General features: G+C 67.0%; 47 protein-coding genes. 15 read left to right on the top strand and 32 right to left on the bottom strand.

What is annotated here, in order from left to right:
• The 6 genes from ABIR74_RS09260 to ABIR74_RS09235 form a co-directional block, all read right to left on the bottom strand.
• The coding region (locus tag ABIR74_RS09260) for a phosphoenolpyruvate carboxykinase (ATP) (RefSeq protein WP_348177329.1) at positions 1 to 235 on the bottom strand (235 nt) is incomplete at its 3' end.
• Positions 236 to 378: 143 nt separating this feature from the next.
• Positions 379 to 2,214: an ABC transporter ATP-binding protein gene (locus tag ABIR74_RS09255; protein ID WP_348177327.1), complete on the bottom strand. Its 1,836-nt coding sequence runs from the start codon at positions 2,212 to 2,214 to the stop codon at positions 379 to 381.
• 52 nt (positions 2,215 to 2,266) lie between these two features.
• Complete coding sequence (locus tag ABIR74_RS09250) at positions 2,267 to 2,851, bottom strand: lysophospholipid acyltransferase family protein (protein WP_348177325.1); 585 nt, start codon at positions 2,849 to 2,851, stop codon at positions 2,267 to 2,269.
• On the bottom strand, positions 2,848 to 4,077 hold the full coding sequence (locus ABIR74_RS09245) for a cyclopropane-fatty-acyl-phospholipid synthase family protein (RefSeq protein WP_348177323.1): 1,230 nt from the start codon (positions 4,075 to 4,077) through the stop codon (positions 2,848 to 2,850). Before ABIR74_RS09245 ends, ABIR74_RS09250 begins: the two co-directional genes overlap by 4 nt.
• Positions 4,074 to 4,820 (bottom strand): DUF1365 domain-containing protein, encoded by a 747-nt coding sequence (locus ABIR74_RS09240; RefSeq protein WP_348177321.1) that lies wholly within the window; start codon positions 4,818 to 4,820, stop codon positions 4,074 to 4,076. The genes ABIR74_RS09245 and ABIR74_RS09240 overlap by 4 nt, the downstream gene beginning before the upstream one ends.
• Positions 4,817 to 6,007: an FAD-dependent oxidoreductase gene (locus ABIR74_RS09235; protein WP_348177319.1), complete on the bottom strand. Its 1,191-nt coding sequence runs from the start codon at positions 6,005 to 6,007 to the stop codon at positions 4,817 to 4,819. Before ABIR74_RS09235 ends, ABIR74_RS09240 begins: the two co-directional genes overlap by 4 nt.
• Before the next feature lie 44 nt (positions 6,008 to 6,051).
• On the opposite strand from ABIR74_RS09235, the gene ABIR74_RS09230 reads away from it, so the two are divergent.
• The gene (locus ABIR74_RS09230; RefSeq protein WP_348177317.1) at positions 6,052 to 6,999 is read left to right on the top strand and encodes an acyl-CoA desaturase; all 948 of its coding nucleotides are present in this window, start codon (positions 6,052 to 6,054) and stop codon (positions 6,997 to 6,999) included.
• Here ABIR74_RS09230 and ABIR74_RS09225 read toward each other — a convergent pair.
• Positions 6,972 to 7,640, bottom strand: a complete 669-nt coding sequence (locus ABIR74_RS09225) for a hypothetical protein (protein ID WP_348177315.1) — start codon at positions 7,638 to 7,640, stop codon at positions 6,972 to 6,974. The genes ABIR74_RS09230 and ABIR74_RS09225 overlap by 28 nt on opposite strands.
• Entirely contained in the window at positions 7,637 to 8,245 is a 609-nt protein-coding gene (locus ABIR74_RS09220; RefSeq protein WP_348177313.1) for a hypothetical protein, read from the bottom strand. The genes ABIR74_RS09225 and ABIR74_RS09220 overlap by 4 nt, the downstream gene beginning before the upstream one ends.
• Positions 8,246 to 8,289: 44 nt before the next feature.
• On the opposite strand from ABIR74_RS09220, the gene ABIR74_RS09215 reads away from it, so the two are divergent.
• Together ABIR74_RS09215 and ABIR74_RS09210 are read left to right on the top strand one after the other, a co-directional pair.
• Positions 8,290 to 9,117: a tyrosine-type recombinase/integrase gene (locus ABIR74_RS09215; protein ID WP_348177311.1), complete on the top strand. Its 828-nt coding sequence runs from the start codon at positions 8,290 to 8,292 to the stop codon at positions 9,115 to 9,117.
• A gap of 64 nt (positions 9,118 to 9,181) precedes the next feature.
• The gene (locus ABIR74_RS09210) at positions 9,182 to 10,108 is read left to right on the top strand and encodes a tyrosine recombinase XerC (RefSeq protein WP_348177309.1); all 927 of its coding nucleotides are present in this window, start codon (positions 9,182 to 9,184) and stop codon (positions 10,106 to 10,108) included.
• A 6-nt stretch (positions 10,109 to 10,114) separates the two neighbouring features.
• On the opposite strand, the gene ABIR74_RS09205 is transcribed toward ABIR74_RS09210, so the two are convergent.
• The 4 genes from ABIR74_RS09205 to ABIR74_RS09190 are packed head-to-tail and all read right to left on the bottom strand — an operon-like array spanning position 10,115 to position 13,250.
• A complete protein-coding gene (locus tag ABIR74_RS09205) occupies positions 10,115 to 11,134 on the bottom strand; it encodes a 5-(carboxyamino)imidazole ribonucleotide synthase (RefSeq protein ID WP_348177307.1) in 1,020 nt (339 codons plus the stop codon).
• A 37-nt stretch (positions 11,135 to 11,171) separates the two neighbouring features.
• Positions 11,172 to 11,636, bottom strand: coding sequence for a 5-(carboxyamino)imidazole ribonucleotide mutase (purE, locus tag ABIR74_RS09200; protein ID WP_348177333.1), 465 nt, complete (start codon positions 11,634 to 11,636; stop codon positions 11,172 to 11,174).
• Positions 11,637 to 11,670: 34 nt separating this feature from the next.
• Complete coding sequence (locus ABIR74_RS09195) at positions 11,671 to 12,168, bottom strand: HEAT repeat domain-containing protein (protein WP_348177305.1); 498 nt, start codon at positions 12,166 to 12,168, stop codon at positions 11,671 to 11,673.
• Positions 12,168 to 13,250 carry a citrate synthase 2 gene (locus ABIR74_RS09190; protein WP_348177303.1) on the bottom strand — a complete coding sequence of 361 codons (1,083 nt, stop codon included), beginning with the start codon at positions 13,248 to 13,250 and terminating at the stop codon, positions 12,168 to 12,170. The genes ABIR74_RS09195 and ABIR74_RS09190 overlap by 1 nt, the downstream gene beginning before the upstream one ends.
• A gap of 82 nt (positions 13,251 to 13,332) precedes the next feature.
• On the opposite strand from ABIR74_RS09190, the gene ABIR74_RS09185 reads away from it, so the two are divergent.
• The 5 genes from ABIR74_RS09185 to ABIR74_RS09165 all read left to right on the top strand — a co-directional run bounded on the left by ABIR74_RS09185 (position 13,333) and on the right by ABIR74_RS09165 (position 17,811).
• The gene (locus tag ABIR74_RS09185; protein ID WP_348177301.1) at positions 13,333 to 14,412 is read left to right on the top strand and encodes an isocitrate/isopropylmalate dehydrogenase family protein; all 1,080 of its coding nucleotides are present in this window, start codon (positions 13,333 to 13,335) and stop codon (positions 14,410 to 14,412) included.
• Positions 14,413 to 14,443: 31 nt separating this feature from the next.
• Entirely contained in the window at positions 14,444 to 15,370 is a 927-nt protein-coding gene (mdh, locus tag ABIR74_RS09180; RefSeq protein ID WP_348177299.1) for a malate dehydrogenase, read from the top strand.
• Positions 15,371 to 15,445: 75 nt separating this feature from the next.
• Positions 15,446 to 16,192 (top strand): SDR family oxidoreductase, encoded by a 747-nt coding sequence (locus ABIR74_RS09175; RefSeq protein WP_348177297.1) that lies wholly within the window; start codon positions 15,446 to 15,448, stop codon positions 16,190 to 16,192.
• Position 16,193: 1 nt separating this feature from the next.
• Entirely contained in the window at positions 16,194 to 17,207 is a 1,014-nt protein-coding gene (locus tag ABIR74_RS09170; RefSeq protein ID WP_348177295.1) for a S16 family serine protease, read from the top strand.
• A gap of 343 nt (positions 17,208 to 17,550) precedes the next feature.
• On the top strand, positions 17,551 to 17,811 hold the full coding sequence (locus ABIR74_RS09165; protein WP_348177293.1) for a LapA family protein: 261 nt from the start codon (positions 17,551 to 17,553) through the stop codon (positions 17,809 to 17,811).
• A 49-nt stretch (positions 17,812 to 17,860) separates the two neighbouring features.
• Here the strand turns inward: ABIR74_RS09165 and ABIR74_RS09160 are convergent, their stop codons facing one another.
• Complete coding sequence (locus ABIR74_RS09160; RefSeq protein ID WP_348177291.1) at positions 17,861 to 18,943, bottom strand: PLP-dependent aminotransferase family protein; 1,083 nt, start codon at positions 18,941 to 18,943, stop codon at positions 17,861 to 17,863.
• A 207-nt stretch (positions 18,944 to 19,150) separates the two neighbouring features.
• Here ABIR74_RS09160 and ABIR74_RS09155 point away from each other — a divergent pair, with 207 nt between their 5' ends.
• A complete protein-coding gene (locus tag ABIR74_RS09155; protein WP_348177289.1) occupies positions 19,151 to 20,347 on the top strand; it encodes a DEAD/DEAH box helicase in 1,197 nt (398 codons plus the stop codon).
• Between the two features lie 295 nt (positions 20,348 to 20,642).
• On the opposite strand, the gene ABIR74_RS09150 is transcribed toward ABIR74_RS09155, so the two are convergent.
• The 6 genes from ABIR74_RS09150 to sucC form a co-directional block, all read right to left on the bottom strand.
• Positions 20,643 to 20,981 carry a cupin domain-containing protein gene (locus tag ABIR74_RS09150; protein WP_348177287.1) on the bottom strand — a complete coding sequence of 113 codons (339 nt, stop codon included), beginning with the start codon at positions 20,979 to 20,981 and terminating at the stop codon, positions 20,643 to 20,645.
• On the bottom strand, positions 20,981 to 21,298 hold the full coding sequence (locus tag ABIR74_RS09145; RefSeq protein ID WP_348177285.1) for a twin-arginine translocase TatA/TatE family subunit: 318 nt from the start codon (positions 21,296 to 21,298) through the stop codon (positions 20,981 to 20,983). The genes ABIR74_RS09150 and ABIR74_RS09145 overlap by 1 nt, the downstream gene beginning before the upstream one ends.
• 27 nt (positions 21,299 to 21,325) lie before the next feature.
• Entirely contained in the window at positions 21,326 to 22,294 is a 969-nt protein-coding gene (locus ABIR74_RS09140) for an NAD-dependent epimerase/dehydratase family protein (RefSeq protein WP_348177283.1), read from the bottom strand.
• 267 nt (positions 22,295 to 22,561) lie between these two features.
• Positions 22,562 to 23,434, bottom strand: coding sequence for a succinate--CoA ligase subunit alpha (sucD, locus tag ABIR74_RS09135; protein WP_348177281.1), 873 nt, complete (start codon positions 23,432 to 23,434; stop codon positions 22,562 to 22,564).
• Positions 23,434 to 24,072: a class I SAM-dependent methyltransferase gene (locus ABIR74_RS09130; protein ID WP_348177279.1), complete on the bottom strand. Its 639-nt coding sequence runs from the start codon at positions 24,070 to 24,072 to the stop codon at positions 23,434 to 23,436. Before ABIR74_RS09130 ends, sucD begins: the two co-directional genes overlap by 1 nt.
• A complete protein-coding gene (gene sucC, locus ABIR74_RS09125; RefSeq protein WP_348177277.1) occupies positions 24,069 to 25,211 on the bottom strand; it encodes an ADP-forming succinate--CoA ligase subunit beta in 1,143 nt (380 codons plus the stop codon). Before sucC ends, ABIR74_RS09130 begins: the two co-directional genes overlap by 4 nt.
• Positions 25,212 to 25,253: 42 nt before the next feature.
• Here sucC and ABIR74_RS09120 point away from each other — a divergent pair, with 42 nt between their 5' ends.
• A complete protein-coding gene (locus ABIR74_RS09120) occupies positions 25,254 to 25,829 on the top strand; it encodes a hypothetical protein (RefSeq protein ID WP_348177275.1) in 576 nt (191 codons plus the stop codon).
• Between the two features lie 223 nt (positions 25,830 to 26,052).
• Here the strand turns inward: ABIR74_RS09120 and ABIR74_RS09115 are convergent, their stop codons facing one another.
• The 4 genes from ABIR74_RS09115 to ABIR74_RS09100 form a co-directional block, all read right to left on the bottom strand.
• Positions 26,053 to 26,748 (bottom strand): SDR family oxidoreductase, encoded by a 696-nt coding sequence (locus ABIR74_RS09115; protein WP_348177273.1) that lies wholly within the window; start codon positions 26,746 to 26,748, stop codon positions 26,053 to 26,055.
• Positions 26,745 to 27,575, bottom strand: a complete 831-nt coding sequence (locus ABIR74_RS09110) for a sucrase ferredoxin (protein WP_348177271.1) — start codon at positions 27,573 to 27,575, stop codon at positions 26,745 to 26,747. Before ABIR74_RS09110 ends, ABIR74_RS09115 begins: the two co-directional genes overlap by 4 nt.
• Positions 27,572 to 28,609, bottom strand: coding sequence for an SAM-dependent methyltransferase (locus ABIR74_RS09105; RefSeq protein WP_348177269.1), 1,038 nt, complete (start codon positions 28,607 to 28,609; stop codon positions 27,572 to 27,574). The genes ABIR74_RS09110 and ABIR74_RS09105 overlap by 4 nt, the downstream gene beginning before the upstream one ends.
• Before the next feature lie 128 nt (positions 28,610 to 28,737).
• Complete coding sequence (locus ABIR74_RS09100) at positions 28,738 to 30,513, bottom strand: acetyl-CoA carboxylase biotin carboxylase subunit (RefSeq protein WP_348177267.1); 1,776 nt, start codon at positions 30,511 to 30,513, stop codon at positions 28,738 to 28,740.
• A gap of 25 nt (positions 30,514 to 30,538) precedes the next feature.
• On the opposite strand from ABIR74_RS09100, the gene pgsA reads away from it, so the two are divergent.
• Positions 30,539 to 31,120: a CDP-diacylglycerol--glycerol-3-phosphate 3-phosphatidyltransferase gene (gene pgsA, locus ABIR74_RS09095; RefSeq protein ID WP_348177265.1), complete on the top strand. Its 582-nt coding sequence runs from the start codon at positions 30,539 to 30,541 to the stop codon at positions 31,118 to 31,120.
• Positions 31,121 to 31,303: 183 nt separating this feature from the next.
• Here the strand turns inward: pgsA and ABIR74_RS09090 are convergent, their stop codons facing one another.
• The 7 genes from ABIR74_RS09090 to ABIR74_RS09060 all read right to left on the bottom strand — a co-directional run bounded on the left by ABIR74_RS09090 (position 31,304) and on the right by ABIR74_RS09060 (position 38,699).
• Positions 31,304 to 32,341: an ABC transporter ATP-binding protein gene (locus tag ABIR74_RS09090; protein ID WP_348177263.1), complete on the bottom strand. Its 1,038-nt coding sequence runs from the start codon at positions 32,339 to 32,341 to the stop codon at positions 31,304 to 31,306.
• Positions 32,284 to 33,108, bottom strand: coding sequence for a molybdate ABC transporter permease subunit (gene modB, locus ABIR74_RS09085; RefSeq protein ID WP_348177261.1), 825 nt, complete (start codon positions 33,106 to 33,108; stop codon positions 32,284 to 32,286). Before modB ends, ABIR74_RS09090 begins: the two co-directional genes overlap by 58 nt.
• Complete coding sequence (gene modA / locus ABIR74_RS09080) at positions 33,105 to 33,854, bottom strand: molybdate ABC transporter substrate-binding protein (RefSeq protein WP_348177259.1); 750 nt, start codon at positions 33,852 to 33,854, stop codon at positions 33,105 to 33,107. Before modA ends, modB begins: the two co-directional genes overlap by 4 nt.
• The gene (locus tag ABIR74_RS09075; protein ID WP_348177257.1) at positions 33,851 to 34,222 is read right to left on the bottom strand and encodes a TOBE domain-containing protein; all 372 of its coding nucleotides are present in this window, start codon (positions 34,220 to 34,222) and stop codon (positions 33,851 to 33,853) included. The genes modA and ABIR74_RS09075 overlap by 4 nt, the downstream gene beginning before the upstream one ends.
• A gap of 275 nt (positions 34,223 to 34,497) precedes the next feature.
• The gene (gene pepF / locus ABIR74_RS09070; RefSeq protein WP_348177254.1) at positions 34,498 to 36,288 is read right to left on the bottom strand and encodes an oligoendopeptidase F; all 1,791 of its coding nucleotides are present in this window, start codon (positions 36,286 to 36,288) and stop codon (positions 34,498 to 34,500) included.
• Positions 36,285 to 37,844 (bottom strand): acyl-CoA carboxylase subunit beta, encoded by a 1,560-nt coding sequence (locus ABIR74_RS09065; protein ID WP_348177331.1) that lies wholly within the window; start codon positions 37,842 to 37,844, stop codon positions 36,285 to 36,287. Before ABIR74_RS09065 ends, pepF begins: the two co-directional genes overlap by 4 nt.
• A 21-nt stretch (positions 37,845 to 37,865) precedes the next feature.
• On the bottom strand, positions 37,866 to 38,699 hold the full coding sequence (locus tag ABIR74_RS09060; RefSeq protein WP_348177251.1) for a phytanoyl-CoA dioxygenase family protein: 834 nt from the start codon (positions 38,697 to 38,699) through the stop codon (positions 37,866 to 37,868).
• Positions 38,700 to 38,740: 41 nt separating this feature from the next.
• Here ABIR74_RS09060 and ABIR74_RS09055 point away from each other — a divergent pair, with 41 nt between their 5' ends.
• The 4 genes from ABIR74_RS09055 to msrA all read left to right on the top strand — a co-directional run bounded on the left by ABIR74_RS09055 (position 38,741) and on the right by msrA (position 41,115).
• A complete protein-coding gene (locus ABIR74_RS09055) occupies positions 38,741 to 39,709 on the top strand; it encodes a PLP-dependent transferase (protein WP_348177247.1) in 969 nt (322 codons plus the stop codon).
• Positions 39,710 to 39,788: 79 nt separating this feature from the next.
• Entirely contained in the window at positions 39,789 to 40,016 is a 228-nt protein-coding gene (locus ABIR74_RS09050) for a type II toxin-antitoxin system Phd/YefM family antitoxin (protein WP_348177245.1), read from the top strand.
• Positions 40,013 to 40,399: a PIN domain-containing protein gene (locus tag ABIR74_RS09045; RefSeq protein WP_348177243.1), complete on the top strand. Its 387-nt coding sequence runs from the start codon at positions 40,013 to 40,015 to the stop codon at positions 40,397 to 40,399. The genes ABIR74_RS09050 and ABIR74_RS09045 overlap by 4 nt, the downstream gene beginning before the upstream one ends.
• A 62-nt stretch (positions 40,400 to 40,461) precedes the next feature.
• Positions 40,462 to 41,115: a peptide-methionine (S)-S-oxide reductase MsrA gene (msrA, locus tag ABIR74_RS09040; protein WP_348177241.1), complete on the top strand. Its 654-nt coding sequence runs from the start codon at positions 40,462 to 40,464 to the stop codon at positions 41,113 to 41,115.
• Between the two features lie 86 nt (positions 41,116 to 41,201).
• Here the strand turns inward: msrA and ABIR74_RS09035 are convergent, their stop codons facing one another.
• Positions 41,202 to 41,336, bottom strand: a complete 135-nt coding sequence (locus tag ABIR74_RS09035; RefSeq protein WP_348177239.1) for a hypothetical protein — start codon at positions 41,334 to 41,336, stop codon at positions 41,202 to 41,204.
• 261 nt (positions 41,337 to 41,597) lie between these two features.
• Positions 41,598 to 42,083, bottom strand: a 486-nt coding sequence (locus ABIR74_RS09030) for a hypothetical protein (RefSeq protein WP_348177237.1), incomplete at its 5' end; no start/stop codon positions are given.

Genomic DNA, 42,083 nt, shown 5'->3' with positions numbered 1-42,083 from the left:
ACCAGATCCTGGCGTCGGAACCGGGCTCGGAAACGATGAACTTGTCCTTCGGCGACCTCCCGGTGAACTTCCCGGTGTCGACCGCGAGCGGCCCGCCGTGTGCGATGCGCCCGTCGCCGCGCCGGATTGCGTGCTCGTACAGTTGCGCAGTCGACGGCTGCCAGATCACTGCTGCCGCGGGGTCGAGGCCGTGCCGATCGAGGCTGCCTTTAGCTCCGGTCGAGATCGTGGTCATTTCAGCGCCTCCAGCGGGAGTGTCGGTGGGAGTCGGATAGGGGTCGCAGCGCGTCGATTCTCCGCGCGACGCGCGTATGGTACGCACGCTCGGGGCTGCATGACCGGTGATCCTGACATGTCAGAACCCGCCCAGAGATGACCTCAGGCGATTCCTGCGACGGCGCCCTGCGACTCCGGTTCGACGTTCTCGTCGCGCGCCACGAGCAGGGCGTAGCGCGCTCCCGCAGCAAGGAGCTCGTGGTGGGGGCCGGCCTCCGCAACACCGCCCGCGTCGAGAACCACGATCTGATCCGCGTCACGCACGGTCGAGAGGCGATGTGCAATCGCGATCGTCGTTCGCCCCTCGGCAAGGCGCTCGAGCGCCTCTTGCACGAGCCGCTCCGTTTGCGTGTCGAGTGCCGAGGTAGCCTCGTCGAGCACGAGGATCGGAGGATTGCGGAGTACGGTTCTCGCGATCGCCATCCTCTGCCGCTCGCCACCCGAGAAGCGGTGCCCGCGCTCGCCGACCACGGTCTCGTAACCGTCCGGCAGCGAATCGATCAGTTCGTGAATCTGTGCAGCACGCGCCGCCTCCTCCACCTCGTCGTCGGTCGCATCCGGCTTCGCGAAACGAAGGTTCTCGCGAACGGTCGAGTGGAAGAGGTAGGTCTCCTGCGAGACGACGCCGACCGCTGCGGCGAGCGACTCGAACGTGAGCTCGCGCACGTCGATACCGTCGATCGAGACGGTGCCCTGGGTCGCGTCGTAGAGGCGCGCGACCAGGTAGCCACACGTCGTCTTGCCCGAGCCGGTCTCGCCGACGAGCGCCGTCTTCGTTCCGGCCGGGACCGCGAACGAGACGTCCTTCAGCGTCCAGGCGTCCTCGTCATAGCGGAAGCAGACACGATCGAACGTGACGTCGCCCCTTGGGCGATCGAGCGTCCGCGCGCCCTCGATGATGTCGATCGGTTGGTCGAGGTACTCGAAGATGCGGTCGAAGAGGGCGAGCGAGCTCTGCACCTCGAGCTGAACGCCGAGGAGGCTGCCGATCGGGAAGAAGAGCCGCGTCTGCAGGGTCGTGAACGCGACGAGGACGCCGATGCTGATCACGGAGCTGCCGCGCGCCTGCGACCACCCGGCGAACCAGTAGACGAGCGCCGGCATCACAGCGAACGTCATCTGGATCGCGGCCATCATCCAGCGGCCCGTCATCCGGCTTCGCACCTCGAGATCAGCGAGGCGAAGCGATTCGGTGGAGAACCGATCAGCAAGATCGCCGGAGCGCCCCATCGTCTTGCCGAGCAGGATGCCCGAGACGGAAAGCGACTCCTGCACGATCGACGAGACGTCGGCGAGCGATACCTGGCGCTCCGCGGTGACCTTCTTGCGCTGGGCCCCAACCCGCTTCGTCAGCCAGACGAAGAAGGGCAGCAGGATCAACGCGAAGACGGCGAGCCGCCAGTCGAGCAGCACCATCGCGACGATGGTGGCGATCACAGTCGTTACGTTCGACAGCACCGACGTTGCTGTGGAGGTGACGACGGTGTCGATGCCACCGATGTCGTTCGCGATCCGGCTCTGCACGTCACCCGTCCGCGTGCGGGTGAAAAACGCGAGTGAGAGCCGCTGCAGATGTCGGTAGACCGACGTGCGCAGGTCGTGCATGACCGCCTGGCCAACCCGATTCGAGAGCAGCGTCTGGTAGACGCCGATCGCGCCCGTGACGATCGGGATCAGGATCATTCCCGCGACGAGAAGGGTGAGCAGGCGCACGTCGTTCTCGGGGATCGCGGTATCGAGAACGCCGACGAGTAGGAACGACGGGATCACACCGAGCGCGGCAGAGAAGATGATCAGGGTGAAGACGACCGCGAGTTGGCGGCGGTACGCGCGGAAGAGCGGGAAGATTCGGCGCAGGTTCGCGCTGCGCACCGCCGGATCGGCGGGCCGTTCGGGCGGCTCGGCGATCGTGTCTGCTCCGAAACGGCGACCAGGCATCTCCCTAGAGTGCCTGCCGGGCCTCAGGCCAGGTCGATGGGGAGCCAACGGGCTACGTGCCGAGCTCCTCGACGACCTCCTGAAGGAGATCGGTGAGCTCACGGGCGAGCTCTGGCGTCGGGGCGGTACGTGACACGGAAATCGGCTCCCCGATCAGCGCGGCAAGCCGGGGGAAGCCGAAGCTGCGGCTCCCGAGCGCCCGGCGCGTTTCGAGCAGGCGGACGGGGAGGATCGGTGTGCCCGTCGCGAGCGCCATCCGTGCGGCCCCGCGCAGCCACGGCCCCTCGCGACGCATCACGCCACCCTCGGGAAAAAGGCCAACGACCTCGCCGGCCTCGAGCGCTGCGATCGCCTGGGCGATCGCAGCGACGTCGCTCTTCCCGCGCTCGACGGGGATCGCCTCGACGCTCGCGAGCCACCAGGGAAGCAGGGGCACGTTCCACAGCTCGGACTTGGCGAGATAGCGGATCGGCCGCGGGATGGACGCCGAGAGGATGAAGGGATCGAGAATCGATTCGTGGTTCGCGACGACGACGAGAGATCCGTCCGCCGGGACGCGTTCGATCCCACGCACCTCGAGCCGGTAAGCGGCCCGAACGACCGGCGTCAGCGGGCGCCGGTACGCCTCGTAGCTCAATATCCCGGCCCGCGACGAGGAAACTCGGGTAGCGCGTCGTTCGCGGAATGGCTGAGCACGATCTGCATGTCCCGGAGCGAGCGTATAGCGAAGCCCGCCTCGCAGTAGGTGAGGTAGAAGTGCCAGAGGCGGAGGAACCGTTCGTCGTAGCCGAGCGACCGGATCCGATCGACGTTGCGATCGACGTTCTCCCGCCACTCGCGCAGGGTGCGGGCGTACCCGAAGCCGATCTCCTCGACCCCGTTTATCTGGAGCTGCGTCCTGGCGACCGCCTTCGCGATCGACTCGAGCGACGGGAGGAGCGAGCCGGGGAAGATCGTCTGCTGGATCCAGTCGGGTCGGCGGCGGTAGCGCTCGAAGCGCCAATCCGGCACGCCGATCGTCTGGATGCACGCGAGGCCGCCCCGCGTGAGAAGCCGATCGATCGCCGAGAAGTAGTTCGCGTACTCGGCGAGTCCGATCGCCTCGAACATCTCGATCGACGCGATTTTCGTGAACGGACCTTCGGTGACCCGGTAGTCCTGCTCGCGGATCTCGACCGTCTCCGAGAGCCCTGCTGCCATGACGCGCTCGCGCGCGAGGCTGGCCTGGCTCGGGGACAGCGTCAGGCCCGTTACCCGGCAGCCGTACTCGGTCGCAGCCTGGATCGCGAAGCCACCCCAGCCGCAACCGATCTCGAGTACGTGGTCGTCGGGGCCGAGGCCGAGCTTCTCGCAGACATGCCGCACCTTCGCGCGCTGCGCCTCCTCGAGCGTCATTCCCGGGCGTTCCCAGTACGCGCACGAATACGCCATCGTCGAATCGAGCATCAGCGCGAACAGATCGTTCCCGAGGTCGTAGTGCGCAAGGATGTTGCTCTTCGCTGCGGCCTCCGTCTGCCGCGGGCGGCGGTCGGGACGGAGCTCCTGTAAGCGGTAGAGGCGCTTGAGCGTGGGGTGCTCACCGGTCGTCTCGAGATTGCGGCCGACGAGGGAGAACAGCCCGACGAGGTCGTCGCAGTCCCAGTCGCCATCGACGTACGACTCTCCGAAGCCGACGCGCGTTCGCGTCCCGAGCTTCATCCAGAAGGCGTCTGGCCGCCTCAGCTCGACGAGGATCGTCGGCCCGCGCCCATCGCCGAATCGACGGCCGTTGCCATCGGGGTAGCGCAGGACGACCTCCCCGCCCTCGAGCGCCGAGAGCGCACGGATGGAGAGGCGGCGGGCGACATTGGCGGCGATTCTCATGGGCGCATCGAGCCCTGTCCGCGAACGTACGGCGGCTTGCGGTGGAATGGTGTCCGCTTCACCCACAGGCGGAGCGCCTGCCAGTGGATCAGGCCGAGCACCCGGGCGGGCATGAGGGGGTGGCGCACGAGAGCAGCGCGCAGCGACCTCGACGTGAGCGGGACCCGACGGGCCGTGAGCGTGGCGTGAAAGTCGGGGCTGCCGCTCTCGTGAACGTCCATCCGAACGCTGAGCCGCTCCTCGGGCTCGGAAAACCACCACGTATAGGCCTGATCCATCGGCATGAACGGGGAGACGTGCAGGCGCTTGCCGGTCTCGAAGACCACGCGACCGCGAACGCCGGTGCCCTCGCCCGGCAGGAGGACGTACGGGTGCCTCTCACCGAACGTGTTGTTGACCTCGGCCACGATGCACGCGAGCGTCCCGTCCTCGTGTCGACACCACCAGAAGGACACGGGGTTGAAGACATGGCCGAGAACACGAAGGTTCGTGAGAACCTGGACGGAGCCACGGGCACCGAGATCGATGTCGTTCTCCGCGAGGAGGGCTCTGATATCGATGTGATCCGCGTCATGGAAGCTCGTGACCGCCCGACGGTTCCAGCCGAACAGCCGTAGCGAGCGATCGAGCTGCGGCAACTCGTCGAGGTCGAGAAACGCCATGTAGACGGGGTAGCTGAAGACGTTGTCGTGCGGCGCACGGCGCGCGTGCATGACGTTGCCGGTGTAGAGGGCGCTTCTCACCACGTCACCCCGAAGGCCGCGGCTGCCCGGAGCCCAGAGGCTAGACCGTCCTCGTGGAAGCCATTTCCCTGCCATGCGCCGGCGAACGCCGTGTTCCGCGAGACCCCGAAGGAGCGCGCCCGCTCGGCGGCGGCGAGGCTCGCGAGCGTCATCCGGGGATGCTCGTAGTCGATCACGCGGATCACGCTGGCCCCGTCGATCTCGGCGGTGCGGTTGAGCGTCACGCAGTATTCCGTCTCGGTCTCGAGCTTCTGCAGACGGTTCAGGGAGTAAGTGAGCGAGGGCCGCTCAGCGAGCACACCACATCCGGGAGACTGGTAGTTCCACGCTGAGCGATCCGAACGCCTCGCCGGGACGAATCGAGGGTCGGTATGAAGAACTGTCTCGTTTGCGGTGGTCTCGAAGGCGGACAACATCTCCTGCTCCTCCGGGGAGGGATCCTCGAGGAGCGCAAGCGCGCGAGGGGCGCTGGTCGCAACGACGACGCCGTCGTACTGGCGCACGGAGCCGTCGTCAGAGCGGATCTCAACGCCAGCAGTCGTCCGGGCGACCGACCGGACGGGAGCGTCGAGCTGCACGGCCACGCCGAGACGGTCGAGCAGAGCCGCGACGTACGTGCGGCTGCCGCCGCTGACCGTGCGCCAGCGTCGTCGGCGCAGGCCGAGCATCGAGTGATTGCGAAAGAAGGCAATGCCCGACGAGGCGGGAAACTCGAGCGCATCACCGGGCGCGGTCGACCAGAGCGCGGCGGTCATCGGCACAAGGTAGTGCCAGCGAAACGAATCCGAGTAGCCTTCGTCGAGAAGGAATCGGTCGAAGGTCTTTCCGTCGACGTCGGCGTCGCCTGCCGTTCGCAAGAATCGGACGATCTCGCGCAGCAGCGATGGCCCCGCCCTCCAGGGTCTGCGGCTCGACCACGCAAGACCGCAACCGCACGACATCGAGAACGACATCTCCGCTGCCTGGGTCCGAACGCCGAGCTCGCCGAAGAGCCGCGTCAGATTCGGATAGTTGACGTCGTTGTGAACGAGAAACCCCGTATCGAGCTCGAAGCCGGCGTGAGAAATCGTGTTGACGTGTCCTCCTGGCGTCGGGTTCGCCTCGTACAGCTCCACGTCGTGGAGCGCGGAAAGCACATGCGCTGCCCCGAGCCCGGCGATGCCGGTACCGATGATCGCTATCGTCATCTCATCGATGATTCGTTCGAGACCAGTGCATTGGATGACTGATCATGTCTGAGGCAGTCAATCTCGCCGCGCCGGATGTCGAGATCGCGACCGTGCGCGAGCACACAACGCGAGCGAGCCAGGTCGTGACGATGGTCGCGATCGTCGTTCCGCCACTGGGCATTATCGCCGTTGCCGTCGGGCTCTGGGGGATCGCATTTTCGTGGGTCGACATTGTCGTGTTCGTCGCGCTCTACGTCCTCACGGGCCTCGGTACCACGGTCGGGTTCCATCGACTCTTCACCCATCGCAGCTTCGAAACGACGAAGACTGTCCGCGCCGCATTCGCAATCCTCGGGTCGATGACGCTGCAAGGCCCGGTGACCCAGTGGGTGACAGATCACCGCAAGCACCACGCACTGTCGGACCAGGACGGCGATCCCCACTCTCCCCACGCAGGATTCGCCCCGAACGTTCGGGGCGCCGTGAAGGGCTTCCTCCATGCTCACATGGGGTGGCTCTTCCACCTCAAGGGGATGGAGCGCGGTGAGCGATACGGCAAGGATCTCTACGACGACACGCTGATTCGGCGCATCGATCGCATGTACTTCGTGTGGGTCGTCCTCACGTTCGCGATCCCCTTCGCGATCGGGTATGCCGTCGGCGGTGCGAGCTGGAAGCTCGGCCTCGAGGTGCTCATCTGGGGCGGGTTGATCAGGATCTTCGCGTACCAGCACGCGACGTTCTCGGTCAACTCGATCTGCCACATGTTCGGGCGGCGCGCCTATCGCTCGCGGGACGAGAGCCGAAACAACTGGGTCGTCGCCGCGCTGACGTTCGGCGAAGGCTGGCACAACAACCACCACGCGTTCCCAGCATCCGCCCGCCACGGGCTCGACCGACTTCAGCTCGACATCGCGTGGCTCACGATCAGGTCGCTCGAGAAGCTCGGGCTAGCGTGGAACGTCCGCCTGCCGACGCTGAGTCAACGCGAGCGGCGTAGGCTCGCCTGAGCCTCGAAGAACCCGAGTCGCTCTCCAACTCCGTCGATCCACGCCTGCGCCCGCGGAAGCCTCAGGAGCGCACCCGACCGCCGTCTGATCGCCGCGCCATGGAGGCCGCCTCCGATCAGCTCGTACGTTCCCGCGATGCCGAGCGCTCGGGCGCGATCGAAGCCGCGCCTCGAGCTCGCTGCGCTGACGCCCGGAATCCCGGGCAGGTAGCGATCCCATGACCCGTGCAGGACGTCGAGTCTCTTGCCGACGAGCCCCTCGAGGGAGAGCCGCTCCGGAATCCATGGTGCGAGCCCGAGGACGCCGGCGACGGAAGGGTGCTCCGAGACCCCGATCGACACCGCTCCTCCCATCGAGAAGCCGACGAGGAGCGTCGGCCGGTCGACGAGATCGAGAGCCGCGCGCGCGTCGGCCAGACACGAGTCGAGCTCATTCCATGTCTTGATCCGGTAGCGCACCTCGGCAAAGGCGAGCTCCGCGAACCGCGGTGCCAGCTCCGTCGAGAGCAGATCACTCGTCGCGCTCCAGGTTCCGGGCACAGCACGTGCGGAGCCACCGTTCAGGAGAACGACCGCGAGCGGTGCGGCCTCGTTCCGGATCCGAATCTCTGCGCCGGTCGCAAGGCGAGTCGGACCGGTCACCCGGGACTCACCGACTGAGCCGGGGCACAGCCCTTGACGGCGGCCGCCACCTCACGGGCGCGCTCGAGGTAGCCCTCCTCGTTGCCATGGAGCCCGTCGGGAGCGAGGAGCTCGGGATTCCGTTCGACCATCTCTGCCCATTCGACGAGCGTCACGCGCCGGTTCGCCCGCGCTGCATCACGCAGGACCTCGTTGAACGCGTCGTTCGGTTTCCCATCGCGCCAGATCGTTGCCCACACGACACACCGATTCGGCCCCACGAGCCCGAGGAAGCGGGCGACGTCCTTGCGGAACGCCGTTACCTCCGTCGACGGATCGTTCGTACCCAGGCTTACGACGACGTAGTTCGAGAGCGTGGGCGTTCTCGCTTCGAGCTCCGCGATGCCCTGGGGCGTCACGCGTCCCACTTCGTCGTTCGCGACCATCTTCCATCCGGGCAGAGCGTCCGGAAGATACCGCTCGATGCCGACGTTGAGGGAGTCACCCACGAGCGTGACGGTTCCGCGAGAGCCGGTTGGTGACGAGTAGAACGGATTGCGGACGAACACGAGCGCGGCCAAGGCAACGACGACGAGGAGCGTTGCAAAGAAGAAGGAGGAGCGCATTGGGCAGGCGGGACGGTGCGGGGGGCGAATTCGACCGGATGGAGGTGAGCACGTCGATCGATCGCTATCTCGCCGGCCCCGGCCTCTCGGAGTCTACCCGCCGTGCCTACGCCGCCGACCTCGCGGACTTCAGCGGCTGGCTGCAGCGCTCCGGTCGGACCGTGACCGACGTCGACGTGCAGGCGCTCGCGGAGTACACCGCCGAGCTCGGCCGCGGCAGCCGCGGCCTCGCCCCCTCGACGATCGCGCGACGCCTCGCAGCGGTTCGCTCCTACATGCGGTTCACGCTCGGAGCCGCCCTCGTTCCGGAGATCGCCCTCGCTCCCCGGCGGCGGCGGCGCCTCCCCGATGCGCCGAAGCTCGCCGATGTCGAAGCAGCGATCGCCGCGGTCGGTGGGGACGAGCCGCTATCACTCCGCAACAGCGCCATCCTGGAGCTCACGTACTCCTGCGGCCTTCGCAGCGCCGAGGTGGTCGGGCTGCACCTCGCCGATGTCGACTTCGACCAGGAGGCCGTCCACGTCCTCGGCAAGGGAGGGAAGGAACGCGTTGTCCCGCTCGGCGAGCGAGCGGCCCACGCTGTCGCCCTCTACCTCCGCGACGGCCGACCCACACTCGCCCGCGGCGCGAACGATGCACTCTTTCTCTCGGTGCGCGGTCGCAGCCTCGACACGTCGACGCTGCGGAGGCTGATGCAGAACCCCCACCGCCTTCGGCATGCCTACGCGACGCACCTGATCGAGGGCGGAGCCGACCTGCGCACGATTCAAGAGCTGCTCGGCCACGCCTCACTCTCGACGACGCAGATCTACAGCCACGTCGACGCGCGCCGGCTCCGGCGGGTCTACGACGCGAGCCATCCTCGCTCCTGAACCACGCAGCCACGGTGCCCGCGCGCAGGAGCATCCAGCGGCACGCCGAATCGGGTCCAGCCCGATGACTCATTCCGACCAGATGAACTCCGATCCCGAGGTAGAGCGCTACCTGCTGCTGTTGGCCGCGCAGCGCTCACCGCGCACGGTCGACGCCTACAGCCGTGACCTTGCGGCTGCTGCCGTGTTCCTCCGAGCTCCGATCGGAGCCGCAACCACCGACGATCTCGACCGATGGGTCGCAGAGATGCGCGCCAACGGCCTCGCAGCGTCGACGATCGGTCGCCGTGTAGCGGCCGTACGCTCGTACTATCGCCATCAGCTGCTTCTTGGTCAGCGCCGCGACAACCCGGCGGCCGAGGTCGCGACCCCTCGCCGAACGCGCAAGCTCCCTCGCACACTCTCGCCGTCCGAGTCGGAGCGTCTGATCGAGGCCGCCAACGGGACGACGCCCCGATCACTTCGCGATCGCGCGCTCGTCGAGCTGATGTACGGGGCCGGACTGAGGGTCTCGGAGACGGTGGGGCTTGCTCGGACGTCGGTCGACATCGACGCGCGGATCGTGCGCGTGCTCGGCAAGGGCGACAAGGAGCGGATCGTTCCGCTCGGTCGGCCCGCGGCCGAGGCCGTTCGCCGCTACCTCGCCCTTGGTCGCCCCCACCTCGACCGACGGTATCGTCCTGATCTCTTCCTCAACGCCCGGGGCGGCGCGCTGACCCGAGCCGGGGCTTTCATGATCCTCCGCAAGCTTGCAGAGAAGGCCGGCCTCGAACCGGAGCGCGTCCATCCCCATCTTCTGCGTCACTCCTTCGCAACGCATCTCCTCGAGGGCGGCGCGGATCTCCGTTCCGTGCAAGAGATGCTGGGCCATGCGGATCTCTCGACGACGGAGCGCTACACGCACGTCTCCGATCGCCGCCGCCGCGAGACGTACTTCTCCGCCCATCCGCACGCGAGGGCTCCGGAGCCCGTTCGCGGCGACCCGGCTTAGCGAGCCCTACCCGTCGGCGAACCGCTCGATGAGTGCGACCGCCTCCGCGACCGTCGGCTCGGACGCGTCGACGAGAGTGACGTGCCCGATCTTGCGCCCGGGACGCGGATCCTTGCCGTAAAGGTGGACATGGGCACGGGGCAGCCGAAGCAGCTCCTCGACAGGTGGGGCACCACCGATGAGGTTGATCATCACCGACCGGCCGATCGCGTCCGTGTCCCCGAGCGGGAGCCCGAGGATCGCGCGCAGGTGGTTCTCGAACTGGCTCGTCGTCGCACCCTCGATCGTCCAGTGGCCCGTGTTGTGAACGCGCGGTGCGAACTCGTTCGCGAGAAGCTTCCCTCCGACGTCGAAGAGCTCGAGCGCGATTACACCGACGTAGCCGAGCTCGTCGAGAAGCCGCCCGACGAACTCCTCCGCCTCTGCCTGCGGAGCATCGCTCGCCGGAGCGCGCGAGACACGGAGGATGCCCGCGCGGTGCAGGTTCTCGACCACCGGCCAGAAGCGCGTCTCGCCCGAGCGGCTCCGGACGCCGAGGATCGAGAGCTCACGGTCGAAGCCAACGAGCTCCTCCGCCAGCTCGTGCGCGCTCGCCTCCTCGAGGGCGTCGACCCGACGCTGGCCCTTCCCGTCGTACCCGAGCCGACGTGACTTGACGATCGCCGGCAGGCCGGTCTCGGCGAGAGTCCCGAAGCGGGCGCTCGGGATCGCGAGCCGTTTGAAGAGCTCCTTCTCGACGAGGCGATCCTGTCCGAGCTCGAGTGCACGAGCCGGCGGCAGAGCGTTGACTCGCTCGGCCGACACAACCGCGACGTTCTCGAACTCATACGTGACCACATCCGCTCCCGCCGCGAGACGTGTAAGCGCTGCCTCGTCGTCGAAGTCCCCGACGACGAGCTCCCCAACCGCGGCGGCAGGCGCCGTCGGAGATGGGTCGAGGAATCGGAACCGGAGCCCGAGCGAAAGCCCGGCGAGCCCGAGCATGCGGCCGAGCTGGCCACCACCGATGCAGGCGACAAGCGTCAAGCGCACACGACTCCGAGGAGAATCAACGCATCGCCCTTCAGGCCGTAGGATCGTGACCGTCGAGCACCGCTTGCGTCTGTGCCGCCCGGTAGGCGGCAAGCCGTTCGCGGATGCCGGCGTCGCCGAGAGCGAGGATTGCCACCGCGAGCAGGGCCGCGTTCACTGCGCCCGGCCGGCCGATCGCGAGCGTCCCGACGGGGACGCCGGCGGGCATCTGGACGATCGAGAGCAACGAATCCATTCCCTTCAGGGTCTTCGACTCCACGGGGACGCCGAGCACCGGTAGCGCAGTCTTCGCCGCGGCCATCCCCGGCAGGTGGGCGGCGCCGCCCGCACCGGCGATCAGCACGCGGAGACCCCGTTCCTCGGCCGTCGCGGCGTACTCGAAGAGAAGATCGGGAGTACGGTGGGCGGAGACGACGCGCTGCTCGAACTCGATCTCGAGCGCCTCGAGCGTTTCGGCAGCGTGATGCATCGTCTCCCAGTCGGAGCGGGAGCCCATGATCAACCCGACGAGAGGAGCGGGACTCACGGCGCTACTTCCGGTTCGACTTCTTGACGAGCAGGAGGGCGACAGATCTCGCCGTCTTACGCACTTCCGGATCGGCCTCATCGTCTGTTGCGATCCCGTCGAGGATCAGAATCGTCTCCCTCGCCGGCGTACCGTTCTTGAAGCAGACGATCGCCAATCGTCGAACCGCAATGTTCGAGTCCCGCGTCGCGAGGTCGTGGAGCAAGGGCCTGAACGAGTTCACGTCACCCGGATGGGCGCGCGAGAGACCCTCCAGCGCGATCAGCGCCGAACCACGAACAGCGGGGCTCTCGTCCTCGAAGCCGCGCCTCAGAAGCTCGATCTTCTGGCGGAAGCGGAACTGCGCGATCGCCCTGTACGCGACAGCACGAACTCGGTAATCGGGATTGCGGGCCGCTGCCTCGAGCTCGTCGCTCCACTCGCCTCGAAGTGTGGCCAGCTCCCGCTCGAGGCCACCCTTTGTGTACTCGTCCGCGAGGGCGGCTGCCTGCGAGAGATCCATCAGGCGACCGGAAGTGGTCGCGGGCCGGGACCGACGTAGATGGCGGAAGGCCGAACGAGCCGACCAAGCCGCTTCTGCTCGAGGATGTGCGCCGACCAGCCCGCAGTTCGCGAGCAGGCAAACATCGCCGGAGCGAGCTTTGCCGGGATATCGGCGACATCGAGCACGACTGCAGACCAGAACTCGACGTTCGTGGCTAGCACCCGATCCGGCTTGCGGGCATGCAGCTCCTCGAGCGCAGCACGCTCGAGTTCCTCCGCGACATCGAACCGGGGCGAGCCGAGCGAAAGTGCCGTCCGCCGCAGGAGGCGCGAGCGCGGATCCTCGGCCCGGTAGACGCGGTGCCCGAAGCCCATCAGCCGGCCACCCGCATCGAGCAGCTCGCTCACGTAGTCCCCGATCGAGTCGGCCGCCGCCGCCCCATCGAGCATCGGGAGAACACGCGCAGGAGCGCCCCCGTGGAGGGGGCCCGAGAGAGCACCGACTGCAGATGCGAGAGACGCGGCGCAGTCGGCGCCGGTGGACGCGACGACCCTCGCGGTGAACGTGGATGCGTTCAGCCCGTGCTCGGCGGTGCAGATCCAGTAGGCGTCGATCGCCTGGACGTGCCTGGGGTCAGCCTCCCCGCGCCACTCGAGCAGAAACCGCTCGGCGGCAGTGGATCCCGTCGCGACGAGCTCCGAATCGACCGGCGTCTCCAAGCCATCGGCATGACGCGCCGACTGCGCAACGATCGAGATCATCGTTGCCGACAACCGGGCGAGATCATCGTGCGCCTCGTCGTCGGCGATGTCGATCAGCTGACCCAGGCCCCACTCCCCAGCGAGACGCGCGGTCGCCGCCTGGAGATCGGAAGGAGCGTTGCCGGTGAGGTCGCGGGCCACGTACCGCGTTGCCGGGCGGAGCCCGGGCTCGGGCGCGTCGTCGACGAGGAGACCCCACACCTTCTCGAATGGCACCATGCCGACGAGATCCTCGATGTCGACCCCGCGGTACCGTAACGCTCCGCCATCGCGATCGGGCTCGGCGATCTCCGTTTCGAAGGCGACGATGCCCTCGAGGCCTGGCTTGAACTCGCTCACTCGTCTCCTCTGTCCGTCAGGGAAGGACGCCACTGACGCTACCTGACGGGTCGACTCCCGTCGGGCCACTATGCTCATGACGATGTTCAACGTCACGCTCATCCCGGGAGACGGCACGGGGCCGGAGCTCACCGAAGCAACACGCCGGGTGCTCGAGGCAACCGGTATCGCGTTCAACTGGGATGTCCAGGAGGCCGGCGTCGATGTGATGGAGTCGGCCGGGACGCCGCTTCCCGAGGCCACCCTGGCCTCCGTGCGAAGGAACGGGATAGCCCTGAAGGGCCCGATCACGACGCCGATCGGCACAGGGTTTCGCTCGGTCAACGTGGCACTGCGCCACGAACTCGGCCTCTACGCCTGTCTCCGGCCTTGCAAGTCCTATCCGGGCATGCGCTCGCGCTACGACAACGTCGACCTCGTCGTTGTCCGAGAGAACACCGAGGATCTCTACGCTGGCATCGAGTACGAGGCCGGCAGCCCCGAGGCGGCCGAAGTGATCACGATGTTGAACGGCATGCAGGCGAAGCAGATCGCGCCGAGCTCGGGGATCTCGATCAAGCCGATGAGCCCCGAGGGCTGCGAACGCATCATCCGCTACGCCTTCGACTACGCGCGAAAGCACTCCCGCAAGCGCGTCTCGTGCATCACCAAGGTCAACATCATGAAGTTCACGGACGGATTGTTCCTCTCGGTGTTCCGTGAGGTCGCGAAGGATTACCCGGAGATCGAGGCATGGGAGACGCTGGTCGACGCGCTCTGCATGGGGCTCGTGCAGAGGCCGGAGGAGTTCGACGTGCTCGTCCTCCCGAACCTCTACGGCGACATCATCAGCGATCTCACGGCAGGCCTCGTCGGTGGGCTTGGCGTCGCGCCCGGCGGCAACATCGGCCTCGATGCCGCAGTGTTCGAGGCGACGCACGGGTCGGCACCGAAGTACAAGGGCCTCAACAGGGTGAATCCCACGGCCATGATCCTCTCGGGCAAGCTGATGCTCGACCATCTCGGCGAGACGGACGCAGGGACTCGCCTCGAGAACGCCGTCGCAGCAGTGATCGCCGAGGGCGACCGAGTGACGTACGACCTGAAACCTTCGAGAGACGATCCGAGCGCCGTCGGCACGGCAGAGTACGCCGACGCAATCATCGAGAAACTCGCCGATTAGCGCGGCGTTCACGAGACCAAGGAGCGAACCAGTGAGAAAGAAAGTTACCGTCGTCGGCGCGGGAAACGTCGGCGCGACCTGCGCCCAGGAGCTCGCCCGGCGCGACTACGCAGACATCGTTCTCGTCGACATCAAGCCTAACTTCCCCCAGGGCAAGGCACTCGACATCAACCAGGCCGGATCGGTTCTCGGGTACGAGCCGAACGTCGTCGGCTCGAACGGGTACGACGAGACAGCAGGGTCCGATGTCGTCGTGATTACCGCCGGCCTGCCACGAAAGCCGGGAATGAGCCGTGACGACCTCGTCGCAACCAACGAGGCGATCGTCGGCTCGGTGACGAAGGAGATCGTGAAGCGCTCGCCCAAGACGATCATCGTCGTCGTCTCGAACCCGCTCGACGCGATGTGCCACGTCGCGAAGGCCGCGTCCAGGTTTCCGAAGGAGCGTGTCGTAGGCATGGCAGGCATCCTCGACACGGCGCGCTTCGCGGCGTCGATCGCGTGGGAGACCGGGATGTCGGTGAAGGACGTCACCGCGATGGTGCTCGGCGGTCATGGCGACCAGATGGTCCCTGTGGTTTCCGCGACGACTGTCGGCGGCGTTCCGCTCGAGCAGCTCGCGCTCAAGGGTCGCATCGCCAAGATGGTCGACCGCACGCGGAAGGGCGGTGGCGAGGTCGTCAACCTGCTCGGCACCTCGGCGTGGTACGCGCCGGGAGCCGCAGCCGCGCAGATGGTCGACGCCATCTGCCTCGACGAGAAGCGGGTGCTTCCCTGTACCGCATTCCTCGAGGGCGAGTATGGCGTCAACGGCCTGTACATGGGCGTCCCGGTCAAGCTCGGTTCCAGTGGGGTCGAGGAGATCGTGAAGCTCAGGCTGACAGCAGACGAGAAGAAGATGCTCCGCGCCTCCGCCGCAGCCGTGCGTGAGGTCGTCGGCGTCCTCAAGACGAGCTGAAGGTGGGAGACGCTCGTGCGTCTCCCACGCCTTTGCGAATCCTGAACAGTCCCGCCGGGTAGGCTTCCCGGCCGAATGGATCTCGGTCTCAGCGGGCGAACCGCAATCGTGCTCGGAGCGTCCCAGGGGATGGGTCTCGCGATCTCCGAGGGACTCGCCTCCGAGGGCGCAGACGTGGCGATGTTCGCGCGGCGCGCCGAGGTGATCGAGCGAGAGGCGAAGCGGATCGGGGGACTCGCCGTCACCGGCGACCTCACGAGCGAAGCCGACCTCGAGCGACTTGTCGACGAGACGGTCAAGGCCTTCGGCCGAATCGACGTCGTCGTCCTGAACGGCGGCGGCCCTCCCCCCGGCCCCGCAGCGTCCGTCACGGCGGCTGACGTCGCGGCGGCAGTCGAACTTCTACTCGTGCCGCACGTTCGCCTGGTGGGTCTCTGCCTGCCCTACCTCCGGAAGAGCGGCCGTGGCCGCATCGTTGCGATCGAGTCGACGTCAGTGAAGGAACCGATCGCGAACCTGGCTCTCTCGAACGCTGTTCGCCCGGGAGTCGTGGGCTGGCTGAAGACGCTCGCGCGCGAGCTCGGGCCGGAGGGAATCACGGTCAACACGATCGCTCCGGGTCGTATCGACACAGAGCGACTCCACGCTCTCTACGGCCCCGACGGGCCGCCGCCGGAGGCGCTCGCGCTGATCCCGGCGCGTCGTGTCGGCGCACCGGCGGAGATCGCTGCAACGGTCTGTTTTCTCGCGTCCGAGCAGGCTGCATATATCAGCGGCGCGGTCGTGCCGGTCGACGGCGGCATGCTGAACGGACTGTTCTAGGTTGACCCGCAATCGCCTGAGTTGGCTCCTCTGGGGCATCGTCACGGTGGCCGCGGCGGCGATCGCGTTTGCCTGGTTCGCGCCCTCCCGCAGCTACCTCTACGTCCCGAACGAGGCGACACCGGTCGGCGACAAGGTCACAGTCGAGGGCGAGCGGCCCGGCGGGGACGACGTTGGGGCGATCTACTACGTCGACGTCAACGTGCGCTCCGCGACGTGGGCCGAGTCGCTCCTGCCCTTCGTCCGGCCCGACGGCGCCAGCCTCGTCCCACGTGATCAGGTCGTGCCGCCCGGATCGTCGTTCGAGGACAGGCGCGCCGAAGGATTCCGTGAGATGGCCCGCTCGGAGCAGACCGCGGCGGCCGTCGCTCTCAGGCAGGCGGGCTACACGGTGAAGGCAACACCGCGTGGGGCGCTCGTCGATGCCGTCGCATCCGATGCGCCGGCCGCCAAGGTTCTCCGCTCAGGCGACGTGATCACCGGAGTCGGCGATACAGACGTGCTCACACCCATCGCGCTACGCCAGTCCTTCACGGACGTCCGCCCGGGCGACGACGTCGTCCTCCGGCTCAGGAGGAAAGGCACGGTGAAGAAGGTCACGGTCAGAACGATCGAGTCTCCCCGCGAGCCCGGCAAGGCAATCATCGGGATCCGGGTCTCGCAGGACGCGGACATCAAGCTGCCGTTGAAGGTCGAGATCGACCTCGGTGCGGTTGGCGGGCCGTCTGCCGGGCTGCCGTTCGCGCTCGACGTCTTGCAGGAGCTCGGGACGGACGTCGATCACGGGAAGCGCGTCGTCGCGACCGGGGAGATCGGACTCGACGGAAGCGTCGGTCCGATCGGCGGCGTGAAGCAGAAAACATACGGCGCACGGAAGGCCGGCGCGGATGTGTTTCTGGTCCCGGCTGGGGAAAACGCAGCGGAGGCACGCCGGTATGCAGGGAACCTTCGAATCATTCCGGTCACAAGTTTTCAACAGGCGTTGTCTGCTCTGGCGAAGACGCCGACAAATTAGCCATTTTGCAGGACTTTGCCGCGGAGGACAACAGCCGCTAATTGCGGGACTTTCCGACACCGACCTCTTGCGAGACCGATACCTGTTGGCCACAATGGCCCCTGCCCGAAAGGGACCAGATCGACGACAGGGGACACATCACATGCCTGCCAAAGCAACATGCAAGGACTGCTACTTCCGCAGGGCGGGGCTCTGCGCGCTACCGGGCGAAACGCCCTGCCCTACGTTCCGCGCCGTCGCGGCCGGAGGACGCCTGCAGCCGCCGCGCCAGCCTCGACTCGTGATCCGGCCGACTGCTCCCCTCGTCGTCTCGCAGTCCCTCTAACTCCTCTAACGTACGGGTATGTCGACGAAGCCGACACTCGAGGGAGCGAAGCGACGAAGTGCCTGGACGCCAAGACGGATCGCCCTGGCCGTCATCGCCGTGTACGTCCTGATCCTCGTCCTCGCGAATCGCAATGCGGTGGCGGTCAACTTCGTCTTCTTCAAGACGGAGGCGTCACTGTTCGTCGTGTTGCTCCTCGCGATCGGTCTCGGCTTCCTCGCGGGGTGGCTCTTCGACGACCTCCGCGATCGCCGCAAGCGCCGCCGGGCTATGCCATAGACGAAGGTGCCGGGGCGCGACACACGTTGGCAGTGCTCGTCAGCCGCGTCTAGAGCAGTGAGACGAGGAGCGCGACGCCTTCGGCGATCCGCTCGGGCGTCTCGTAGCTGAAGGCAAGCCGCGCCGACGACCGACCGGCGGAGGCGTTCGGGAAGAAGTCCGAGCCCCGGACGAAGGTGACGCCGGCCTCGGTTGCCCGGGCCAGCAACTCGGCTGCGTCGACCCCGTCATCGAAGTCGAGCCAGAGGAAGTAGCCGCCCTCCGGCGAGCTCCAGCTCGTGCCGGGGGGCATCTCCGCTGCGAGGGCCGAGAGCATCGCGTCCTTTCGCACCTTGAGCAGGCCGCGCACGCGATCGAGATTCGGCCCAAAGGCCCCGCGATCGATGAGTTCGAACACCGTAGCCTGCGGCAGCAGGCTCGGGGAGATATAGGTCGAAACCGCCCGGTCGTCGTAGGCGGCGACGAGCTCCTCCGGAACCACGAAGTAGCCGATGCGCAGGCCGGGTGCCACGGTCTTCGAGAACGAGGACGTGAACGTGACCCGCTCACCGCCCTCGAGCTCGTGGATCGACGGAACCGGGTCGCCGTCGTATCGGACGCGGCCGTACGGGTCGTCCTCGAGGATCGGGAGGTCGTACTGCGCGGCCAGGTCGACAAGCCGTCTGCGGCGCTCCGTCCCGAGGGTCCTGCCGGACGGGTTCTGGAAGGTCGGAATCGTGTAGAGGAACGAGATGTCGCCACCGCGCCGTAGCTCCGCCTCGAGCGCGTCGAGATCGAGGCCTTCGTCATCCATCCGAACGGGCGTGACCTGTGCCCCATCTCGCGCGAGGATCTTCAGCGGCCGATCGTAGGTCGGGCCCTCGACGAGCACTCGGCCTGGCCGCTGCGCGAGCTGTGCGGCCGCGTAGAAGACGAACCCCTGCAGCCCACCGGTCGTGACGAAGACCCTCTTCGCCGCGACGCCGTGCTGTGCTGCGAGCACCTCGCGCAGGGGGCCGTAGCCACCACCCGTGCCGTACGAGAGGATCGTCGTCCCGTCACGCTCGAGTGCTGCCCGCGCACAGTCGGCAATGAGTGCCTGATCGAGGCACTCGGGCGCCGGGGCGCCGCGCGCAAAGGAGATTGCGGCCATGCCCTCAGCGTACCCGGCACCGCCCAACCGGCAGGATGAGAACCGGTGTTCGCGGCGAACTCCGTGCTACTGCTACCGTTATCCGCAGGGAATCGGCGTCGTGCCGCCCCGGGAGATCAGCTTCTTTCGACTCTAGGCTCGGAACTCCGAGGATTAGGCAGTTCGAGGGCAGGTGGTCTCGAACACAATCCAAGGAGTAAAAACCGAATGCCAGATTCAACCTTTGCCTCGATCGGGCTGAGCACGGACATCGTCCGAGTGCTCACCGCTCAGGGCATCCACTCACCGTTCCAGATCCAGACGCGGGCCATCCCAGCCGCCCTCGCGGGCAGCGACGTGCTCGCAAAGGCGCCGACGGGTTCGGGCAAGACGCTTGCGTTCGCGATTCCGATCGTACAGCTGACCTCGCCCGGCGACGGCCGACCCGCTGCACTCGTGCTCGTGCCGACACGCGAGCTCGCCGTCCAGGTCACCGAGGTCCTAGCCGACCTCGGCAGAGCCAAGGGCCTCGAGGTCGCATCCGTCTACGGCGGCGTCCCGATTCCGGCGCAGGCCGCAAAGGCCAAGAGGGCACACGTCCTCGTCGCCACCCCGGGCCGGTTGCAGGACCTCATGGACAGGCGCATGGTCAACCTCGACGCCGTCACGATTCTCGTTCTCGACGAGGCCGACCGGATGCTCGACATGGGTTTCAAGCCTCAGGTCGACAAGATCCTGCGGCGCGTCTCCAACAAGCGCCAGACGATGTTCTTCTCGGCGACGCTCGACGGAGCCGTCGGTGAGCTCGCCCGCGAGTACACGAACCAGCCGGTGCGGATCGCAGCCGAACTGCCGAGCGAGCAGAAGCCGGGCGAGATCGACCACCAGTTCGTCGCGGTAACGGCGGACAACAAGGTCGACAAGCTCGTCGAGCTGCTTCAGGAGGAGCGTGGGCTCGCACTCGTCTTCGTTCGCACGAAGCGCGGAGCAGATCGACTCGCCCAACGGCTCGAGCGCCATCAGGTTCGTGCGGTCGCGATGCATGGCGACAAGACCCAGGCCGCCCGCGAGAAGGCGCTCGCGCACTTCGAGGCCGGCAAGGTGACGACGCTGATCGCGACCGACGTCGCCGCCCGTGGGCTCGACCTCTCCGACATCACCCACGTGATCAACTTCGATCCGCCCGAGGACGAGAAGGCGTACACGCACCGCGTCGGCCGTACCGGTCGTGCCGGGCGCTCGGGAACGGGTGTCACGCTCGTGCTTCCCGACCAGCAGGCTGAGGTGAGCCGCGTCGCGCGCATGAATGGTCAGTCGGACGCGTGGGAGGAGACCGGCATGAAGTCGGCCGCCCCGAAGCTTCTCTACTCGGGCCGCAAGCGCGGTTCCAAGTGGGGCCCCACAAGGCCGCGCAGGAAGATCTAGAAGACAGCGCGGCGAAGCCGCTGACCCGAATGCTCCTGGCTCGAGCCAGGAGCATTCAACGGCCCTCACCCACAACGCTTCCCCGCCCCCTCCGCCGCCTGGCTCAAGCCAGGTGGCACGAGAGCTCGCCCCATCCAGGCGGTCGGCTCCTCGAGCCGGCCGTCTGCACTCGCTTTCTCCCTGAGTGCGCGCGATATGCTCTCCCGTCGCGCGAACTCACTTCAGGATCCACGCGAAGCGTGGCAGCAAGCAACTACGTCTGAGTGCGCGCGATATGCTCTCCCGTCGCGCGCACTCAGACGTACGTGTCGTCGTGGCGGTAGGCGGGGACGCAGCAACAGAGCAGCCGAACGCCCTCGCTCCCGGCCCGGAGCTCGTGCCAGGCACCGGGTGGAATCAGGATCGCATCGCCCTCCCCCACCTCGCGCACATCGCCGTCGAGCTCCATCGTTCCGCTCCCGGCCGTCAGGAGGTAGATCTCCTCGCTCAAAGCGTGGTAGTGGCGCATCGTCGACTGGCCCGGCCCGAGCGTCGCTTCCGCGAGTGACTGCGCCGGAGAGTGGATGAACTCGCGGATCGTCGAGCCGTCTTTCGTCGTGAACGGGACGAGCGTTTCGTAGGCGACGACGTCCATCAACTCGGAGCGGGCTTGTCGTCGCTCGAGACGACAGCTCCTTCCACGGCGGGTACTACCTCTGGCGTCGCTACTGCTTCGGAGGCTGGAACGACGACAGCAGGCGCAGCCTCGATCGCCGGCACCGACTTCGGCTTCGCAGGCTCGTCCCTGCCGTCGAACACCGAGCGCGGATCCATGTCGGCCACAGCGTCCTTCATCTCGCGGACGCCCGTTCCGAGCCGTCGCGCCATCGCGGGCGCGCCCTTGCTCCCGAAGAGAAGCACGAGGACAACCGCGAGGATCACGATCTCCCAGATACCGAGGCCGAAAGGCATGCCCTGAATGTACCGACGACTCGTGATCTACGCGCCGTCGCGAAGGGTCTCCGCCATGCCCGTGGCGAGGGTTCGCGGCGAGTAGCCGAGGGCTGTCCGGGCCTTCGCGTCCGTGGCCCAGTAGGTGACGCCGTCAGCCGCGGCGATCAGCTCGCGCACGTTCGCCGGGATACCGAGCATCGGGCCGACGCCCGTGCGTCCGAGCGGGGCAGTGAGTCGAATCGCCCAGGTCGGCATCGTGAATCGCGGCGCGCGCGTGCCTGCGGCGTGGGCGGCTGCCCCGATGAGGTCGCGGACGTGCGTCAGCTCACCCCCGAGAACGTAGGCCTCGCCGATCTCACCTCGATCGAGGAGGAGCACGATTCCCTCGACTACATCGTCCACGTGAACGGCACTGACGCCGAGCGTAGGGAAGCCCACATACGGGAGCTTGCCTGCCATGGCCGACCGAATCTGCTCCCCCATCTGCGACGTGTCTCCGGGGCCATAGACGAGCCCCGGCATCGCGATCATGATCGGTGCGCCCGCCTCGATTCGCCGCGTTGCAGCCTCGTGCGCGAACCACTTCGTCTCGTCGTAGGCGGAGACGAACGAGCCCGCCGGACGCAGGTACGTCTCGTCGACGACGGCTCCCTTCGTGTCACCAAAGGTGTTGACGGTCGACACGTAAACGAGTCGGCCGACTCCGGCGCTGACGGCGGCATCGAGCGTTCGCTCGGTGCCGCCGACGTTCACATCGCGCATCGCCTCCGCCTTCGATGTACTGACCCCAACCTGGTAGATCGCCGCGCTGTGCACGAGGGCGTCGCAGCCCTCGAGCATCGTCACCTCGATGTCGGAGAGGTCACCTACGACGATCTCGCACCCAAGCGCGATCAGCGAACCTGCCTTCGTGGGAGAGCGAACGAGTGCGACCACGTCGTCGCCGCGACCACGCAGGGAAGCAGCGAGCCTCGAGCCGATGAATCCGGTCGATCCGGTCAGGAAGATGCGCACAGGGCCCGCAGCCTAGTGGCTGACGAACTCCTCGAGCACGACGATGACGAGCCCGAACGACGCGTGGACGAGCACGACCGCGACCGTCGCGATCCGAGACGCTCCTCGCGCGCGAAGATCAGCCCCCACCAGATCAACCGAGAACCTCGTAGCCGACGGCGAGCCGGTGGGCCAGGTGGATCGAGGTCGGACTAAGGCACCGACGAGAAGAGCATCAAGGAGCAGGATCCGGGAGGGGAGACGCACCGCCCTCCCTCGGCGAGCCCGCTAGCTGCGCGCGATCTCGGCGACGAGCTCCGCTGTCTCGGTGGGCGTGGTGCCAACCCGGATCCCCTTCGCCTCGAGCGCAGCCTTCTTCGCCTCAGCGGTGCCCGACGAGCCCGAGATGATCGCGCCGGCGTGCCCCATTGTCTTGCCGGGCGGAGCGGTGAAGCCGGCAATGTAGGCGACGACCGGCTTCGTCAGCTCCGCCTCGATGAACGCGGCAGCCTTCTCCTCCTCGTCGCCACCGATCTCGCCGACCATGACGACGTACTCGGTTTCCGGGTCGGCCTGGAACTTCGCGAGGATGTCTACGAACGACGAGCCGACGATCGGATCACCGCCGATCCCTACGATCGTCGAGTTTCCAAGCCCCATCTGTGTCAGCTCGTGGCCGATCTGGTACGTCAACGTGCCCGATCGCGAGACGAGGCCGATATTGCCGGCGCTGAAGATCTCGGCCGGGATGATCCCGACGTTCGCCTTACCGGGAGAGAGCGCGCCCGGGCAGTTCGGCCCGATCAGGGTCACACCGAGGTTGTGCACGTAGGTGTGGATCCGCAGCATGTCGTGGGCGGGAACACCCTCGGTGATGCAGATCACCGTCTCGATTCCGGCATCGACGGCCTCGTAGACGGCGTCTGCAGCGAACGGAGCCGGAACGAAGATCATCGCGGTATTCGCTCCCTGCTCGGAGACGGCCTCGGCGACGGTGTTGAGCACCGGGACGCCCTCGACGTCCTGGCCGCCCTTGCCGGGGGTCACGCCCGCGACGAGATTCGTGCCATAGGCTCGATTCCGAAGGCCGTGGAAGCGTCCCTCGGAGCCGGTCAGGCCCTGTACGACGAGGCGCGTGTCGTTGTCGACAATGATCGCCATCAGGCAGGCACCGCCTTCAGTGCGATCCGGTCGAGCACGACGTGCTCGCCGACGATCCGATCACCGAGCAACTCGCGCACACGCGTCGCGTCGTCGTCGCTGCAGCCGCAGCGGTCGAGCCACGGCTGGAACTCGATCGGCTTCTCGAAGAACTGCACCTCTTCGACCTCGAGACCTGCCAACTCGGCGAACGAGCGCCACTCGACCTCGCTGTAGTTGCGCACGTGGGACGGGTCGCGCAGTGTCTCCGCCGCCTCGACGTCCTCCCCCATGAAGCAGTTGTCGACGATCAGGACGCCGTCAGCTGCGACCCGCGCCATCTCGACTACGGCTTTAGCGACGTCGTCATAGTGGTGTGCCGCGACGCGTGTCACGACCAGATCGAAGCTGCCATCTGCGAAGGGAAGATCCTCGGCACGACAGACGACATCTGGCTTCATCCCCGGCGCGGGATCGCAGGTGACGACCTCGAGGCCGGTCTCGCGAAGCCGACGTGCGACGTGCCCGCCGCCCGTTGCGACATCGAGCGCCGTCCTGGTACCCGTCGCCCACTCGACGAGGACGTCGAGGTCGGGACCGTCCCGATGCGCCTCGCTCATGCGATACATCTCGGCCCGATCGCTCCAGACGTCGGTCATGCGGCCAACTCCACCGCGCGCCTGGCCGCCTCGAGCATCGTCGGCGAGACGTGGAGATTTGCTGGAGCGGCCTCGGCGAGGATACGCCGGCCCTCCTCGGCGTTCGTGCCGTCCAGGCGAACGACCATCGGCAGCTCGAGCTGCATCTCCTCGAGTGCCTGGAGGATCCCGCGCGCGACCTCATCGCAGCGCGTGATCCCGCCGAAGATGTTGAAGAAGACGGCCTTCACCTGTGGGTCACGCGTAATCACCGAGAGCGCGTCGACGACGCCCTGTGCGTCGCCTCCCCCACCGAGGTCGCAGAAGTTCGCCGGGCGACCGCCCGCGAACGTGACCACGTCGACCGTCGACATGGTCAAACCGGCACCGTTCCCACACACGCCGACCTCGCCGTCGAGCTTGACATAGGTGACGTGCTTCGCGCGGGCCAGTGCCTCGAGCGGATCGGCAGCGTCATCGTCGCGCATCGCGGCGACGTCCGGGTGCCGGTAGAGGGCGTTATCGTCGACCGTGAACTTGGAGTCGAGCGCCTTGACGAAGCCATCCGGCGTCACGATCAGTGGGTTCACCTCGCAGAGCATGGCGTCGAAGCGGACGAAGGCGTCGTACAGCTGGCCGATGATCCTCGCGATCTGCTTCTGCTCCGACGGATCCGTAACCCCGCCGCCGTACACGAGGTGCCGGGCCTGCCACGGGTTGAAGCCCTCCAGCGGGTCGACGTGCAGCCGGACGAGCGCATCGGGAGTCTCCTCGGCGACCTGCTCGATCTCGATCCCACCCTGGGTCGTGAACATGAAGAGCGGCTTCTTGACGCCCCGATCGAAGGTCAGCGAGAGGTAGTACTCCTTCGCGATATCGGAGGCCTGCTCGATCCACAGCCGCTTGACGACATGCCCGTTGATATCGAGGCCGATGATGTTCCTCGCGTGCTCCTCTGCTTCATGAGAGTTCGCTGCGAGCTTGACGCCGCCCGCCTTGCCGCGCCCGCCCGTCAGGACCTGGGCTTTCACGACGACGGGGCTGCCGAGCACTTCAGCCGCCTGCCGGGCCTCTCCGGGCGTCGTCGCGAGGCGTCCGTCGCCGACGGGGATCCCAACGCGCCGGAACAGCTCCTTGCCCTGATACTCGTAGAGATCCATCGGCTCGGAGCCTACCTGCGCGCTTGTGCGACGATCAGCACCATGCGACTGCTTCCACTCATCTCGCTTGCCGCTCTTCTGACGGCAGGTTGCACATCACAGGCCGTCACCGCGCCGACGACGATCAAGGCCCCGCCCCAGACGGCAAGCCTCGACTGGAAGGAGCCCTACCCTGCGACGAGTCCCGCGCTCGTCTTCGGGGTATCGCGGTTCACGGTCACGCGGGACGGGTGGAAGGCGGAGATCTCGGTCGAGAACACCTCGAACATCGCATGGATCGTCGGCGACCCCGGCTTCCCGTCGTACCGCGAGTTCGGCGTCTTGCTCTTCCCGAACGACGACCTGAAGGAGCTCGAGCGGCGGACGCGTGACGGCGACGTCCCCGGGCTCCGCGCCGCCACGAGCTACACGCCGTCCCTGCCAGAGTCGATCGAGCCGGGAGAGACCTGGCGGGGAACGATTGCAGCACCGGGTGCGCTCGCAGGTGGCCTCTGGGTGAGAATCGCCTTCGGGCCCTTCGCTGCTGACGGCAAGCCTCCCGAGGGAGCGCAAACGCCGGTCGTCTGGTACACCGACCACGCGCACCGCCTCGAGCAGGTCGAGGCCGATCCGGCCTAGGAGCGAGCGCTCGACGCCGCCGACGTGAAGAGTTCTCGGAGGTCGCTCGGAATGAGGCGCTGCCGCGAACCGACCCGGGGCGAAAGGGCATGGTCCTCGCGCTCCTCGTCGGGCTTCCTGGCCCTGACACCAGCGCTCGCGACGAGCAGCTTCCGCGCCTGGAACGGGCGCTGTGATCGTGTGATCCACCCGGCGCTCGAGCGCGACGCCGTGGGCGACCGAGCTACATAGGCTGAGCAGTGGGCCGGACGAGGATCTCGTTCACGTCCACGTGCGGCGGCTGTGAGAGCGCGAAGAGAACTGCGCGGGCGACGTCATCCGGCTCGAGCGGCGCATCGAGTGGCACGTTCTCGAAGAACGGCGTGTCGACGATGCCGGGAGCAATGATCGTGACACGGACACCTGTCCCGTCTAGCTCCTGCCGCAACGACTCGGCCATCGCATGGACGGCGTGCTTCGTGGATGAGTACAGCGAGCCGGGAATCGCGCGACGCCCGGCGATCGAGCCTGTGAGGAGCAGGTGGCCCTTCGTCTCCTTCAGCCCGGGGAGGGTCGCTCTGATCGTTAGCGCCGCGCCGTAGACGTTCGTCAGGATCATCGCTCGCCAGTGCTCGACGGAGTCGCCGAGGAAACTCCGTTCGGCCCCGAAACCTGCGTTTGCCCAGGCCGCGTCGAGCCGCCCGAAGTGCTCGAGCGCGACCGTGACGGCCGCCTGCTGGTCGGCCCACTCGGTCACGTCACATTCGACGGCGACAGCGTGGTCCGATCCACCGAGCTCGGAGGCGAGCTCGTCGAGCTTGTCGATCGAGCGCGCAGCGAGCACGAGGCGCCATCCCTCGCCCGCGAGCATGCGCGCCGTCGCCGCGCCGATCCCGGTCGAGGCACCGGTGATCAGGATGACGGGGGAAGAATCGCTCACGCTGCTGACTCTAGCGATGCGACCCACAGCACCGTGGGCTCGGGCTCGGCACCGCAGCTCGCCGGTGCCGCTGGCCCTACGCGTTGCTCGACGCGGATGGTCACGTCGCCGAACGGTGCGGTGAACGTGACCGAATCTCCGTCGTCTGCGCTGAGCGCGAGACCGTCGACCGCGTCGCAGCCCGTGGCTGCACGGGCGGCGATCTCGGCTGCCTGAACGCGCGGCGCGTAGAGCGTTCGTCCCCGGTACAGATCGAGCGGAATCCGACCATCGGTCACGGTGTCGTAGACCTCCCCGACCCGATCGAGCGGGATGCGGCCGAGCTGGATGCCGAGTGGAAGGACGACAACGTTCGGAGCGAACCGGTGGCCGCCGAGATGCGACGCCTGCCAGAGTTGCTCCGGGGGAGTGCGTTGTCTGAGGGCTTCGTACAGTGGAGCCCCGAGACGCGCACAGCACGCGTCCCGACGACCGTGGATACACACGATGAAGACGGGGCCCGCGATCGCGTCACCAGCAGGAAGATCGGCGGTAACGAGTTGCTCGACAGAGGCGAGATCGTTGCGGGTGACCGATCCACCGTCCTCACGCACCTCCGCCCGAATGACGACGCACCCGTCTCGCCGATCGGGCCGCCGGATCAGGACGACCTTGCCCGGGTACGCCCCCAACCGGTCGCGGACGGCTGAGGCAAGTCCGCTTTCGTTGATCGCATCCCTTCCCCACGCTCCCCTGACCTCGACGAGCAACCACTCGCTTCCCTGGGTCGCCGTTGCGGCGAGAGGCTCCCCCACCGCGACCGAGTGCTCCGAGCACGTCGACGTCACGAAGGCAGCCGATCCGCGAGAAGGCGCCCGAGAGTCGGGTCGATACCGAGCTCGGCCGTAAACGCGCGGTACTCGGCGAACGCTTTCGCACGATCGCGCCCGGGTCGAGCGACGGCGCGGAGGAGGATGTTCTTCGGCGTGTGTTCGAGCTCGACGAACTCGACGACCTGCACGTCGTACCCGACCGCACCGAGGAGTTGCGCACGTGCAGCGTCCGTCACCTCGGCGGCGAACCGCTCCCTGAGCGTCCCATACCGGAGCAAGGGCCGGAGGGCAGCGTTCTCGAGTTGCGACATCACCTCGTGTTGGCAGCAGGGAACGGCGAGAATCACCGGAACCTCAGCCCGGACGGCGCGGTCGAGCGCATCGTCGGTCGCCGTATCGCAGGCGTGGAGACTGACCACGAGATCGGTGCCTGCCAGGGCCTCATAACCGGCGATGTCCCCGACCTCGAACCGCAGGCCGTCGGCACCGATCCGTCGCGCGAGCTGCTCGCAGTCGGAGATCACGTTCGTCTTGAGATCGAGCCCCACGATCTCGACCGCACGCCCGTGGACGTGGACGAGGAGATAATGGAGCGCAAACGTCAGGTATGACCTTCCCGAGCCGAAATCCACGATCTTCAGTCGGCCGGCTGGAAGAGACGGGAGGACATCCTCCACGAGCTCGAGGAATCGGTTCACTTGACGAAACTTGTCGTAGCGCGGCTTGCGAACCTTTCCCTCGGCCGTCATCACGCCGAGCGCGACAAGGAACGGAACGGGCGTGCCCTCGGGAAGGAGGTAGCGCTTCGTCCGATCGTGCGAGCGGGTCGCCTGTCGCCGGGTCGGTTCGCGGCGGAGGATCATCGGCGCACCCTTGCCGGTGAGCACCTGCCAGTCGGCGGCCGTCGCCTGGAGGAGGCCCTGGCGGAAGTCGTGCTCGAGAAGCCCGACGAGTCGTTCGGCGGCAGCGTCCGGGGCGAGGTTCTCGTCGATCGTCCGGGTCGCGTGGTGCGCCGTGAAGCGGTACCGCAATGACCGGGCGATGTCCACGGGAGCGACTGTGATGCGAGAAGGCCGCGAAGGATCACTGCGCCTCGGGCGGCTGATCGTGGCTCCCGTCAGGGATCCTTCGCCCACGAGCCGCCGTACGAGCTCGCCCAGTTCCTCCGGCGCGTCGCTCATCCCTCTCCGGCGAGCAGGCAGATCAGCTGACCGTTCGAGAGGCTCTGCCCTGGCGCGATCGCGATCGACCTGACGATCCCCGGGTGTTGAGCAGTGATCTCGTTCTCCATCTTCATGGCCTCGATCACGCAGATCACTCCCCCGGTCTCGATCGCGTCGCCGTCCGCGACAGCGACCGAGAGGACGATCCCCTGCATGGGGCTGACGACGGCACCCGACGCGCTTCCCGCGCCGACATCGCGACGGTCGCGCCTCCGGCGAGCAAGGCTCGCCCACGGCGGCTCGGTCGAATGAACGCGAACGTCGAACGCACGCCCTTCGACCTCGACGGAAACGACGCGCTCACGCAGGGCAACTCTGTCCGATGCCCGCTGTACGTTAGTTGCCTGATGAGTAAACGTCTCCGTCATCTCATTCGCGCGTTGTGCGAGCTCCTGCGATTCGACGTGTCCGTGGCACGTGCCGCCGTCAACGAAGCACGGCTCCGTGAGGAGCGCGGCATGGAAGCCGAGAAGAGTGGGTGGGCCACTGATCCTGAACTCTGCCAGTGCCCGCAGCATCCGCCTTCGGGCCGTCTCGCGATTGGTGTCGTGGACGATCAACTTGGCGATCATCGGGTCGTAGAGACCCGAGATCTCATCGCCTGCGCGCACGCCCGAGTCCACCCGCACGCCTGGCCCCGAAGGCTCCTCGTACTCCGTGATCAGGCCCGGCGCGGGAAGAAAGCCCTTGCCGACGTCTTCGGCGTTGATCCGGCACTCGATCGCATGCCCGCGCAGGATCACGTCCTCCTGCCGCAGCGAGAGCGGCTCGCCCTGGGCGATCAGAATCTGCTCGCGGATGAGATCGAGGCCGGTCACGAGCTCCGTAACCGTGTGCTCGACCTGGATCCGCGTGTTCATTTCCATGAAGAAGTACTCGCCATCGCGCGTGAGCAGGCCCTCGATCGTGCCAGCGGACCGGTACCCGGCAGCTCGAGCAGCATTCACGGCGATCTCGCCGATCCTGGCCCGCAGCGCATCGTCGACGGCGGGCGATGGCGTCTCCTCGATGAGCTTCTGATGCCGCCGCTGGATCGTGCAGTCACGCTCGCCGAGGAACAGCACCGTGCCGTGGCCGTCGGCGAGGATCTGCGCCTCGACGTGTCGTGGTTCCTCGAGGTAGCGCTCGACGTAGACGGTATCGTCGGCGAAGTACCTCAGACCCTGGCGCTGGGCCGCTTCGAAGGCCTGAACGACGCCGGTCGGGTCGGTCACGATCTCCATCCCCTTCCCGCCGCCGCCTGCCGCCGCTTTGATGATGAGCGGATAGCCGATATCCGCACCGAGTTCGACAACCGCGGCGGAGGTGCGAACCGGCTCGGTGGCACCCGGGATGATCGGGACACCCGCAGCCTTCATCGCCGTCCGCGCCTCGGTCTTCGAGCCCATCAGCTCGATCGCGGAGGCAGGCGGGCCGATCCACGTGATCCCCGCTGCCTCGACCGCTCGCGCAAACGGGGCATTCTCGGCCAGGAAGCCGTAGCCGGGGTGGATCGCCGAGACGCCTGCACGAAGCGCCGTGTCAATGATCACGTCGCCCCGCAGGTAGCTCTCTTCTGCGGGGCCGCGACCGATCCGGAACGCCTCGTCCGCGACGCGCGTGTGGAGTGCGCCGCGGTCGGCGTCGGAGTACACGGCTACTGCCTCGATGCCCAGCTCGCGCAGCGTTCTGAAGATCCTGACGGCGATCTCGCCACGGTTCGCAACGAGCACTCGGGAGAAGGTAGGCATGCGCACCGCGTATTCTCCCCTACGGATGACCATCCCCGATCAGTTGACGCTCGGCCGGGCCCTGGCCGTCCCCGTTGTCGTCGTGCTCTTCGCGTGGGATTTTCCCGATCACGCGTACTGGGCGACGGCCGTGTTCGTCATCGCGATGGCGACCGACCAGATCGACGGCTGGCTCGCGCGGCGCTGGAACCAGACATCCGCGTTCGGCTCGCTCCTCGATCCGATCGCGGACAAGGTACTCGTGATGGCGACGCTTGCGATGCTTATCGCCGAGGGCGTGGCGCCGGCGTGGATGGTGGCAGCGATCCTCGCGCGCGAGTTCCTCATCTCCGGGCTCCGCCTCGCGGCGATCGAGAAGGGCGTCGTCATCGCAGCCCGCGATCTCGGGAAACTCAAAACGTGGGCGCAGGCGCTCGCGGTTGCCGTCGGAGGGATGGCCGCAGCTGGCGCGTGGAGCGATGACCTCGCATGGTGGGTGCTGCTCGTCGCCGTCGTGCTGACGTGGGTCTCGGGGCTCGACTACGCGCGCGTGGCGCCGCGACTGCTCCGCGCGGGCGACACCGAGCCACGGCCCATAGCGCCACCCGGCGGCGGACTGGCACCATGAAGAATCGGAGACGCGCCCCGCTCCACAGCCTCCTCGAGCCCGGCGCGGCACCAGGCCCCACTCGACCTGGATCCTGATTCGCCGCCGAGAAGGCCAGATCGGCCCAGAGCAGCAACGACCGCGCGGGTCACCGCGTCGTCCGCGCCCGGATCGGGAACGAGTTCAAGCTCCATCCCGAGAAGGCTACGCCAGATGAATCAAGCGTGCCGCGGTCGCCTTGAAGGATGCAACGACTGTGTCCCCCTCGCGCAGACCGAGGCGCTCGGCCGAACCGGCCGTGATCTCACCCGCGAGGGGCCCCACCCGGATGCGGACGCGGTTGCCGATCGTTACGAGCGAGTCGATCGGTGCCTCGATGTGGTTCACCGTCGCATCCTCGGGGGCCGTCCGAGAGACAGCGACCTCCCACGGGTGTACCGCTACCGCAACGCGGCCGACACCAACGTCCGTCGTGAAGGCCACGCCGCCGACGTCGAGGACGACGCGCGTCAACCCATCGCGACCCGGCTGAGCGATACCGTGTAGGAGCGTGGCGCCGGTGAAGCGAGCAACGAACGGGTCAGCGGGTGCCGCGACGAGGGCCGACGCAGTGCCGATCTGGAGAAGACGGCCTTCGACCATCACGCCGACCCGATCCGCGAGGGAAGCGGCGTCCTCGAAATCGTGCGTCACGAGGATTGTGGGCAGTCTGAGGCTCGCGAGAAGCTCACGCAACTCACCCCGGACTGCGTCGCGGGTGTGCGCGTCGAGTGCGGAAAGCGGCTCGTCGAGCAGGAGCACCGCGGGCTCCCGTGCGATCGCGCGTGCCAGCGCGACGCGTTGACGCTCTCCACCCGACAGCCTCCCCGGACGCTCGCCTGCGAGCCCACCAATTCTCAACCTCTCCAGAATCTCGTCGACGAGGCTCGGGTTCGTCGCCCCGAAGGCCACGTTCGCGCGCACCGACAGGTGCGGAAAGAGCGCGTACTCCTGGAACACGAGGCCCACCGAACGATTCTCCGGAGGCACGTCAACGCCGGATGCTGTATCGAGCCAGGGCGTTCCGTCTAGTGCAATGCAGCCCTCATCCGGCCGGAGGAGCCCCGCGATCGCTCGCAGAATGCTCGACTTGCCCGCGCCAGAAGGGCCAACGAGAGCCACGGTCTCCGAGCCGACCTCGAGCGTCAGCTCGAGGCGGACGTCGCGGAGACCGTTGGAAAGAGTGATGTCGAGCGACGCCATGAGGGGATCATTTTGACGGTGAGGAGAACAGCTGCACTCACGACGACCAATCCGGCGCCGATTGCGAGCGCCGTGTCGAAATCGACGTCGAATTGCTCGTAGACGGCGAGCGAGAGCGTCTGGGTAACACCTTGCAACGAGCCGGCGAACATGATCGTCGCTCCGAACTCGCCGATGCCCCGGGCGAACGAGAGCGCCGCGCCTGCCGTCAGCCCGCTGAGTGCGAGCGGCAATGCCACCCGCCCGAAGGTTCGCGCCGGACCGGCACCGAGCGTCCGTGCCGCATCGGTGAGTGTCGAATCGACCTCGCCGAAGGCGGCGACTCCGGTACGGATGTAGAACGGGCCGGCGACGAACATCACAGCGAGCACGACAGCGATCTTGGTGAAGGCGACCTCGACCCCGAGCGCGGACAGCGAACTGCCGAGCAGTCCCAGACGCCCGAATGTGGCGAGCAGTCCGATCCCTGCGACAGCCGGTGGGAGAACGAGCGGAAGCTCGACGAGCGTGATCGCAAGACTCCGCCCCGGGAATGTCCGAGTCGCGAGGAGGTATGCCGTCGGCGTGCCGAAGAAGATGATCAGCGCCTGCGCGACAACGGTCGTCTCGACCGTCACGATCAGTGCGTCGAGGGCGACGTCAGAACCCAGTGCAGTGAACAGGTCTCCCGGAGGGATGCGGAGAAAGATCGCAGCAACCGGGACCACGAGAAATGCGAGCGTTGTGAACGTCGCAAGGAACAGGATCAGGGGGAAGATCCTTCTCACCTGGGTAGGCCGAACCCAGCAGCGCGGAGAGTCTTGCGTCCGTCGCTTCCGAGCAGCTCGATAACGAAGGACTGCGCGGCCGCGAGGTTGGCTGGCTTGGTGGCAATTGCCGCCTCGTACACGACCGACGGCTGGGCACGCACCGGGATCGGAATCACCCGCACCTTCCGTGCTACGGGCCGTACGTCGGTGGCGTAGACGAAGCCCGCGTCCGCTTCACCAAGGGCCACTTTCGCGACGATCCCCTTGACGTCGGGTTCGAGGCTTACCGTCTTGCGGAGGATGCGCAGGAGCGCGAGACGCTTCAGAACCTCTCGCGTGTAGAGGCCGATCGGAACCTTCGGGCCGGCTACAACCAGTCGAAGCTTCGGGCGCCGCGCGAGATCGGCAACGCTCGTGATCCTGGCGGGGTTGCCCCGGGGGACGATCAGCACGAGGGTGTTCGTCGCGAAGGGAATCGGCCGTCGAACCAGTCCGTCAGCGAAGAGCGCCCTCGTGTAGACGGGGCTCGCCGAGAGAAAGACGTCGAACGGATACCCCTGGCGGGCCTGCTGGGCGAGCTGATTCGAGCCGCCGAACGATGCGCGTGCAACCGAGTCGATCTTCGGCAGCACGTCGGCGAGGGAGGCAGCCGCAAGCACCGTCGCGGGCTCGTCTGCCCCGCGGATGCCCCCACCCGAAGCGACGCCAACGGCAAGCACCGCCGTGACGAGAAGGAGCGCCCACGGAACGGTCACCCGTCTCACGTCTCGACCATCACACTCGTCGACTTGATCACGCCCATGGCGCTCATCCCCACCTCGAGCCCGAGTTCCTCCGCCGACTCGCGCGTGATGATCGCGACGACGCGCGACGGCTCCGTCACGTCGATCTCGACGCGAGCGAGCAGACCGTCGATCTCGACCGATCGGACAACGCCGCGAAAGCGATTTCGGGCCGACGAGACCTGCGATCCCTCGTACCCGCGAAGGCGCTCGATCTCTGCTGCCGTGACGAACCGCCGGTTCGCCGAATCACGCTGCACCTCGATCTTTCCCTCACGATCCCAGCGTCTGAGCGTGTCGAGGCTGATCCCGAGCATCCGGGAGGCCTGAGCGGCCGTTACTACTTGCATAGGCATTACCTATGTAGGTTAGCGTACATCTGTCCAGCGCGGCCGCTGCGGGCCCGCGAGCAACCTGGCGATCTCGACGTTGCGCCGGTCATCCGTGCCGCAGCAGCCTCCGAACAGGACGAGTGATTCCGTGCCAATGCCGGGTCGAACGGCACGTCGGGACGACGGCGGAGCTGCTCGTAGGCGGGTCCCTCGGCAAGCGGCGATTCGCCACCGCCGGCCTGCGCGCCGAGGATCACGCAGACGACCGATCTCGCGCTCCCGGCCACGAGCGGTCAGGCGAGCGCGGCGATGCGATCGACGAGCGACGAGAGCACCGCGAAGGCCGCCTCGACAGGCTCCGGACCTGTCATGTTCACACCCGCGAGGCGGAGCGCGTCGAGTGGGTAGAGCGACGCTCCCGCCGAGAGGAAGGCCAGGTAGTTGTCGGCAGCACCGTGCTCGCCGGCGATGACTCCGCCGGCGAGGGCGTGAGCTGCGGAGATCCCGGTTGCGTACTGGAAGACGTAGAACGGCGCATAGAGATGGGAGAACTGGGCCCACGTGATGCCCAGCCGGGCGCGATCGATCTCGACATCAGGCCCGAATCCCTCCGCAAAGAGATCGGCAGTTCGTTCTCCGAGCCACGCCGCCGTCACGCCCTCGTTGCGTCCGACGCGCTCGTGGACTTCACGCTCGACACGCGCAAGCGTCGGCATGATGAAGAAGTAGCGCTGGAAGTTGGCCATTGCCTCGTCGAGCACCGCAAGCTGGATCACCGGGTCGGTCACCGTGTCGAGGAGATAGGCACGCAGCAACGCCTGGTGGAAGTTCGAGGCGACCTCGGCCACGAACATCGAGTAGTAGGTGTACGGCTGTGGCTGTGCCTGCCACGTCAGATACGAGTGCATCGAGTGGCCCAGCTCGTGCGCGAGCGTCCCGAGAGAGACTGCGGTGCCGTCGAAGTTCATCATGATGAAGGGCGGGGTTCCGGGTGATCCCGCCGAGAAGGCGTTGCCCATCTTCCCGGCAGTTGGGTAGACGTCGACCCAACGCTCGTCGAGACAGCCACGCCGAACGGTCTCGACGTACGCGTGACCCAGGGGAGCCAAAGATCCACAGATCCATTCGACGCTCTGCTCGTAGGTGAAAACGGGTGAGGTTGCGCCGAGGGGGGCGGTGGCGTCCCACGGAGCGAGGCGCTCGACCCCGAGGACGCGGCGCCGGAGCTCCCAGTACCGATGCCAGGTCGGCAGATTCGTCTCGAAGACGGCAAGGAGGCTGTCGAAGACCTCGATGGGGAGATTCGAGGCCGTCAGCGACGCCGAGAGCGTTGAGCCATGCCGCCGGACACGCGTTGAGAACACCGCCTGCTTGACGGCCGAGCCAAGTGTGGCGGCAAGAGCGTTCTGGACACCGATGTGCCCGTCGGCGTAGCTCTCCCAGCCACTCCGACGCAGCGCTCGATCCGGGCTCGAATGGATCTCATCGATCGTTCCCTGCGTCACCTCGAAAGGCTCGCCGTCGGCTGCGATTGCAGGTCGAAACACGAGGTCGCTGTCGACAAGCGCGCTGTACGCCACATAGGGGCCGGAGAAGGCATCGCTCGCGAGCCCGAGCACCTCTTCGACCTCGCTCGAACGCGTGTGCGCTTCGAGACGGAAGAGATCGTCGAAGTAGTGCTCATAGGGCGCGAGCGCCGGCTCTGCCGCAGTCCATGCGGCCAGCGGCTCGCGGCCGATCGAGAGCACCTCCGGATCGACGAATGCCGTCGCCGCACCAACCTGCGCGCCGAGCGCCGTTGCGCGCCCATAGCGAGCAACGGCCTCATCGTTCGTCGTCTCGACCGCGTAGCCCATGTCCGCGTAGGTCGTGAGTCGACCAACCCGGCGGGAGATGCGATCGCGGGCCAGCAACGCCTCGGTGAGGACGCCGCTCCCCTCTCCGAGTCGTCCCTGAAACGCGGCCAACGCCGGCAGAGCGCCCAGCACGACCTCGAGCTCGGCCTCCCATTCGGCCGGTGTTGCGAAGACGCTTTCTGCGCCCCATTTCCTGTCGGTCGGAACCGAATCGCGAGAGACGGTCACAGCGGGATGTTTCCGTGCTTACGCTTCGGCCCCGGCTCGCGCTTCGCGAGGTGCATCTCGAGCGCCCTGATCAGATACGGCCGCGTCGTCCGCGGCTCGATCACATCGTCGACGTAGCCGCGCTCAGCGGCCGAGTACGGGTTCGCGAAGCGCTCTTTGTAGTCGGCGATCAGCTCGGCCCGGCGCACGTCCGGCTCGGCGGCGTCTGCGAGCTCGCTGCGGAAGATGATGTTCACGGCTCCCTCCGGCCCCATGACGGCGACCTCGGCAGTCGGCCAGGCGACGTTTACGTCGGCCCGGATGTGCTTCGAGCTCATGACGTCGTAGGCACCGCCGTAGGCCTTCCGGGTGATTACGGTCAGCTTCGGCACCGTCGCTTCGGCGTACGCGTAGAGCAGCTTCGCTCCGTGCCGGATGATCCCGCCCCACTCCTGCTCGGTTCCCGGCAAGAACCCGGGGACGTCGACGAAGGTGACGAGCGGGATGTTGAAGGCGTCGCACGTCCGCACGAATCGTGCGGCCTTGACCGACGCGTCGATGTCGAGCACGCCGGCGAGCGCGTTCGGCTGGTTCGCGACGACCCCGACCACGTGCCCTCCGAGGCGAGCAAAGCCGCAGACGATGTTCTGTGCGTAGTCGGCCTGGAGCTCGAGGAAGTCTGCGTCGTCGACGACGCGGTTGATCACCTGCTTGATGTCGTACGGCTTGTTCGGTGAGTCGGGGATCAGCGCGTCGAGCTCAGGCGCCTCCCGGTTGACGGGATCTGCCGGGGTGGCATACGGCGGCGTCTCGAGGTTGTTCTGGGGCAGGAACGACAGGAGGTAGCGCGCGTCCTCGATCACGGCCTCCTCGCCGGCGGCCACGAGATGCGCAACGCCGGACTTCGCTGCATGGGCAGCGGCACCGCCGAGATCCTCCTGGGTCACGTCCTCGCCCGTCACCGCCTTCACGACGTCGGGTCCCGTGATGAACATGTAGGACGTCCCCTCCGCCATGAGGACGAAGTCGGTGATCGCAGGCGAGTAGACGGCGCCTCCTGCGCACGGGCCGAGCACGAGCGAGATCTGAGGGACGACGCCCGAGGCCTGGACATTGCGCCAGAAGATCTCGGCATAGCCGGCGAGCGAGACGACCCCCTCCTGAATCCGGGCGCCGCCCGAGTCGTTGATCCCGACGACGGGGCACCCGACCTTCACCGCTATGTCCATCACCTTGCAGATCTTCTCGGCGAACACCTCGCTCAGCGAGCCGCCGAACACCGTGAAATCCTGTGAGAAGACGCACACCGGTCGGCCAAAGACCGTGCCGTACCCTGTGACCACCGCATCGCCCCATGGACGCCGGTCGTGCATCCCGAACTCGGTCTCACGGTGACGGACGAAGCGGTCGAGCTCGACGAACGAACCAGGGTCGAGCAAGAGGTCGAGCCGTTCCCGGGCGAGGAGCTTCCCGCGCTCGTGCTGGCGATCGACTGCCCTACCTTCGCCGGCATGCGCGGCGGCATCGCGCAACTCCGCTAGCCATGCAAGCTTCGCCTCGGTTGTATCGTGCGTCATCCCGTCCATCAGCTTGTGAGACTATCGCGCAGCCAGGAATTCTGACTCCCAGACCACGGGGAAGAGCGGATGCTCGAGCGGCACACCCGCGGGGAGCTCCTCGGCCAACCCGGGAAAGTCGGGTGATGTCCTCCACGCGCGCGGCGCATGGGTGACATCGTCGCCGAGGAAGCGCAGCGAGAGCACCCGCCGGCGCCGAGGTCCCTCGACCCCACCGGAACAGTGGAGCGTCAGCATGTTGAAGAAGACGGCGTCACCCGGCTCGAGGTCCCAGCCGATGATCTCGAACGCGCTCCTGTCAGCTTCGATGTCGGGCAGCTCGTCAAGCGCCCCGTCTGGGAACCACTTCGCCTGGTTGTCCATGAACGTCCGTGGCATCAGCCAGGGGCCGAGGTGGGAGCCCACCACGAACTCGAGCGTCGCCGCCCGCGAGACGGGATCCACGGGCAGCCACACCGAGCACGTCTGGGTGCCCTCGATGTTGTAGTAGGGCTGATCCTGGTGCCACGGCGTGCGTTGCGTCGTGCCAGGTTCCTTCACGAGCACGTGATCGTGGTAGAAGCGCACGCGGTCGGCACCCATCAGCTGGCCTGCGATCGCGGCAGCCGGGGACGTTCGCATGACCACGTCGATTCCCGGCAGCCGTTGCCAGTTGCAGAAGTCCTCGAAGAAGCGACCCGGATCGTCCGGGCGACTGGCGAGGAGGGCACGTTCGCTCGGCGATGCCAGGTTCTGCTCGATCGCGTCCTCCACGAACGAGAGATCCTGTGTCGAGAAGGCATCTCGTATGCAAACGGCTCCGTCGCGGCGAAAAGCCTCGACAAGATCGTCCGCAACGGCGAGTTGCTCGTCCATCCGGCGAGTGTAGAAGACGGCCGACTGGATAGAGTCGTCACGTGCCTGCTCCTCTCGACCGCTCCGCCAGCTGGCCCTATGACGCAGCCGGCGAGCCCGGCCCCTACGCCTACGCGCGTGACGAGCAGCCGAACGCAGTTGCCGTCGAAGAGAAGCTCGGCTCGCTCGAGGGAGGGCGCTCGCTCCTCTTCCCTGCCGGCATGGCGGCTGTGACCGGGGCAGTCTTGACGATGCTTCCTCCTGGGGGCTCGATCGCGGTCGCCGAGGGCGCGTACTACGGGCACACCGTACTGTTCGAGCACCTGCGCCCTTGGGGCATCAACGCAGTCGAGTTCGACCAGACAGGCCCACCTCCCGCCAAAGCCGACCTGATCCTGATCGAGGCGCCGTCGAACCCGATGCTGACGCTGCCCGACTTCGAGGCAGCCGCTGCCCACGCCGCGCCCGTGATCTGCGACGCGACGCTCGCCTCACCCTTCCGCCTGCGCCCCCTCGACCTCGGCTGTGACGTCGCGCTACACAGCGCGACGAAGGTGCTCGCCGGTCACGACGACCTGCTCGCGGGAGTCATCACCGTCAGCGACGACGGGCTCTTCGACCGTCTCCACCGCACGCGCCACCTCACCGGCCTCGTCGCCTCGGCCGACACGGCGTGGCTGCTCGAGCGGGGGCTCGAGACGGCGGAGGTGCGGATCGAGCGAATGGAAGCGTCGGCACGGGTGCTCGCCGAACGGCTCGCCGCTCACCCCGCCGTGGTCACGACGCGATACCCCGGCTTCGGGTTCGTCGTCGCGTTCGATGTGGCTGACGGTGCCGCTGCACGCCGGGTCGAGACGGCGACCGAGACGATCGTCAACGCGACGAGCCTCGGCAGCACCCATACGAAGCTCGAATCGCGGCACCGCTGGGAGGGTGACCGCTGCCCCGAGGGGCTACTGCGACTGTCCGTCGGCCTCGAGGATCCGGAAGTGCTCTGGGGCGACCTCGAGCAGGCACTCGTGCGCGCCTGAAGCGTCACGGCCAAAAATGACCACTTGCGCCTGACCGTGGTCACGATAATATGACCTGATCGTTGCTACCCTCAGGTCGATGGAACGAGTCATCTCCGCGAGCCAGTTCAAGGCGCAGTGCCTTGCGCTGCTGGATGAGGTCGCGGAGAGCGGCGAGGAAATCGTGGTGACAAAGCACGGAAAAGCCGTTGCGCGACTTGCCCCGATGGCCCCTCCGATCTCGTTGAAGGGGAGCGTCACCTACCTGGTCTCGGACGAGGAGCTCATAGCACCGTTCCATGACGACTGGGATCCCCAGTTTCCGTGATCGTTGTCGATACGCACGCCTTCCTCTGGTGGCGCGACGAGAACCGCCGTCTGTCCCGTCGCGCAGCACGTGCCATCGAAACCGCGGGACGCGTGGTTCTTCCGACCGTGTGTTGCTACGAGCTTGCGACTCTCGAGCGCCGCCGCCGTATTCGCCTCGATCGAGGGGTGAATGCCTGGATCCGCGCTGCCTTGGCCGTGCAGGGTGTGGAGCCGTATCCATTGACAACCGAAATCGCTATCGAGGCGGGCCGCATCCCCGACTCGTTTCCCGGAGACCCTGTCGATCGGATCGTGTACGCGACGGCCGCCGTCCTCAGGTCGAAGCTCGTCACGCGCGATCAGCGGATCACAGATCATGATCCAGGGCGCGTCATCTGGTGAGGCGCTTCGTCGCGAAGGGACACCGCCTGTAACGAATCGCCCTCTGCGGATACCGTAGGAACATGCTCTTCACACGTAAATCCCAAACCATGCCCGCCCCGGAGGACACGCTTCCCGGACGTCCGGGCGCCATGCCCATCACCGAGCAGCACGTCGTGCTCGGCACCTCGATCGAGCCGCCGTTCCCCGAGGGGACCGAAACGGCGATCTTCGGCCTGGGCTGCTTCTGGGGGGCCGAGCGCCTCTTCTGGCAGCTACCGGGCGTCTACACGACCGCAGTCGGCTACGCGGGCGGCACGACGCCGAACCCGAGCTACGAGGAGGCGTGCTCTGGCCGCACCGGTCACACAGAGGCCGTTCTCGTCGCCTACGACCCGGCCCGGATCTCCTACGAGACCCTGTTGCAGACCTTCTGGGAGGGCCACGATCCGACCCAGGGGATGCGGCAGGGCAACGACGTGGGCTCGCAGTACCGCTCAGCGCTCTACTGGACGACGGATGCTCAGCAGGAGGCGGCGCTCGCCTCCAAGGCGCGCTACTCGATGGCACTCGCCCAATCGGGTTACGGAATGATCACGACGGAGCTCTCCGAAGCAGGGCAGTTCTACTACGCCGAGACCTACCACCAACAGTATCTGGCGCGAAACCCGCGTGGCTACTGCGGGATCGGCGGCACCGGCGTCGCCTGCCCGATCGGGACAGGCGTCGCAGGCTGAGCCGCGCGGACGTAAGCGACCGGCCGGACGGGCCGGTCGCTCTCCGCGACAGGACGGCTCTTTTTCCGGCCCCACCAACCCGGAGGTCAAACGCGGCGGCGCCAACGCACGAACACCTCATCGACGAGCACCGGCAGTCCCGTTCGAGCTGCTCCGAGCGCCACCACCACGCTGACGGCGAGCACGGCTCCAACGAGAAGCGTGATCAAGCCGAGGTGCATCCCTCCATACTTGCGCGTCGACCACGATGGTGCGCTGGTGGATGCGTCGATCGCACGCCCCGACCCCGACGAGACCTCACAAGAAAAGGGGGGAGGTCGCCCCGCTCGTCCCCGCTGTCAAGTCGACACAGAAGCTCGGCGGGATGCGGGCGGTGGGGCCGCCGCCGTTCGAACTCGGAGTCGAGGAGTCAGGCCAGTGAGTGCGGAGAGAGATGAGGCGCCCGGTAGGCGCCCCATCTCTCTCCCTCGATCTCAGAGCGGCTAGATGCCCGGGATCTTGATCAGAACGAACTGCCCGCCCTCACGCTTGTACGTGAAGTCAGGCTGACCGTCGTTGTTGTTGTCCTCGCCCGGGGCCTTCTCCACCCAGAGCGTGTGCGCCTGGACGTTGATGAGGAACGCACCGGGCCCGAATGCCTCCGAGGCGTCGACGATTCCGCTCGTCTCCCACGCGCCCGAGTTGCCCACGGCCCGGCCGTCGACGTCGGTCGCGCCGCCGTCGGCCGCCTGGTTCACCCTCGCGACCACGTCGGGCGCGCCCGAGAACGGGACGTACCAGAGCCGAGCCGTCGTCGCACTAGCGTCCGTCGAGCCGGCGGGGAACTGCTGGCTCGAGCCCGGATCCTCGGTCAGGAGCAGGCCGGTTGCCGTGGTCTCGATGTTGTCCGGCTGGTGGATCTCCGTCGATGTCTTGACCGGATTGTCGTCACCCTCGACGAACACGGTTAGCGAGGTCACGACCGTTGG

This window comes from Gaiella sp. (assembly GCF_039915195.1).
Taxonomy (GTDB): domain Bacteria; phylum Actinomycetota; class Thermoleophilia; order Gaiellales; family Gaiellaceae; genus Gaiella.
Note: the sequence above shows the minus strand (reverse complement) of the source record. Positions and strands in the feature narration are given on the sequence as shown.

Excerpts from the sequence above, each read along its gene's own strand:
- ABIR74_RS09255 (WP_348177327.1), bottom strand. The coding sequence starts at position 2,214 with ATGCCTGGTCGCCGTTTCGGAGCAGACACGATCGCCGAGCCGCCCGAA.
- ABIR74_RS09245 (WP_348177323.1), bottom strand. The coding sequence starts at position 4,077 with ATGAGAATCGCCGCCAATGTCGCCCGCCGCCTCTCCATCCGTGCGCTC.
- ABIR74_RS09235 (WP_348177319.1), bottom strand. The coding sequence starts at position 6,007 with ATGACGATAGCGATCATCGGTACCGGCATCGCCGGGCTCGGGGCAGCG.
- ABIR74_RS09230 (WP_348177317.1), top strand. The coding sequence starts at position 6,052 with ATGTCTGAGGCAGTCAATCTCGCCGCGCCGGATGTCGAGATCGCGACC.
- ABIR74_RS09220 (WP_348177313.1), bottom strand. The coding sequence starts at position 8,245 with ATGCGCTCCTCCTTCTTCTTTGCAACGCTCCTCGTCGTCGTTGCCTTG.
- ABIR74_RS09210 (WP_348177309.1), top strand. The coding sequence starts at position 9,182 with ATGACTCATTCCGACCAGATGAACTCCGATCCCGAGGTAGAGCGCTAC.
- purE (WP_348177333.1), bottom strand. The coding sequence starts at position 11,636 with ATGGGCTCCCGCTCCGACTGGGAGACGATGCATCACGCTGCCGAAACG.
- ABIR74_RS09195 (WP_348177305.1), bottom strand. The coding sequence starts at position 12,168 with ATGGATCTCTCGCAGGCAGCCGCCCTCGCGGACGAGTACACAAAGGGT.
- ABIR74_RS09185 (WP_348177301.1), top strand. The coding sequence starts at position 13,333 with ATGTTCAACGTCACGCTCATCCCGGGAGACGGCACGGGGCCGGAGCTC.
- ABIR74_RS09175 (WP_348177297.1), top strand. The coding sequence starts at position 15,446 with ATGGATCTCGGTCTCAGCGGGCGAACCGCAATCGTGCTCGGAGCGTCC.
- ABIR74_RS09165 (WP_348177293.1), top strand. The coding sequence starts at position 17,551 with ATGTCGACGAAGCCGACACTCGAGGGAGCGAAGCGACGAAGTGCCTGG.
- ABIR74_RS09160 (WP_348177291.1), bottom strand. The coding sequence starts at position 18,943 with ATGGCCGCAATCTCCTTTGCGCGCGGCGCCCCGGCGCCCGAGTGCCTC.
- ABIR74_RS09155 (WP_348177289.1), top strand. The coding sequence starts at position 19,151 with ATGCCAGATTCAACCTTTGCCTCGATCGGGCTGAGCACGGACATCGTC.
- ABIR74_RS09150 (WP_348177287.1), bottom strand. The coding sequence starts at position 20,981 with ATGGACGTCGTCGCCTACGAAACGCTCGTCCCGTTCACGACGAAAGAC.
- ABIR74_RS09145 (WP_348177285.1), bottom strand. The coding sequence starts at position 21,298 with ATGCCTTTCGGCCTCGGTATCTGGGAGATCGTGATCCTCGCGGTTGTC.
- sucD (WP_348177281.1), bottom strand. The coding sequence starts at position 23,434 with ATGGCGATCATTGTCGACAACGACACGCGCCTCGTCGTACAGGGCCTG.
- ABIR74_RS09130 (WP_348177279.1), bottom strand. The coding sequence starts at position 24,072 with ATGACCGACGTCTGGAGCGATCGGGCCGAGATGTATCGCATGAGCGAG.
- sucC (WP_348177277.1), bottom strand. The coding sequence starts at position 25,211 with ATGGATCTCTACGAGTATCAGGGCAAGGAGCTGTTCCGGCGCGTTGGG.
- ABIR74_RS09120 (WP_348177275.1), top strand. The coding sequence starts at position 25,254 with ATGCGACTGCTTCCACTCATCTCGCTTGCCGCTCTTCTGACGGCAGGT.
- ABIR74_RS09100 (WP_348177267.1), bottom strand. The coding sequence starts at position 30,513 with ATGCCTACCTTCTCCCGAGTGCTCGTTGCGAACCGTGGCGAGATCGCC.
- pgsA (WP_348177265.1), top strand. The coding sequence starts at position 30,539 with ATGACCATCCCCGATCAGTTGACGCTCGGCCGGGCCCTGGCCGTCCCC.
- ABIR74_RS09090 (WP_348177263.1), bottom strand. The coding sequence starts at position 32,341 with ATGGCGTCGCTCGACATCACTCTTTCCAACGGTCTCCGCGACGTCCGC.
- ABIR74_RS09075 (WP_348177257.1), bottom strand. The coding sequence starts at position 34,222 with ATGCAAGTAGTAACGGCCGCTCAGGCCTCCCGGATGCTCGGGATCAGC.
- ABIR74_RS09065 (WP_348177331.1), bottom strand. The coding sequence starts at position 37,844 with ATGACGCACGATACAACCGAGGCGAAGCTTGCATGGCTAGCGGAGTTG.
- ABIR74_RS09060 (WP_348177251.1), bottom strand. The coding sequence starts at position 38,699 with ATGGACGAGCAACTCGCCGTTGCGGACGATCTTGTCGAGGCTTTTCGC.
- ABIR74_RS09050 (WP_348177245.1), top strand. The coding sequence starts at position 39,789 with ATGGAACGAGTCATCTCCGCGAGCCAGTTCAAGGCGCAGTGCCTTGCG.
- msrA (WP_348177241.1), top strand. The coding sequence starts at position 40,462 with ATGCTCTTCACACGTAAATCCCAAACCATGCCCGCCCCGGAGGACACG.
- ABIR74_RS09035 (WP_348177239.1), bottom strand. The coding sequence starts at position 41,336 with ATGCACCTCGGCTTGATCACGCTTCTCGTTGGAGCCGTGCTCGCCGTC.